Source organism: Rhodoferax sp. GW822-FHT02D07 (genome assembly GCF_058802405.1).
On record NZ_JBXAOD010000001.1, the window covers coordinates 897817 to 952810 of the forward strand.

The 54994-nt window shown below is 62.3% G+C and carries 57 protein-coding genes (2 of these 57 running past the window's edge); 43 read left to right on the top strand and 14 right to left on the bottom strand.

Features of this window, described 5'->3' with window-relative positions; all coding sequences use genetic code 11:
• The 3 genes from AC1RNN_RS04190 to AC1RNN_RS04200 all read right to left on the bottom strand — a co-directional run.
• Positions 1 to 1979 carry the 5' portion of a DEAD/DEAH box helicase gene (locus tag AC1RNN_RS04190; protein ID WP_493085732.1) on the bottom strand. The gene continues 607 nt to the left of window position 1, outside the view, so only the first 1979 of its 2586 coding nucleotides appear in the window; the start codon lies at positions 1977 to 1979; its stop codon lies off the left edge, out of view.
• 67 nt (positions 1980 to 2046) lie between these two features.
• Entirely contained in the window at positions 2047 to 2754 is a 708-nt protein-coding gene (locus AC1RNN_RS04195) for a VOC family protein (protein ID WP_493085730.1), read from the bottom strand.
• 95 nt (positions 2755 to 2849) lie between these two features.
• Positions 2850 to 3404 carry a C40 family peptidase gene (locus AC1RNN_RS04200; protein ID WP_493085728.1) on the bottom strand — a complete coding sequence of 185 codons (555 nt, stop codon included), beginning with the start codon at positions 3402 to 3404 and terminating at the stop codon, positions 2850 to 2852.
• Between the two features lie 218 nt (positions 3405 to 3622).
• Between AC1RNN_RS04200 and AC1RNN_RS04205 the strand changes: the two genes are divergently transcribed.
• The 3 genes from AC1RNN_RS04205 (at position 3623) to AC1RNN_RS04215 (ending at position 6985) form a co-directional block, all read left to right on the top strand.
• Positions 3623 to 4294, top strand: a complete 672-nt coding sequence (locus tag AC1RNN_RS04205; RefSeq protein ID WP_493085727.1) for a TetR/AcrR family transcriptional regulator — start codon at positions 3623 to 3625, stop codon at positions 4292 to 4294.
• Between the two features lie 38 nt (positions 4295 to 4332).
• Positions 4333 to 4941: an isochorismatase family protein gene (locus AC1RNN_RS04210; protein ID WP_493085725.1), complete on the top strand. Its 609-nt coding sequence runs from the start codon at positions 4333 to 4335 to the stop codon at positions 4939 to 4941.
• 97 nt (positions 4942 to 5038) lie between these two features.
• Positions 5039 to 6985 (top strand): propionate--CoA ligase, encoded by a 1947-nt coding sequence (locus AC1RNN_RS04215; protein ID WP_493085723.1) that lies wholly within the window; start codon positions 5039 to 5041, stop codon positions 6983 to 6985.
• Here the strand turns inward: AC1RNN_RS04215 and AC1RNN_RS04220 are convergent, their stop codons facing one another.
• Complete coding sequence (locus AC1RNN_RS04220; protein WP_493085721.1) at positions 6986 to 8341, bottom strand: FecR family protein; 1356 nt, start codon at positions 8339 to 8341, stop codon at positions 6986 to 6988.
• Positions 8342 to 8356: 15 nt separating this feature from the next.
• Positions 8357 to 9640 (bottom strand): tetratricopeptide repeat protein, encoded by a 1284-nt coding sequence (locus AC1RNN_RS04225; protein ID WP_493085719.1) that lies wholly within the window; start codon positions 9638 to 9640, stop codon positions 8357 to 8359.
• 291 nt (positions 9641 to 9931) lie between these two features.
• On the opposite strand from AC1RNN_RS04225, the gene AC1RNN_RS04230 reads away from it, so the two are divergent.
• From AC1RNN_RS04230 to AC1RNN_RS04250, 5 genes are all read left to right on the top strand, one after another.
• The gene (locus AC1RNN_RS04230) at positions 9932 to 12826 is read left to right on the top strand and encodes a 2-oxoglutarate dehydrogenase E1 component (RefSeq protein ID WP_493085718.1); all 2895 of its coding nucleotides are present in this window, start codon (positions 9932 to 9934) and stop codon (positions 12824 to 12826) included.
• A 46-nt stretch (positions 12827 to 12872) separates the two neighbouring features.
• Positions 12873 to 14123: a 2-oxoglutarate dehydrogenase complex dihydrolipoyllysine-residue succinyltransferase gene (gene odhB / locus AC1RNN_RS04235; RefSeq protein WP_493085716.1), complete on the top strand. Its 1251-nt coding sequence runs from the start codon at positions 12873 to 12875 to the stop codon at positions 14121 to 14123.
• A gap of 68 nt (positions 14124 to 14191) precedes the next feature.
• The gene (lpdA, locus tag AC1RNN_RS04240) at positions 14192 to 15619 is read left to right on the top strand and encodes a dihydrolipoyl dehydrogenase (protein WP_493085714.1); all 1428 of its coding nucleotides are present in this window, start codon (positions 14192 to 14194) and stop codon (positions 15617 to 15619) included.
• Positions 15620 to 15700: 81 nt separating this feature from the next.
• On the top strand, positions 15701 to 16798 hold the full coding sequence (zapE, locus tag AC1RNN_RS04245; RefSeq protein WP_493085712.1) for a cell division protein ZapE: 1098 nt from the start codon (positions 15701 to 15703) through the stop codon (positions 16796 to 16798).
• A gap of 164 nt (positions 16799 to 16962) precedes the next feature.
• Positions 16963 to 17385 carry a hypothetical protein gene (locus tag AC1RNN_RS04250; protein ID WP_493085710.1) on the top strand — a complete coding sequence of 141 codons (423 nt, stop codon included), beginning with the start codon at positions 16963 to 16965 and terminating at the stop codon, positions 17383 to 17385.
• A gap of 8 nt (positions 17386 to 17393) precedes the next feature.
• On the opposite strand, the gene AC1RNN_RS04255 is transcribed toward AC1RNN_RS04250, so the two are convergent.
• Positions 17394 to 18158: a PP2C family protein-serine/threonine phosphatase gene (locus AC1RNN_RS04255; RefSeq protein WP_493085709.1), complete on the bottom strand. Its 765-nt coding sequence runs from the start codon at positions 18156 to 18158 to the stop codon at positions 17394 to 17396.
• A 113-nt stretch (positions 18159 to 18271) separates the two neighbouring features.
• Here AC1RNN_RS04255 and AC1RNN_RS04260 point away from each other — a divergent pair, with 113 nt between their 5' ends.
• Together AC1RNN_RS04260 and yoaA are read left to right on the top strand one after the other, a co-directional pair.
• Entirely contained in the window at positions 18272 to 18475 is a 204-nt protein-coding gene (locus tag AC1RNN_RS04260) for a YdcH family protein (protein ID WP_493085707.1), read from the top strand.
• A 6-nt stretch (positions 18476 to 18481) separates the two neighbouring features.
• Complete coding sequence (gene yoaA / locus AC1RNN_RS04265) at positions 18482 to 20491, top strand: DNA repair helicase YoaA (RefSeq protein ID WP_493085706.1); 2010 nt, start codon at positions 18482 to 18484, stop codon at positions 20489 to 20491.
• Here the strand turns inward: yoaA and AC1RNN_RS04270 are convergent.
• Positions 20445 to 21251 (bottom strand): outer membrane protein assembly factor BamD, encoded by an 807-nt coding sequence (locus tag AC1RNN_RS04270; RefSeq protein ID WP_493085705.1) that lies wholly within the window; start codon positions 21249 to 21251, stop codon positions 20445 to 20447. The genes yoaA and AC1RNN_RS04270 overlap by 47 nt on opposite strands.
• Positions 21252 to 21264: 13 nt before the next feature.
• Here AC1RNN_RS04270 and AC1RNN_RS04275 point away from each other — a divergent pair, with 13 nt between their 5' ends.
• From AC1RNN_RS04275 to AC1RNN_RS04385, 23 genes are all read left to right on the top strand, one after another.
• The gene (locus AC1RNN_RS04275; protein ID WP_493085704.1) at positions 21265 to 22296 is read left to right on the top strand and encodes an RluA family pseudouridine synthase; all 1032 of its coding nucleotides are present in this window, start codon (positions 21265 to 21267) and stop codon (positions 22294 to 22296) included.
• Positions 22297 to 22415: 119 nt separating this feature from the next.
• A complete protein-coding gene (gene scpB / locus AC1RNN_RS04280; protein WP_493085703.1) occupies positions 22416 to 23099 on the top strand; it encodes an SMC-Scp complex subunit ScpB in 684 nt (227 codons plus the stop codon).
• The gene (locus AC1RNN_RS04285; protein WP_493085702.1) at positions 23083 to 24318 is read left to right on the top strand and encodes a pseudouridine synthase; all 1236 of its coding nucleotides are present in this window, start codon (positions 23083 to 23085) and stop codon (positions 24316 to 24318) included. Before scpB ends, AC1RNN_RS04285 begins: the two co-directional genes overlap by 17 nt.
• Before the next feature lie 71 nt (positions 24319 to 24389).
• On the top strand, positions 24390 to 24815 hold the full coding sequence (gene ndk, locus AC1RNN_RS04290; RefSeq protein WP_294765540.1) for a nucleoside-diphosphate kinase: 426 nt from the start codon (positions 24390 to 24392) through the stop codon (positions 24813 to 24815).
• 8 nt (positions 24816 to 24823) lie between these two features.
• Positions 24824 to 25984 (top strand): dual-specificity RNA methyltransferase RlmN, encoded by a 1161-nt coding sequence (rlmN, locus tag AC1RNN_RS04295; RefSeq protein WP_493085701.1) that lies wholly within the window; start codon positions 24824 to 24826, stop codon positions 25982 to 25984.
• A complete protein-coding gene (gene pilW, locus AC1RNN_RS04300; RefSeq protein ID WP_493085700.1) occupies positions 25977 to 26795 on the top strand; it encodes a type IV pilus biogenesis/stability protein PilW in 819 nt (272 codons plus the stop codon). Before rlmN ends, pilW begins: the two co-directional genes overlap by 8 nt.
• A gap of 28 nt (positions 26796 to 26823) precedes the next feature.
• The gene (locus tag AC1RNN_RS04305; protein WP_493085699.1) at positions 26824 to 27726 is read left to right on the top strand and encodes a helix-turn-helix domain-containing protein; all 903 of its coding nucleotides are present in this window, start codon (positions 26824 to 26826) and stop codon (positions 27724 to 27726) included.
• Between the two features lie 41 nt (positions 27727 to 27767).
• On the top strand, positions 27768 to 29003 hold the full coding sequence (gene ispG / locus AC1RNN_RS04310; RefSeq protein ID WP_493085697.1) for a flavodoxin-dependent (E)-4-hydroxy-3-methylbut-2-enyl-diphosphate synthase: 1236 nt from the start codon (positions 27768 to 27770) through the stop codon (positions 29001 to 29003).
• 8 nt (positions 29004 to 29011) lie between these two features.
• Positions 29012 to 30337, top strand: coding sequence for a histidine--tRNA ligase (hisS, locus tag AC1RNN_RS04315; RefSeq protein ID WP_493085696.1), 1326 nt, complete (start codon positions 29012 to 29014; stop codon positions 30335 to 30337).
• Between the two features lie 24 nt (positions 30338 to 30361).
• Entirely contained in the window at positions 30362 to 31015 is a 654-nt protein-coding gene (locus AC1RNN_RS04320; RefSeq protein WP_493085694.1) for a YfgM family protein, read from the top strand.
• 2 nt (positions 31016 to 31017) lie between these two features.
• Entirely contained in the window at positions 31018 to 32133 is a 1116-nt protein-coding gene (locus AC1RNN_RS04325; RefSeq protein WP_493085693.1) for an outer membrane protein assembly factor BamB, read from the top strand.
• Positions 32134 to 32150: 17 nt separating this feature from the next.
• On the top strand, positions 32151 to 33491 hold the full coding sequence (gene der, locus AC1RNN_RS04330; protein ID WP_493085691.1) for a ribosome biogenesis GTPase Der: 1341 nt from the start codon (positions 32151 to 32153) through the stop codon (positions 33489 to 33491).
• Positions 33492 to 33559: 68 nt separating this feature from the next.
• Complete coding sequence (gene hfq / locus AC1RNN_RS04335; RefSeq protein WP_493085689.1) at positions 33560 to 33805, top strand: RNA chaperone Hfq; 246 nt, start codon at positions 33560 to 33562, stop codon at positions 33803 to 33805.
• A 55-nt stretch (positions 33806 to 33860) separates the two neighbouring features.
• On the top strand, positions 33861 to 35030 hold the full coding sequence (hflX, locus tag AC1RNN_RS04340; RefSeq protein WP_493085687.1) for a GTPase HflX: 1170 nt from the start codon (positions 33861 to 33863) through the stop codon (positions 35028 to 35030).
• Between the two features lie 39 nt (positions 35031 to 35069).
• Positions 35070 to 36446, top strand: a complete 1377-nt coding sequence (gene hflK / locus AC1RNN_RS04345) for an FtsH protease activity modulator HflK (RefSeq protein ID WP_493085685.1) — start codon at positions 35070 to 35072, stop codon at positions 36444 to 36446.
• Between the two features lie 9 nt (positions 36447 to 36455).
• Positions 36456 to 37358, top strand: a complete 903-nt coding sequence (hflC, locus tag AC1RNN_RS04350; protein WP_493085684.1) for a protease modulator HflC — start codon at positions 36456 to 36458, stop codon at positions 37356 to 37358.
• Positions 37359 to 37360: 2 nt separating this feature from the next.
• Complete coding sequence (locus tag AC1RNN_RS04355; RefSeq protein ID WP_493085682.1) at positions 37361 to 37552, top strand: DUF2065 domain-containing protein; 192 nt, start codon at positions 37361 to 37363, stop codon at positions 37550 to 37552.
• 56 nt (positions 37553 to 37608) lie between these two features.
• Entirely contained in the window at positions 37609 to 38757 is a 1149-nt protein-coding gene (locus AC1RNN_RS04360; protein WP_493085681.1) for an ATP phosphoribosyltransferase regulatory subunit, read from the top strand.
• Between the two features lie 11 nt (positions 38758 to 38768).
• A complete protein-coding gene (locus AC1RNN_RS04365; RefSeq protein ID WP_493085679.1) occupies positions 38769 to 40145 on the top strand; it encodes an adenylosuccinate synthase in 1377 nt (458 codons plus the stop codon).
• Positions 40146 to 40220: 75 nt separating this feature from the next.
• Positions 40221 to 40745, top strand: a complete 525-nt coding sequence (locus tag AC1RNN_RS04370) for a phosphoribosyltransferase (RefSeq protein ID WP_493085677.1) — start codon at positions 40221 to 40223, stop codon at positions 40743 to 40745.
• A 10-nt stretch (positions 40746 to 40755) separates the two neighbouring features.
• Positions 40756 to 41973, top strand: coding sequence for a PLP-dependent transferase (locus tag AC1RNN_RS04375; RefSeq protein WP_493085675.1), 1218 nt, complete (start codon positions 40756 to 40758; stop codon positions 41971 to 41973).
• Between the two features lie 85 nt (positions 41974 to 42058).
• The gene (locus tag AC1RNN_RS04380) at positions 42059 to 42889 is read left to right on the top strand and encodes a DUF2189 domain-containing protein (protein WP_493085674.1); all 831 of its coding nucleotides are present in this window, start codon (positions 42059 to 42061) and stop codon (positions 42887 to 42889) included.
• Between the two features lie 37 nt (positions 42890 to 42926).
• Positions 42927 to 43109 carry a hypothetical protein gene (locus AC1RNN_RS04385; RefSeq protein ID WP_493085672.1) on the top strand — a complete coding sequence of 61 codons (183 nt, stop codon included), beginning with the start codon at positions 42927 to 42929 and terminating at the stop codon, positions 43107 to 43109.
• Between the two features lie 16 nt (positions 43110 to 43125).
• On the opposite strand, the gene AC1RNN_RS04390 is transcribed toward AC1RNN_RS04385, so the two are convergent.
• Positions 43126 to 43776, bottom strand: coding sequence for an arylesterase (locus tag AC1RNN_RS04390; RefSeq protein ID WP_493085671.1), 651 nt, complete (start codon positions 43774 to 43776; stop codon positions 43126 to 43128).
• On the opposite strand from AC1RNN_RS04390, the gene AC1RNN_RS04395 reads away from it, so the two are divergent.
• Positions 43775 to 44464 (top strand): ABC transporter ATP-binding protein, encoded by a 690-nt coding sequence (locus AC1RNN_RS04395; RefSeq protein WP_493085669.1) that lies wholly within the window; start codon positions 43775 to 43777, stop codon positions 44462 to 44464. The genes AC1RNN_RS04390 and AC1RNN_RS04395 overlap by 2 nt on opposite strands.
• 52 nt (positions 44465 to 44516) lie before the next feature.
• Here AC1RNN_RS04395 and AC1RNN_RS04400 read toward each other — a convergent pair whose 3' ends face one another.
• On the bottom strand, positions 44517 to 44927 hold the full coding sequence (locus AC1RNN_RS04400; RefSeq protein WP_493085667.1) for a DUF4345 domain-containing protein: 411 nt from the start codon (positions 44925 to 44927) through the stop codon (positions 44517 to 44519).
• Positions 44928 to 44932: 5 nt separating this feature from the next.
• Positions 44933 to 45352: an LIC_13387 family protein gene (locus AC1RNN_RS04405; RefSeq protein ID WP_493085665.1), complete on the bottom strand. Its 420-nt coding sequence runs from the start codon at positions 45350 to 45352 to the stop codon at positions 44933 to 44935.
• 85 nt (positions 45353 to 45437) lie between these two features.
• On the opposite strand from AC1RNN_RS04405, the gene AC1RNN_RS04410 reads away from it, so the two are divergent.
• From AC1RNN_RS04410 to AC1RNN_RS04435, 6 genes are all read left to right on the top strand, one after another.
• Positions 45438 to 46073, top strand: coding sequence for a TetR/AcrR family transcriptional regulator (locus tag AC1RNN_RS04410; protein ID WP_493085663.1), 636 nt, complete (start codon positions 45438 to 45440; stop codon positions 46071 to 46073).
• Between the two features lie 7 nt (positions 46074 to 46080).
• Entirely contained in the window at positions 46081 to 46860 is a 780-nt protein-coding gene (rlmB, locus tag AC1RNN_RS04415) for a 23S rRNA (guanosine(2251)-2'-O)-methyltransferase RlmB (protein WP_493085661.1), read from the top strand.
• A 22-nt stretch (positions 46861 to 46882) separates the two neighbouring features.
• Positions 46883 to 47242: a hypothetical protein gene (locus tag AC1RNN_RS04420; RefSeq protein WP_493085660.1), complete on the top strand. Its 360-nt coding sequence runs from the start codon at positions 46883 to 46885 to the stop codon at positions 47240 to 47242.
• A 25-nt stretch (positions 47243 to 47267) separates the two neighbouring features.
• On the top strand, positions 47268 to 47756 hold the full coding sequence (locus AC1RNN_RS04425) for a hypothetical protein (protein ID WP_493085658.1): 489 nt from the start codon (positions 47268 to 47270) through the stop codon (positions 47754 to 47756).
• 360 nt (positions 47757 to 48116) lie between these two features.
• Positions 48117 to 48608 (top strand): GIY-YIG nuclease family protein, encoded by a 492-nt coding sequence (locus AC1RNN_RS04430; protein ID WP_493085656.1) that lies wholly within the window; start codon positions 48117 to 48119, stop codon positions 48606 to 48608.
• A gap of 131 nt (positions 48609 to 48739) precedes the next feature.
• Positions 48740 to 49492 (top strand): DUF4393 domain-containing protein, encoded by a 753-nt coding sequence (locus AC1RNN_RS04435; RefSeq protein ID WP_493085654.1) that lies wholly within the window; start codon positions 48740 to 48742, stop codon positions 49490 to 49492.
• 39 nt (positions 49493 to 49531) lie between these two features.
• On the opposite strand, the gene AC1RNN_RS04440 is transcribed toward AC1RNN_RS04435, so the two are convergent.
• From AC1RNN_RS04440 to AC1RNN_RS04450, 3 genes are all read right to left on the bottom strand, one after another.
• Positions 49532 to 49804: a hypothetical protein gene (locus AC1RNN_RS04440; RefSeq protein ID WP_493085653.1), complete on the bottom strand. Its 273-nt coding sequence runs from the start codon at positions 49802 to 49804 to the stop codon at positions 49532 to 49534.
• A 203-nt stretch (positions 49805 to 50007) separates the two neighbouring features.
• The gene (locus AC1RNN_RS04445) at positions 50008 to 51069 is read right to left on the bottom strand and encodes a 5'-nucleotidase (protein ID WP_493085651.1); all 1062 of its coding nucleotides are present in this window, start codon (positions 51067 to 51069) and stop codon (positions 50008 to 50010) included.
• Between the two features lie 324 nt (positions 51070 to 51393).
• Complete coding sequence (locus AC1RNN_RS04450; RefSeq protein WP_493085649.1) at positions 51394 to 52089, bottom strand: hypothetical protein; 696 nt, start codon at positions 52087 to 52089, stop codon at positions 51394 to 51396.
• A gap of 104 nt (positions 52090 to 52193) precedes the next feature.
• Between AC1RNN_RS04450 and AC1RNN_RS04455 the strand changes: the two genes are divergently transcribed.
• Positions 52194 to 52514, top strand: a complete 321-nt coding sequence (locus AC1RNN_RS04455; RefSeq protein WP_493085647.1) for a hypothetical protein — start codon at positions 52194 to 52196, stop codon at positions 52512 to 52514.
• An 88-nt stretch (positions 52515 to 52602) separates the two neighbouring features.
• On the top strand, positions 52603 to 53205 hold the full coding sequence (locus AC1RNN_RS04460; RefSeq protein WP_493085646.1) for a DUF4337 domain-containing protein: 603 nt from the start codon (positions 52603 to 52605) through the stop codon (positions 53203 to 53205).
• A 21-nt stretch (positions 53206 to 53226) separates the two neighbouring features.
• Here the strand turns inward: AC1RNN_RS04460 and AC1RNN_RS04465 are convergent, their stop codons facing one another.
• Entirely contained in the window at positions 53227 to 54156 is a 930-nt protein-coding gene (locus tag AC1RNN_RS04465; RefSeq protein ID WP_493085644.1) for an AraC family transcriptional regulator, read from the bottom strand.
• Between the two features lie 95 nt (positions 54157 to 54251).
• On the opposite strand from AC1RNN_RS04465, the gene AC1RNN_RS04470 reads away from it, so the two are divergent.
• Positions 54252 to 54994, top strand: the 5' portion of a protein-coding gene (locus AC1RNN_RS04470) for an SDR family oxidoreductase (RefSeq protein WP_493085642.1). 7 nt of this gene lie beyond the right edge of the window; the window shows 743 of its 750 coding nt (coding positions 1–743); its start codon is at positions 54252 to 54254; its stop codon lies off the right edge, out of view.

A 54994-nucleotide genomic window follows, 5' to 3' on the forward strand; every position in this document is an offset into this window, starting at 1 on the left:
ATGTCGCTCCCTTTCACGAGGAAAGGATCGCAACACACCTGCCGCAGCTTGAGCAGCGCATCCAGGATGCTGATCTGTGCGCCCGCAAAGTTCTGCCGCTGCAGCACGCGGCGCACCTGTTTGTCGGCGGCCACGCGCACGCTTTCATACAGCTCGCGCTGCTGGCCTTGCAGCGGTATGCGCTGGATGACTTCGGTGCGGGCGGGCAGTTCGCGCGCCACGTCCTGTTTCCGGCGGCGCAGGATGAAGGGGCGCACGCGCTGGGCCAGCAGGGTGGCGCGCAGGGTTTCGCCGTTCTCTTCAATGGGCTTGCGCCAGCGCGCGGCAAAGCTGCGCTGGTCGCCCAGAAAGCCGGGCATCAGCCAGTCGAACTGCGCCCACAGCTCGCCCAGGTGGTTTTCCAGCGGCGTGCCGGTCAGGCACAGGCGGTGCCGGCTTTGTAGCTGGCGCAGGGCGCGGGCGCTGCGGCTGGCAGCGTTCTTGACCATCTGCGCCTCGTCCAGGATGACGAGGTGGAATGGCTGCGCGGCCAGCACCTCGATGTCGCGCCAGAGCAGCGGGTAGGTGGTGAGCACGATGTCGTGTGCAGCCATCTGCGCAAACAGGTCGGCGCGGTCTGGCCCTTGCAGGCTCAGCAGGCGCAGGCTGGGTGCCATGCGCTGCGCTTCGGCTTGCCAGTTGAAGAGCAGGGAGGTGGGCAGCACCACCAGCACCGGCCGGTCCAGCCGGCCGGCGTTCTTCTCGGTCAGCACATGGGCCAGCGCCTGCGCGGTCTTGCCCAGGCCCATGTCGTCGGCCAGGATGCCGCCCAGGCTGTGGGCGCGCAGGTACTGCAGCCAGGCCAGGCCTTCGCGCTGGTAGGGCCGCAGCTGGATGTGCAGGCCTTCGGGCGCTGCCACGGGCTGGGGCTGGCCGATCTGCTGCAGGCGCCGGGCCAGGCTGGCCAGGCCCAGGTCGCCTTCCAGTTGCCAGTCTTGGCAGGGGCCCACGCGTTGGGCATCCAGCAGGCTGGCGCGCAGGGCGTCCAGCCGCCGCGCCTCCCACACGCCCAGCCGGATCGGACCCTTGGGCTGCATGCGCAGCGGGTCGGTCAGCAGGTCCACCATGGCGCCCACGATGGCCTTGATCGGCCCGGCCGGCGCGTCAATGCGCTTGCCGCCGGGCGCGCGCAGCGAGACGGTGGCCAGGTCGTCCACGCTGGCGATGTAGTTGGCAATCAGCCAGCGCGGGTCGCGCTTGATGAGCTGGGCCAGCATGGGCGCCAGGTCCAGCGTTTCGCCGTCGATTTCGATGCCCAGACTCAGCAGCCATTCGCCCGCGCGGTCCGGCAGGGCCAGTTTTTCGACGGCGCGGCCGGGTTTGACGAGGGGGCTGTCCAGCTCCTTGCCCAGTACTTCGCCGCTGTCGGGGTCGAGGATGAGCTTCCAGCGCTGTACCGGCACGCTCTCATGCGCAAAGCCGGGTTGCACCACCACGGCCCAGCCGTCCGCCTGCAGCTTGGGCACCTGGTCGGCCCAGAAATCGCTAAAGTGCTCTTCCTGCGGCAGGGTCCAGACGCTACCCAGGTGAGGGCGCTGTTTCTGGCTGCGCCACTGGAAGGTGGCCTCCGCCAGGGGCACAAAGCCCAGGTCCCAGACGCGGTCCATGGCGTCGGCCTCGGCACCCAGGTCGCGCAGCAGGCGCACCACCGGGCCACCGGTGTCAAACAATTCTTCCACTTCGGCCGGGCGGCTGTTGAGGATGGAGCTGGGCGCAGGCGTTTCCCAGCGGTCGCCTGCCGGGGTGCTGTAGGTCCAGTCGAATTGCGCCAGCGTCACCTGCCCGCCGCGTGGCCCCAGCTTGCCCTGGGGCTTGAGACCCAGCAGGCCTTCGCCCCGGCCCAGCGTCATCAGCGTCAGGCGCGGGCGGAACTGGCCGGGCACCGCGTCGGCTGCGTCGGCGGGCGGCTCAGGCGGTGCGGCAGGTGGCTGGCGTTTCATGCAAAAAGTGGCTCTAGCCCACGTGGAATGTGCGCGAGCAGCTACGAAATCAGGAGCGTTTCAGGCCTCAGAGCCCCAGGCTTTGAAGCGTCACCAGGCCCTTGGGCGTCTTGAGCGTGGCGCTCAGGTTGGCTGGGCCTTCGCTGATGGCCACGCCCTCTAGCCCGATAGCGGCATAGGCGACCTGCAGCTTGGTAGCGCTGGGGTGGGTGATGGCGATGCGGTCCAGGCTGACCTTGCTGCGCGGCAGGCTGTTGCGCGGGTGCAGGCGCAGCGGCTTCTCGTCCTCGGGCTTGCCCCACTGGATCAGCGTGGGCAGGGCACCTTCGAACAGGCGCTGGCCGTCTTCGCGCACGGTGATCTGCCAGTGCAGCGTGCCCTTGCGGGTGTGGCGGCTGGCCGGCATGGCCGGGCCGCGCTCAATGTCCAGGGCCGAGAGGGCGATGCGCGCAGCGCGCATATCGGTGGTGTTGGCCACGAAGTGCACCAGGCGGGGCTCGGTGGCCACGGCAGCGCGCAGGGCGGGGTCGTCCAGGTCAAACCAGCGCTTGGCGCGCGGGTTGGCGGGGCCCTTGGCACCGGGCTGGATGGCAATGATCTCCAGGTAGGCCATGGGGCTGGCCGGGGTGGCAATCTTGAGGAGGCGGTTGTGGGTACCGAACTGGGGGTGTTCGCCGCCGGGGTTGGGCGTGACGCCCAGGGTGGCTTCGCACCACTGGACGCCCTGGTCCAGGCTGTGGGCGGCGATGACGAGGTGGTCTATCTGGGTTGGCATGGCGGAACCTTAACACCCGGCCAAGGGGGATGCCCGGAGCCGGTGACAAAAAAGAAAGCCCCTCAAGAGGGGCTGGCATGGTGAGACGGAAGGCTTCAGTGGCCGCTTGCGGCGGCTGCCGCAGCCTGGGCTTCGTCCGCGCTGACGCGGCGTGCGCCGTCAAAGCGCTGGGCCCAGTAGCCCATGCCCATGTCTTCCACCCGCACTTCGGCGCCGGGCTTGGGGGAGTGGATGAACTTGCCGTTGCCCACGTAGATGCCTACGTGGCTGAAGGCACGGCGCAGGGTGTTGAAGAACACCAGGTCACCGGGCTTGAGTTCGGTTTTGTCGATCTTCTGGGTGGCGGCGGCCTGCTGTTCGGCTCGGCGGGGCAGGACCAGGCCAGCGGTTTGTTCGTAGATGGCGCGGACAAAGCCGCTGCAGTCGAAGCCGGTTTCGGCGTTGTTGCCGCCGCGCTTGTAGGGAACGCCCAGGAAGGCCATGGAGTTCACGACCAGCTCGGTGGCGCGGGCTTCGACTTGCTCACCCATGGAGCCAATGCGCGACAGCAGTCCGCGCTGCTCGGTGGTGCCATCCCCGTTGCCCTGCGGGGTAGCCTGGGCAGAAGTGGCGCAGGCGACGAGCAGGGTGATGAGGATGATTTTTTGCATCGGCGCACTGTAGGGACGATGCGCAAGCTTGTCAAGCAATGTGAGTTCTTAGATTACTGTTCTAAGTGATTGATTTGTAACAACTTCATTCTGTATCGTCAGTTTTGGATTGTTTGCCTGTACTTTTAATTAAACATTGTTAAATTTAAAAATCAAAAGATGGAAAAACGAAGCTTGCTTGTAATAATTGACCTGTGTTTGGTTTTTGAACATTTTTTATGAATGATTCCAGGCGTTCACGCCAAGAGGCCATGGCCCAGACCCGGCGCGAGCTGGTGCTGCGCGCGGTGCGCCAGGCGGTGGCCGAGGGCGGGGTGGGCAGTGCCAATGTGCGTGACATTGCCCGGCGCGCCGGCTACACGGCGGGCGCCCTGTATGCCTACTTTCCGGGCAAGCAGGCCTTGTTTGAGGCGGTGCTGACGGACAGTCTTTCGCGCGCGCACTCGGCCGCCAAGTCGGCCAAGGTGCTGCGTTCGGCGGCGGAAGCGGCCCTGTCCATCCGCGCCCAAGCCTGGTTCGCCTACTTTCTGGCCCATCCGGCCGAAGCCCATTTGCTGCTGCATGTGCTGTCCAGCGACGGCCGGGGCCTGGGGCAGGTCGGGTCCGGGTTGGCAGGTTTGCTGATGGAATCCCTGGCGCCCGTGACCCAAGCCTTGCAGGAGCTGGGCTGTGCCGACCATTTGCTGCAGCGCGAGACCATGGCCCTGCTGTCCATGGCCATGGGGGTGTTGCTGATCCACGATCCAACCCGGTTGACGGGCACCAACGCCCTGGCAGTGGAGGCGCTGGCGGCGTATCTGGACAGCGTGCAGCAACGTCTGGGGGCGGCAGTTCCTGTAGCGGGCGGTGTGCCTGCGGAGGCCTCGCCCCAGGTGGACTTGTTCGCCTAGGCGGTTATGCTCGGGCGCGATACAAGGAGTAAGGCGAGATGCTGATTGAATTGGACGAGAGCCAGCTGGTGCTGGTGGACTATCAGGCCCGGCTGATGCCGGCCCTGCACGAGGGAGCCGCCGCGTTGGCGAATGCAGTGCGGCTGGCCCGCTGGGCTGAGATGCTGGCCGTGCCCACTATCTATACCGAGCAAAACCCCTCGGGCCTGGGCGCCACCGTGCCGGAGCTGGCTGCGCCGCTGCAGGTCGCCAAGGCCCGTTGCCTGAGCAAGATGCAGTTCAGTGCGGTGGAAGAGGGGCTGGGCGAGTGGCTGCGCCCGCCGGCCAAGCCGGTGCAGGGCAATGCCCGTAGCCTGCCCAAACATCTGCAGAAACCGGCCGCCTCGGAGCGCGGCATGGTGGTGATTGCCGGTTGCGAGGCCCATGTCTGCTTGCTGCAGACAGCGCTGGATTTGCTGGAAGACGAGTTTGAAGTTTGGGTGGTGACGGACGCCTGCGCCTCGCGCACCGAACGCAACCGCGACGCCGCTTTCGACCGTTTGGCGGGCGCCGGCGCCGAGCTGGTGACGACCGAGATGGTGGGTTTTGAGTGGCTGCGCACGGCCGAGCATCCGGCGTTCAAGGATGTGCAGGCGCTGATCAAGTAGGCCAGAAGCGAAATAAAGGTACAAAGCCGGCAGCACTTTGGGTGCTGCCGGCTTTGGCGTTTCTGGGCGGCGGAGCTACAAGTCAGCTTGCCGCAAGTTGCGTCTCCATAATTATGAATTCAGTTTTATGGCCCGACCGGAGACAACAATGACAGGCTACGCTGAATTCCACCGCCGCTCGATCTATGACCGCGAAGGCTTCTGGTCCGAGCAGGCCGCTCTGATTGACTGGCACACGCCGCCCCGGCAGATCTGCGACTACAGCAATCCGCCATTTGCGCGCTGGTTTGCGGGTGGTACCACCAATCTGTGCCACAACGCGGTGGACCGGCACCTGGCCGCCCGGGCCGATCAGGCTGCGCTGATTGCGGTCTCCACCGAAACCGGGACCGAGCAGGTATACAGCTTCGCCCAGCTCCATGCCGAGGTGCAGCGCATGGCGGCCGCGCTACTTTCCCTGGGCGTGGCCAAGGGTGACCGCGTCCTTATTTATATGCCCATGGTGGCCGAGGCGGCCTTTGCCATGCTGGCCTGTGCGCGCATTGGCGCCATCCACTGCGTGGTGTTTGGTGGCTTCGCCTCGGGCGCGCTGGCCTCACGCATCGAGGATGCGTCGCCCACGGTGGTGGTCAGCGCCGATGCGGGCTCGCGTGGCGGCAAGGTGGTGCCCTACAAGCCGCTGCTGGACGAAGCCATCCGCCTCTCCAGCCACAAGCCGGCGGCCGTGCTGCTGGTGGACCGGGCGCTGGATGCTATGGATTTGGTAGCTGGTCGCGACCAGCTGTGGCGGGATTTGCGGCAAAAACACCTTCAAGCGCAGGTTCCCTGCGAATGGGTGGACGCCACCCACCCCAGCTACACGCTCTACACCAGCGGCACCACCGGCAAGCCCAAGGGCGTGCAGCGCGACACGGGTGGCTATGCGGTGGCGCTGGCGGCAAGCATGAAGCACATCTACTGCGGCAAGGCGGGCGAGACCTATTTCTCTACCAGTGATATCGGCTGGGTCGTCGGCCACAGCTACATCATCTATGGCCCGCTCATTGCCGGCATGGCCACCATCATGTACGAGGGCCTCCCCATCCGTCCCGATGGTGGCATCTGGTGGAGCCTGGTGGAAAAGTACAAGGTGACGGTGATGTTCAGCGCCCCCACGGCAGTGCGCGTGCTCAAGAAGCAGGATCCGGCGCTGATGGCGAAGTACGACCTCTCCAGTCTGCGCGCCCTGTTTCTGGCGGGCGAACCGCTGGACGAGCCTACGGCGCAATGGATCAGCACGGCCCTGGGCAAACCCGTCATCGACAACTACTGGCAGACCGAGACGGGCTGGCCCATCCTCAGCATCGCCAACGGCGTGGAGGTGGCGCCTAGCAAGTTCGGCAGTCCCGGTGTGGCCATGTATGGCTATGCAGTCAAGCTGCTGGACGAAAACACGGGTGAAGAGTTGTCAGGAGCAAACCAGAAGGGCGTGGTGGCCATTGAGGGGCCTTTGCCGCCGGGTTGCATGCAGACGGTGTGGCGTGACGATGCGCGTTTTGTGAAGACCTACTGGAGCAGCATTCCCGGCAAGCTGGTGTACAGCACCTTTGACTGGGGTGTGCGTGACGAGGATGGCTACTACTTCATCCTGGGGCGCACCGATGATGTGATCAATGTGGCCGGCCACCGCCTGGGCACGCGCGAGATCGAGGAAAGCATTTCCAGCCACCCGAACATCTCGGAGGTCGCCGTGGTGGGCGTGGCCGATGCGCTCAAGGGCCAGGTGGCGGTGGCGTTTGCCGTGGCCAAGGATGCCAGCGCCCTAGTGGACGAGGCAGCCCGCCTGCGCCTGGAAGGGGAAGTCATGAAGGTGGTGGACCAGACGATTGGCGCGGTGGGCCGGCCCGCGCGGGTGCATTTTGTGGGGCTGCTGCCCAAAACCCGCAGCGGCAAGCTGCTGCGCCGCGCCATCCAGGCCGTTTGCGAGGGGCGCGACCCGGGTGACCTCACCACCATGGACGACCCGGCTGCGCTACAGCAAGTGCGGGAGCGTCTGGGGCACTAGCTACTCGTAGTAATTATTGTTGTTGGTGTTCTCGGCGCCTTTGCTCATGCCAACCGCGCCGTTGATCGTGCCCACGGCAGTATTGGTCTGCTGAAAAGTGAAGGCGGCCTTGGCCGCGCCGGGGCCGGAAAAGATGCCCTTGAAGGCGCTATCGCTTCCAGACACGCTGAAGCGATTGCCACTGAAGGAGCCGCTGGCGCTGGCTGTGTAGTCGTTGCCACCAAAGCGTGTAGTGGCACTCACGCTTTGCACATAGGAGTTGCCGAAGTCCACGGTCATGTTGGCGCCCACGAGCGTGCCCACGGTGGTTGCGCCGGTGCTGGTATTGGTCGCAGTCGGGGCCGTACCGCCCAGCAGGTTGTAGTCAAAGGTGCCCACCAGGGGCATTTGCAGCGTGGGCGTGGGTCGCGCAACGACATAGTGCACGTCCTTGAGTTCGGTGCTGCTGCCACCTGAAGTCTTGGTGGCACTGGCCCAGTAGCCCCAGCCGATGTAGTCCGCATCAAAGGTGTCGCCCGAACTGCCGTAGCTGGAGATGTTGCTGCCCTTGAGGATGTGCTGGGAGGCATCGGTGTCGGCAAAAGAGACCAAGGGCTGGTCGACCACGATGGCATTGGCCTTGCCACTCGCATTTTCAGTGGAGTAGCTGACCTCGCTGAGCGCGCTGGTGCTCATGCCGGCAAATTCCGCCTGCAAGTCGTTGACCACAAAGACCTTGTTGCCACTCGCAGTCTGGGTCTGTGGCGGCGGCACCGAGCTTTCGGTGGCGGCGCGCTCGGTGGTGCGTATGGGGGCCTGGTTCTTGTCCTTGACCTGCACGGTTTCACCGGCAGTCAGGCCGGTACAGCCGGTGCTGTTGCAGACCACGATGGCGTCCTGTTCGGCATTGACGGTGACTGAGCCGTCCTGGTTGTAGCTGATCAGGAAGGAGGAGCCGCGTATGCCGATGGTGGCGGTGTTGGTGGTGATTTTGTAGTTTTCGCGATTGCGCTTGCCGATGAGGCCGGTGATCGCGCGCATGCCACCGCGCGCGAGCTCAACCAAGAAACTATCGCTCTTGGGGTCATTCTTGTCCGCATAGCTGGTCAGCTTGAACTGGGAGTTGGGCTGGATGGCGACCATGCCGCCGTCGCTGAAGCGGATCTGGGCCTGGGCGCCCGCGCCGGTCAGGATGTCATCTCCGCTTTGCACCGGTTTGCCTTTTTGCAGCGGCGCGGTACTGCCGTTGGGCGAGCGCACATTGACTTCGCCAAAGACAAAGTTGGCAACGCCGGCGTCGGCGGCCTGCACGGCGCCGGGTAACACCAGAGCCGTGGCCAGAGCCAGCAGCGGGAAGGGAAGGGTGGTGCGGTGCATGGTGTGCTCCTGCTGTCAAAACTCGCGTCGGGCGGTGACCGACACAGTGTTCTTCTCGAATGTGGACGTACTGATGTTGGAGACGGTCTGCATATAGGCCCATTGCGTGGTGACGCGCCAAGCCTTGGCGGGCAGCCAGTGGGTGCCGGCATTCAGGCTCCATTGCTGGTCATGCCGTTCCTTCAAGAACAGTGGGTCAGGGCCGCTGTAGCTGCGGTCTTCCAGGCCCAGCGAGCCAAACAGGGCCAGCGTATTGCCAAAAGGCTGCTGCACGCCCACGCGGCCACCGATCAGCGTGTGGCCCAGGTGGCCCACGCCGGGCTGGGTGGTGACTTCCTGCCCCAGATAGCCACTGGCGTAGGCTGAGAAGCCGCTTCGGAACTGCTGGCCGAAAGAAGCGCCGGCTACATAGCGGTCCACATTGCGGACCTTCTGCGGGTAGGTCAGTTGGCCGAACTGGAAGTAGGCGTTGAACTGGCGGAAGGCGTCAAAGCGGTGCGTCCATTCGCTGGAAATCGTCCAGCTGGAACGCGCCGGCAAGTTGGCCACGCTGCTGTCGCTGAGCTGCAGGGCCACGGTGTATTCGTCGCGGTCCACCCGGTAGTTGGCGCCCAGCGAGGCGTCGAGCTGGGTGTTGTCGTAGGGGATGGCGGTGGTGTCGTGGGCCCGGCCGCTGGCCGAGAAGCTGCCGATGGCGGCCCAGCGGGGCGCGAGCGCCTTGCGGCCCGAGATATTGAATGCCAATGCCGTGAATGCCCCAAAGGCCGGTTTCAGGCCAAATACATTGCTCGAAGGTGCGCTATTGACGTTGTTGTCATAGCCCATCGCGGCATCCACATAGATGCGGGTCGAGGAGTTGGCCTCCTCTTCAATCCGATCTATGGTCTGCAGCAGCTGGTTGATGGTGCGCGCAGCCGCTTCGGGCACGCCCTGGGCCTTGGCCTGACCCAGCATGGCGCGTGCGCCAGCGTTGTCGCCCACGGCATAGAGGGCGTGACCCAGTTCGGCGCGTGCACGCGGATTGTTTGGGTTCACCATCAGGGTGCGTTCCAGCGCAAAAATGGCCCGAGTATGGTGCCCTGACTGGTTGGCTGCGATACCCATGACCAGATCGAAATCGGGGTCGCCGGAGCGCTCCATTTCGAGGGGATCCAGCATGTCGAAGGCTTGCTGGGCACCACCCGACTCGGCCAGTTGCAGCGCTTGGCGCAGTGTTTCGTCCCACGCTGCAAAGGCTGGCGGCGCCAGCAGTGCGCCGGTCACCAGCAAAGAACGCAAATAAAGCGTACGCAGAGGCATGGAGCTGATTTCCCTGTATGTAAATGCCGCTAATCGACCGCATCTGACAGTCAACGCACGGTCTTTGCAGCGAATTTTATGCCAGCGCTTTCCTGCCCTCCATGCTTTGTTGGCATGGGCTGGAAAGTCCTCTTTCCCGTGGCTGGATTAAGTGGCACAATCCGCCCTGCAATGAAGGCCCTTCCCATGCCACAGTCGCATCCGCCAATCGGTTCAGCCGTGTCGCGGAAGGTTAATTAACCAGCTTTAACCAGCTAATGTTCCCTGAAGGGGAACGGAGGTCAGCGAAATATGAGTGATTCCAGCTCCAATGGTTCTGGTACGGCTTCGTCCGTGTACCAAACCTATCAAGGCAATACCTACCTGTTCGGTGGCAATGCCCCGTACGTCGAAGAGATGTACGAAAACTACCTTGCCAACCCCGGCAGCGTGCCCGACACATGGCGCGATTACTTTGACGCGCTGCAAAATGTGCCCGCCGCTGATGGCACGACCGCCAAGGACGTGGCCCACCTGCCCGTCATCAACGCGTTTGTTGATCTGGCCAAAAAGGGCGTCAAGCAGACCGTGATGGCCACTGGCGCCGACTCCGAGATGGGTCGCAAGCGCACCGCCGTGCAGCAACTGATCGCTGCCTACCGCAACGTGGGCGCACGCTGGGCCGACCTGGACCCCCTCAAGCGCACCGAGCGCGACAAGATTCCCGAACTCGAGTTGTCCTTCTATGGCTTCAATGACGCCGACCAGGAAACCGTGTTCAACATCAGCAACACCTTCTTCGGCAAGGAGTCCATGAGCCTGCGTGAGCTCATGAATGCCCTGCGTGAAACCTACTGCGGCACCATTGGCGCCGAGTACATGTACACCACCGACCAGAACGAGAAGCGCTGGTGGCAACAAAAGCTGGAGTCCATCCGCAGCAAGCCCAGTTTCTCGGCCGACAAGAAGCGCCAGATCCTGGACCGCCTGACTGCCGCTGAAGGCTTGGAGCGTTTCCTGCACACCAAGTATGTGGGTCAGAAGCGATTCTCCTTGGAAGGTGGAGAGAGCTTCATCGCCGCCATGGACGAGCTGATCCAGCAGGCTGGCGCCAAGGGCATCCAGGAAATCGTGATCGGCATGGCCCACCGCGGCCGCCTCAACGTGCTGGTGAACACCCTGGGCAAGATGCCTGCGGACCTGTTTGCCGAGTTCGACCACACGGCGCCCGAAGAGCTGCCCGCTGGCGACGTGAAGTACCACCAGGGCTTCAGCTCCGACGTCTCCACCCCCGGCGGCCCGGTGCACCTCTCGCTGGCCTTCAACCCTTCCCACCTGGAAATCGTGAACCCCGTGGTCGAAGGCTCGGTGCGCGCCCGTATGGACCGTCGCGGCGACCCGCGTGGCCACCAGGTGCTGCCCGTGCTGGTGCACGGCGATGCGGCCTTCGGTGGCCAGGGCGTGAATCAGGAAACCCTGGCGCTGGCCCAGACCCGTGGCTACACCACGGGCGGTACGGTGCACATCATCATCAACAACCAGATCGGCTTCACCACTTCTGACCCACGCGACATGCGCTCCAGCGCGTTCTGCACCGACATCGTGAAGATGGTGGAAGCGCCCGTGCTGCACGTCAACGGTGACGATCCCGAAGCCGTGGTGCTCGCGACCCAGCTGGCGCTGGAATACCGCATGGAGTTCGGCCAGGACGTCGTGGTCGACATCACCTGCTTCCGCAAGCTGGGCCACAACGAGCAGGACACCCCCAGCCTGACCCAGCCGCTGATGTACAAGAAGATTGCGGCCCACCCCGGTACCCGCAAGCTCTACGCCGAGAAGCTCGCCACGCAAGGCCTGGGCGCCACGCTGGGTGATGACATGGTCAAGGCCTACCGCTCCGCCATGGACGCCGGCAAGCACACCGTGGACCCGGTGCTGACCAACTTCAAGAGCAAGTACTCGGTGGACTGGTCGCCCTTCCTGGGCAAGAAATGGACCGACGCTGGCGATACCGCCATCCCTCTGACCGAGTGGAAGCGTTTGTCGGAAAAGCTGACCTCCATCCCTGCCGGCGTGACGCCGCACCAGTTGGTGAAGAAGGTCTATGACGATCGTGCGGCCATGGGCCGTGGTGAAGTCAATGTCGACTGGGGCATGGGCGAACACATGGCCTTTGCATCCCTGGTGGCCAGCGGCTACCCCGTGCGCCTGTCGGGCGAAGACTGCGGCCGCGGTACCTTCACCCACCGCCACGCCGTGATTCACGACCAGAACCGCGAGAAGTGGGACATCGGTACCTACGTGCCGCTGCAGAACGTGGCCGACAACCAGGCTCCGTTTGTCGTGATCGACTCCATCCTGTCCGAAGAGGCGGTGCTGGGCTTTGAATACGGCTATGCATCCAACGATCCCAACACCTTGGTGATCTGGGAAGCCCAGTTCGGCGATTTCGCCAACGGCGCCCAGGTGGTGATCGACCAGTTCATCGCTTCCGGTGAAGTGAAGTGGGGCCGCGTCAACGGCATCACGCTGATGCTGCCGCACGGGTATGAAGGCCAAGGCCCGGAGCACAGCTCGGCGCGTCTGGAGCGCTTCATGCAACTGGCTGCCGACACCAACATGCAGATCGTGCAGCCGACGACGGCCAGCCAGATCTTCCACGTGTTGCGTCGTCAGATGGTGCGCAACCTGCGCAAGCCGCTGATCATCTTCACGCCCAAGTCCTTGCTGCGCAACAAGGACGCGACTTCTCCGCTGTCCGAGTTCACCAAGGGCACCTTCCAGACCGTGATTCCCGAGAGCAAGGAACTCAAGGGCGACAAGGTCAAGCGCGTGATCGCCTGCTCCGGCAAGGTGTACTACGACCTGGTCAAGAAGCGCGAGGAAAAGGGCCAGGACGATGTGGCCATCCTCCGTGTGGAACAGCTCTACCCCTTCCCGCACAAGGCGTTTGCTGCCGAGCTCAAGAAGTACCCCAATGCGACCGACGTCGTGTGGTGCCAGGACGAGCCGCAAAACCAGGGCGCATGGTTCTTTGTGCAGCACTACATCCACGAAAACATGCAAGAAGGCCAGAAGCTGGGTTACGCCGGACGTGCGGCTTCGGCATCGCCCGCTGTGGGTTATGCCCACCTGCACCAGGAGCAGCAAAAGGCTCTGGTGGAAGCGGCGTTCGCCAAGCTCAAGGGTTTTGTTCTGACCAAGTAAGTCAGCGGCTCAACCATTCACACGAATACACACCGAAAGAATTGATATGGCAATCGTAGAAGTCAAAGTTCCGCAGCTGTCCGAGTCTGTGGCCGAAGCAACCCTGTTGCAATGGAAGAAGAAGGTCGGCGAGGCTGTTGCCGCCGACGAAATCCTGATCGAAGTCGAAACCGACAAAGTCGTGATGGAAGTGCCCGCTCCCTCGGCTGGCGTGCTGGTGGAAATCGTGGCGCCCGATGGCGCCACCGTGATCGCTGAGCAACTGTTGGCGCGCATTGACACTGCTGCTGTTGCCGGTGCTCCAGCACCTGCCGCCGCTGCGGCAGCTCCTGCGGCTGCAGCGCCTGTTGCTGCCGTCGCAGCGGCTCCCGCATCCAGCTCCAAGGCTGGCGTGGCCATGCCTGCGGCTGCCAAGCTGCTGGCCGACAACGGCATTGCCGCTTCCAGCGTGGAAGGTACTGGCAAGGACGGTCGTATCACCAAGGGTGATGTGCTGGCTGCTGCCGCTGCGCCCAAGGCGGCACCCGCTGCCATCCCCACCGGCGTGCCCACCAAGTCGTTGCCCCAGGTGGCTGCTCCCAGCGTGAACCTGGGCGACCGTCCTGAGCAACGCGTGCCCATGAGCCGCCTGCGGGCCCGCGTGGCCGAGCGTCTGTTGCAATCGCAGTCGACCAACGCCATCCTGACCACCTTCAACGAAATCAACATGGCTCCGGTCATGGAAATGCGCAAGCGCATGCAAGAGCGTTTCGAGAAGGAACACGGCGTGAAGCTCGGCTTCATGAGCTTCTTCGTCAAGGCAGCTGTGCATGCCTTGAAGAAATTCCCCGTGCTGAATGCGTCCGTGGACGGTACCGATATCGTTTACCACGGCTACTTCGATATCGGTATCGCCGTGGGCTCGCCCCGCGGTTTGGTGGTGCCCATCCTGCGCAATGCAGACCAGATGAGCTTCGCCGACATCGAGAAGAAGATTGCCGAGTTCGGCCAGAAGGCCCGCGATGGCAAGCTGGGTATTGAAGAAATGACCGGCGGTACCTTCTCCATTTCCAATGGCGGTACCTTCGGTTCCATGATGTCCACCCCCATCATCAACCCGCCCCAGTCGGCCATCCTGGGTGTGCACGCCACCAAGGACCGCGCCATGGTGGAAAACGGCCAGGTGGTGGTGCGTCCCATGAACTACTTCGCCATGTCCTACGACCACCGCATCATTGACGGCCGCGAAGCCGTGCTGGGCCTGGTGGCGATGAAGGAAGCGCTGGAAGATCCCGCACGCCTCCTGTTCGACATCTAAGACGGACTCAAGGGCAGCCAGGGCTGCCCTTGGTCTATATGTCTGCGTAATTTTGATTGGAAGTTTTCATGAGCAAGAATTTTGACGTGATCGTCATTGGCGGTGGCCCCGGTGGCTACATCGCCGCCATCCGCGCCGCCCAGCTGGGCTTCAACGTGGCCTGTATCGACGAGTGGAAGAACGCTGCTGGTGGTCCAGCTCCCGGTGGTACCTGCACCAACGTCGGCTGCATTCCCTCCAAGGCGCTGCTGCAGTCGTCCGAGCACTTCAACCACGCCAACCACCACTTCGCTGAACACGGCATCTCAGTGTCCGGCGTGAGCATGGATGTGGCCAAGATGATTGCCCGCAAGAACACCGTGGTGAAGCAGAACAACGACGGCATCCTGTACCTTTTCAAGAAGAACAAGATTGCGTTCTTTCACGGTCGCGGTTCGTTTGTGAAAGCGGCCGAAGGCGGCTACGAGATCAAGGTCGCTGGCGCTGCCGAAGAAACCATTACCGGCAAGCAAATCATCATCGCCACCGGCTCCAACCCACGTGCGCTGCCCGGTACTCCGTTTGACGAAGTCAATGTGCTGTCCAACGACGGCGCGCTGAACATTGGTGCCGTGCCCAAGAAGCTGGGCCTGATCGGTTCCGGCGTCATCGGCCTGGAAATGGGGTCCGTGTGGAAGCGCCTGGGCGCCGACGTCACGATCCTCGAAGGCCTGCCCACATTCTTGGGCGCGGTCGACGAAGGCGTGGCCAAGGAAGCCTTCAAGGCTTTCACCAAGCAGGGCCTGAAGATCGAGCTGGGCGTCAAGGTCGGCGAGATCAAGAATGGCAAGAAGGGCGTGTCCGTCGCTTACACCAATGCCAAGGGCGAAGCCCAGACACTGGAAGTGGACAAGCTCATCGTGTCCATCGGCCGTGTGCCCAACACCATCGGTCTGAACACCGAGGCTGTGGGCTTGGCGCTGGACGAGCGTGGCGCGATCGTGGTGGACGGTGACTGCAAGACCAACCTGCCCGGCGTGTGGGCGGTGGGTGACGTGGTGCGCGGTCCCATGCTGGCGCACAAGGCGGAAGAAGAGGGCGTTGCCGTGGCCGAGCGCATTGCCGGCCAGCACGGGCACGTCAACTTCAACACCATACCCTGGGTCATCTACACCAGCCCAGAGATCGCTTGGGTCGGCCGCACCGAGCAGCAACTCAAAGCAGATGGCGTGGCCTACAAGGCCGGTCAGTTCCCCTTCCTGGCGAATGGCCGCGCACGTGCGCTGGGTGACACCACCGGTTTCGTGAAGTTCCTGGCTGATGCCAAGACCGACGAAATCCTCGGTGTGCACATCGTGGGTCCGCAGGCCTCGGAGCTGATCTCCGAAGCCGTGGTGGCCATGGAGTTCAAGGCCAGCGCTGAAGACATCGCGCGCATCTGCCACGCCCACCCGAGCCTGAGCGAGGCGACCAAGGAAGCCGCTCTGGCAGTGGACAAGCGCACGCTCAACTTCTGATCGTTAAAAGCCAAATAAGCTGCTAGCCCGCATGAATAGTGCGCTAGCAGCTTCTTTTTTTATAGCGTCTGGAGTGTGCGTGTGAGTGTTAAAGAAGCCTACCAAGCCGAGCTGGCGGCGCGCGGCTACACGGCCGACCCTGCCCAACTGCGGGCCGTGGATTCCCTGGAGCGGTGTGCCGAAGAGTGGGCCCACTACAAGACCAAGCGCTCGAATGCGCTGAAGAAACTCATCAACCGCCCGGAGATCCCGCGCGGTGTCTACATGTATGGCGGGGTGGGGCGCGGCAAAAGCTTCCTCATGGATTGCTTCTTCAACGCAGTGCCGCTCAAACGCAAAACCCGCCTGCACTTTCACGAATTCATGCGCGAGGTGCACCGCGAGCTGATTGACCTGCAGGGCACGGTGAACCCGCTCGACGAGTTGGGCAAGCGTATGGCCAAGCGCTACCGGCTGATCTGTTTTGACGAGTTCCACGTGGCAGACATCACCGACGCCATGATCCTGCACCGCCTGCTGCAGGCGCTGTTCGACAACGGCGTGGGCTTTGTTACCACCTCCAATTTCAAGCCTGACGACCTCTATCCCAACGGGCTGCATCGCGACCGCATCCTGCCCGCGATCGCTTTGCTCAATGCCAAGCTGGAAGTGCTCAATGTAGACAACGGCACGGACTACCGCCGCCGCACTCTGGAAGACGCCAAGCTCTACCACACCCCCAATGGTGCGGATGCCGATGTTGCGATGACGGCGACCTTCAACGCCTTGGCCGAGCAGCATGACGAAGATCCGACCATGCATATCGAGGCGCGCGAGATCAAGGCGCTGCGCCGTGCTGGTGGCGTGGTCTGGTTTGACTTCAAGACCCTGTGCGGCGGTCCGCGTTCGCAGAATGACTACCTGGAAATCGCCTCGCGTTTCCATACCGTCTTTCTGAGCGACGTGCCTTATATGCCGGTACGTATGGCCTCGGAGGCGCGGCGCTTCACCTGGCTGGTGGATGTGCTCTATGACCGGCGCGTCAAGCTCATCATGTCGGCGGCCGTGCCACCCGAGGCGCTGTACACCGAAGGCCCCATGGCCCATGAATTCCCGCGTACGGTTTCGCGGCTGACCGAGATGCAGTCCAAGGAGTTTTTGGAGCTGGAGCGCCGTACTGTGGATACCCGTCTGACATGAGGCGCACGCGTTACCTGTTTCTTGGTCTACTTGGCTTCTTGGCATCGATGGCGCCGGCGCTGGGAGCGGATGTACCTGTAGATTTGGATCAGCTTGCTCGCCAGCGGACTGCCGCCGAGGCAGAGTGGCAGCGCCAGGAGCAGCTTTGCCGGAGCCGGTTTGTCGTGCAATCCTGCCTCGACGACATTGCTGCGCAACGGCGCCAACTCGAGCAGACGCTGCAGCTCCAGGAGTCGGCAGCGCACGCCGCCGAACGCCAGCAGCGGGCCCAGGAACAGCTGGAGCGTAGCGCTGAGAAGCAGCGCGCCCGCGACGAGCGGGCCACTACGGTGCAGTCCACCGAGTCGTCAGAGCAAGCGCGGGTACAAGCGCAGCAGGACAAAGTGCTTGCCCATCAGCGCTTGGCATCTTCTGCATCGGCCGGTGCCGCCAAGGCCCAGTCGGGTCGGTCGGATGCGGTGGCGCAGGCCAGGCAGCGGGAGTCCTATCTTGCGAAGCAGCGCGCTGCCGAGGAACGCCGGCTTGCCCGCGACAAGCGCTTGCGCGAGGCAACGGGAGCACCCCAGCCGCTGCCCCTGGCCCGCTAGACGGGCGCTCAGGCGTGCAGGGATTCGATCTTGATGATGACCAAGGACAGGTTGTCGCCGCCGCCGTGGGCCCGTGAGCGGGCTTTTTCGATGAGGAATTCGGTCGCTTCGCGGGCCGAAAGGGTGGAGAGCACCGAGCCCAGCTCCCCGGTATTGAAGTAGTGCCACACGCCGTCGCTGCAGGCCATGAGTACATCGCCCGGACGCAGCTTGGGAATGAAATGGAAGTCCACCGGCGGGTCGTTCTCCGTGCCCAGGCAGCCCATCAGGATGTTGGACTGTGGGTGTACGGCCGCCTGTTCTTCGGTGATCTCGCCACGGTTGACCAGCGCCTGCACATAGGAATGGTCCATGGTGCGCTTGATGAAGCGGCTGCCGTGGTACTGGTAGACCCGGGAATCGCCGGTGTGTGCCCAGTGGCAGTCTCCTCCGGGGTTGATGAGAAATGCGGCCAGGGTGCTGTGGGGCTCTTCCTCAGAGGAAATGGCCGTGAGCTTGATGACGATGTGGGCTTCCTGCACGACTTGCATCAGCGTGGCCGAAGCATCATCGGTGTCAGGGTCGTAGCGCTCAAACAGCTGCTTGGCTGTCATCATCACCTGGTCCGAGGCCTTGCGTCCACCGCTGCGGCCCCCCATTCCATCGGCCACGACGGCGAGCAGGCAGCCATTCACGCGTGGATGCTTGAGCAGCGCAACCTGGTCCTGCTGGTATTCGCGGTCACCCTTGTGAATGCCGGTGGAAGCGGTGAGTCGGTATCCGGTGGTAGCCATGGTGTGAGGGCAATAGTGCGCAGAAGGTCCTGGGGGCTGCGGTGAGGCCGTATTATCGAGTAGCCGCTTTGCAAATCTTTACCATTTAACCACGTACTTCCCCCGATTTACCCTTGGAAACCAATCTCCACTCCCCGCAACGGCGCTTGATCGAGCTGCGCATGGAACACAGCGATCTGGATGCGCTGATTGACCGCGTGCATGCCGATGCGCCGGCAGACGAGTTGATGATGCGCCGGTTGAAGAAAAAACGGCTGGCGCTGCGGGACGAAATCGCCCGGTTGCAGGATGCGTTGCAGCCGGATGAGCCTGCCTGAGTGGCCATGCTGAGGGACGCCGTAGCGCGCGCGCTGGCCGACGACGGGCCCTTGGCGCAGGCCATTCCAGGCTTCGCATCGCGCAGTGGGCAGAAAGCCATGGCGCTGGCGGTGGCCGATACCCTGGAGCAGGGTGGGGTGCTGGTGGTGGAGGCTGGGACGGGCATCGGCAAGACCTTTGCCTACTTGCTGCCCGCGCTCTTGGGCGGTGGGCGAGTGTTGATTTCCACGGCAACCAAGGCCTTGCAGGATCAGCTGTTTGGTCGTGATATTCCCCAGTTGCTGGAGACTTTGACGCTGCCTTCGCGGGTGGCACTCCTCAAAGGACGGGCCAGCTACCTATGTCTCAGCAGGCTTGAGCGTGCGCGTCATTTGGGAGCGTTGCCACGGCCGGCGGATCTGCGAATGCTGGCGTCGGTGGAGCAATGGGCGCTAAGCACCCGTAGCGGGGACTTGGCAGAGCTTTCCATGCTGGATGAGCAGTCCCCCGTGATTCCGCTGGTTACCTCCACCCGGGAGAGTTGCACGGGTAGCAAGTGCCCGCAATTCCAGTCATGTCATGTTTACCGTGCGCGCCGTGAGGCCATGGCCGCCGATGTGGTTGTCATCAATCACCATCTGTTCTTTGCAGACTGGAATGTGCGCGAGTCCGGTGTGGCCGAACTGCTTCCCACCGTCAATACCGTGGTGTTTGACGAGGCGCACCAGCTCAATGAAGTCGGCATCCAGTTTTTGGGCAACCAGCTCAGCACCAACCAATTGCTTGGCTGGGGACGGGATCTGGTCAGTCTGGGTCTTTTGCATGCGCGTGGTTTCGCGGATTGGCAAGATTTGGCCATGCGCCTGGAGGGGGCCTTGGCGGAATGGCAGCTGGCGTGTCAGGCCCCTACGGAGCCTGCAGCCCGTTTGCGATGGACAGGTCCTGCGCCCCAGGGCATTGCGCCGCAGCGCTGGACTCAGGCGATGCAGCAGGTGGAGGCTGCGTTGGCTGCGGCTCTCGCAGCCCTGGCGTTGGTGAGTGAGTCCGCCGAGGAGTTGGTTGCCTTGCAGGAGCGGGGCCAAGGGCTTGCGCAGCGCTTGGGTCACTTTTCAGGTGCAGCATCGCCGGGGTGGGTGCGGTGGATTGAGAGCGGCTTGCGCTTGCGTATGTACGAGTCGCCTCTGACGGTGGCCGAGGCCATGCGTGAACGGCTGGCGGAGCGTGTCGATAAGGAGACTGGCCCGGCCTGGATTTTCACCTCGGCAACGTTGGGCACCGACGAAGGGCTCGTGCACTTTGTTGGGGCCCATGGGCTGGAGGGGGCGCAGGTGCTTCAGTTGCCCAGTCCTTTCGATTACCCGCGCCAGGCTCGTCTGTATATTCCCCAGCAATTTCCGAAGCCGGCGGACCCGCACCACAGCGATGCGGTTGCCTCTCTGGTAGCGGGTGCCAGCGCGGTTTTGGGTGGCCGAACCCTAGTTCTCACCACGACCTTGCGGGCCATGCGGCGCGTGGCCCAAGTGCTGCGCGAGTCTCTCCCTGCAACAAGCGGAATCGAGGTTTTGCTGCAGGGGGAGGCTTCAAAGCGAGATTTGCTGGCGCGTTTTACAGGGAACCCGGTGTCGGGCTATGTCCTGGTGGCTACAGGCGCCTTTTGGGAGGGGGTGGACGTGCCCGGGGATGCGCTGCAGATGGTGGTCATTGACAAAATCCCGTTTGCTCCGCCGGACGATCCAGTGGTGGAGGCGCGCAGTCAGCAGCTGGAGGCGGAGGGTTTAAGTGCCTTTGCAAACTACCAATTGCCACAAGCGGCGCTGGCGCTCAAGCAAGGCGTGGGGCGTCTAATCCGCCGTGAAACGGATCGCGGCCTGTTGATGATCTGTGATGTCCGCTTGCTAAAAATGTCCTATGGACGCAAGTTGCTGGCCACTTTGCCAACCATGCCCTTGATTACGCAGGCAGATGAATTGGAGATTGCTTTGACCGAACTCACCAAACCTTCCACCACGGGTCAGCACTCGTCTTTCCGCCTTTGAGGACGTAGTCCGATTGGGGGAAGTTCTTTTCAAGAATGCGCTTGGCATCATCCCGAAGCTGTTCCATGCCCAGCGCGTCGTATGACTTGTAGAGGATGAATAGCGCCTCTTCGATGGCGGGCACATCGCGGTAATCAGTTACCGCCTGTTGGGCCCGATTGGCGGCCGCCAGGTAGGCGCCGCGCTTGTAGTAGTAGCGCGCCACGTGTACCTCGTACTGCGCCAGCGAGCCCACGATGTAGGCCATGCGTTGCCGCGCATCCGGTGTATAGCGGGAGTCCGGGAAACGGGTCACCAGTTCCCGGAAAGCTTCAAACGATTCCTTGGCGGCCTTCTGGTCGCGCTCGGACAGGTCCTGGCGCGTGATGGAAGAAAGCAGGCCCAGGTCATCGTTGAAGTTGATGATGCCTTTGAGGTAAATGGCGTAGTCCAGAGCGGGGCTGGCGGGGTGCAGCTTGATGAAGCGGTCCAGCGTGGCCAAGGCCTGGGCCGGTTCGGCGGCCTTGTAATGGGCATAGGCCTTGTCGAGCTGGGCCTGCTGTGCCAGCGGGGTGCCGGCGGCCCGGGCTTCGAGTTTTTCGAGCAGGGGCACGGCCTTGTCCCACTGCGATGCGCCCATTTCGTCCTTGGCTTCCGCGTAGAGGCGGTTGGGGCTCATGCCCGCAGTCTTGTCTACCGGCGCGGATGAGCAACCTGCCACGACCAGCGATACGGCCGCCAGCAGAGTGGCATAAACGACCGATAATTTCACACGCAGCATCTTGGGGACCTTCTTGAATCAGACCGGCGGAATTATATCGACGCACTCCAGTGAGCCCGATTCGGAAGACGAGGTTCTGGAAGGGGTCTCTGACGTTGAGCTGCGCAGTGTGACCGTCGCCCCGGAGCAGCATGGTGTGCGCCTGGACCGTGCCCTGGCCCTGGGCGCTGCCGAATTTTCACGCAGTTACCTGCAGCAACTCATTGAAAAAGGCGCAGTGCGTCTCAACGGCCAGCCGGTTGCCAAGCCAGCCCAGAAGGTCAAGGCCGGCGATGTGTTGGCCGTTGAGTTGCGGCCTACGCCGCAAAGCCAGGCCTTCGCGCCCCAGGCCATGGCGTTGGACATCGTCTATGAAGACGCCCATTTGCTGGTGATCAACAAGCCCGCCGGTTTGGTCGTGCATCCAGCTCCGGGCAACTGGAGCGGTACCTTGTTGAACGGGCTGCTCGCGCATGACCCCCTGTGCGCACAGGTGCCGCGCGCCGGCATCGTGCATCGGCTGGACAAGGACACCAGCGGCCTCATGGTGGTGGCGCGCACACGCGCCGCCATGGACGCCCTGGTCAAGGCCATTGCGGCGCGCGAGGTCAGTCGCCAGTATCTGGCGCTCGCGCATGGCCTGTGGCGCGGGCCGGCGCAGCAGACGGTGGACCGCCCCGTGGGGCGCGACCCTCGCAACCGCTTGCGCATGGCGGTTGTCGACACCATGCTCTCGCCTGGAAAACCGGCCAAGACGGATGTGTTTCTACTGGGCAATTCCGTCTCGGGCTGCTGGGTGCGCTGCGCGCTGCATACCGGGCGCACCCACCAGATCCGCGTCCACATGGCTGCGCTGGGTCACGCGCTGGTGGGCGACAGCCTGTATGGCGGCAGCCCCGAGCCCGGAATGGCGCGCCAGGCCCTGCATGCATTTCGCCTCGCCTTTCACCACCCGGTGATCGGTGTCTGGCAGGAGTTTCGTGCCCCCCCGCCTGCTGATTTCATGGGGCTGTTGGCAGCCTGGGGGCTCAGTTACAATGCGGCAACAGATCCGGGAGGATCCTGATAGCCCCGAGCCAAACGCTTGCGGCGTGCCACCCTGGCGCAGACAAGCCCCGTTTGCCGACGACGATCCACGCGATGGATCGCTCCTTTTGCTGGTGATTTTTTCGAAACGCCCTGACTATGAACATGGTCGATGCCAAGCGAGTCCTAGAGACCGCCCTGATGTGCGCCCAACAGCCCTTGCCGCTAAAAAGCATGCGCGAGCTGTTTGCCGACGCCATAGGCGCCGATTCGCTCAAGCAACTGCTGGAAGATATTCGCAATGACTGGGCCGAGCGCGGCATGGAGCTGGTCAATGTGGCCACCGGCTGGCGTTTTCAGAGCCGTCCCGAGATGCGCGAGTTCCTAGACCGCCTACACCCCGAGAAGCCGCCCAAGTACACCCGTGCTACGCTGGAAACCTTGGCCATCATTGCCTACCGCCAGCCCGTTACGCGCGGTGATATGGAAGACATACGCGGCGTGACCATCAGCTCCCTGCTCATCAAACAGCTCGAAGACCGCGGCTGGGTCGAGGTCATCGGCCACCGCGACGCGCCCGGCCGCCCGGCCCTGTTTGCCACCACGCGCCAGTTCCTTGACGATCTGGGTCTTGCCTCGCTGGACCAGTTGCCCTTGCTGGAGCAGCCTGCCCACGCTGTCGATGCACTGGGCGAACTCGCCTCGGCGCTGGACGAACCCAACGCGGCCATGCCGTCATCTGCACCTGTGCTAGACGCGGACGGCCCCCAACTGAGCATGGTGTTGGACCCTCACATTACTCCTGAACCCGATATAGGCCCCACCGATGAACACCAGCCCTGAAGCGCAGCCCACCGACGAGGACGAGGTCCCCGCGCAAGCCGGCCAGTCTTTGCCTACGGAAGGCGCAGACAACGGCGTCTACCGCTTTGAAGATGTGGTCTCTGGCCAGCTTGATGCAGATGAGGCCTCTGAATTCCTGGCCGTGCCCAAGCGCGTGCTGTTGCCCCAAGCCGAAACCCCCAAGTTGCACAAGGTGCTGGCCCAGTCGGGTATGGGCTCGCGTCTGGAGATGGAGCAACTGATTCTGGAAGGCCGTATCTCGGTCAACAACGAGCCGGCCCATATCGGCCAGCGCATCCAGTTCGGCGACAGCATCAAGGTCAACGGGAAGCCTATCCGCTACCGTATTGATCCGCCGCCGGCGCGTGTCATCGCCTACCACAAGCCTGTGGGCGAAGTGGTGACCCATGATGACCCGCAAAACCGACCCACCGTGTTCCGCAAGCTGCCCAAGCTACCGCAGGGAAAATGGCAGTCGGTGGGCCGCCTTGACCTGAATACCGAAGGGCTGCTGTTGTTCACCAGCTCGGGCGAGCTGGCAAACAACCTCATGCACCCGCGCTTCGGGCTGGAGCGCGAATACGCGGTGCGCGTGCTCGGCGCCCTGAGCAAGGAAGAGAAGCAGGCGCTGCTCGACGGAGTGCAGCTTGACGACGGCGTGGCCCAGTTCGGCTCCATCGAAGAAGGTGGTGGCGAAGGCTCCAACTGTTGGTACCGCGTCACCATTTCCGAGGGACGCAACCGTGAGGTGCGTCGCATGCTGGAGGCCGTTGGCCACGCAGTGAGCCGCCTCATTCGTATCCGCTACGGCGCCATGGTGCTGCCGCGTGGCCTCAAGCGCGGCGCCTGGATGGAGCTGGATGACGGTGATATCCGCGCCCTGGTGCAGGCTGCAGGCGGCCCGCGTGTAGCGCGCCAGGACGGGGAGGGCGGTGGCCGCTCTGCCAAGCCAGCCTCCAAGCAGGGCAACAATCGAGGGCGTTCGGGTGGCGGGCGTGGGCCGGCCTATCCCAAGAAGGCAAACGGCGGTGGCCAAGGTGGCCGCGCCCAGGGCGGACGCAAGGACAAGGCCGCAGGTCAGGCTGGTGGTCAGCCCGACCCCATGAAGACTTCTCTGGGCTATATCGGTGCCGACAGCTTCTCACGCCAGCGTCAGGACCGCGGCGGCCGTTCCGGCGGCGGTCAAGGTGGGCAGCGTCGCGGCGGCCGCAATCGGTAGTAATCCCAGTGTAAAATCCAAGGCTTTGCCTCTGCGGGGCAAACCTCTTTTCTTTCATAAACAGGAATCCTATGGCTATCGAACGTACTCTTTCCATCATCAAGCCCGACGCAGTTGCCAAGAACGTGATCGGCCAAATCTACGCCCGCTTTGAAGCTGCCGGCCTGAAGGTGGTGGCTGCGCGTCTGGCCCACCTGTCGCGCGGTGAAGCCGAAGCCTTCTACGCTGTGCACAAGGCACGCCCCTTCTTCAAGGATTTGGTGGACTTCATGGTCTCCGGCCCCGTCATGATCCAAGTGCTCGAAGGCGAAAACGCCATCCTGAAGAACCGCGACCTGATGGGCGCCACCGACCCCAAGAAGGCTGCTCCCGGCACCATCCGCGCTGACTTCGCTGACAGCATCGATGCCAACGCCGTGCACGGCTCCGACGCCGCAGAGACTGCCGCTGCTGAAGTGGCGTTCTTCTTCGCTGGCATGAACGTTTACACCCGCTAAGACATGCAATGACGGCCAATCTTCTTGAATTTGATCTCGAGGGATTGGCCGCGTTCTGCGAGCGGCTCGGCGAGAAACGTTTCCGGGCCACCCAGCTGTTCCGCTGGATTCACCAGAGAGGCGCCACGTCCTTTGACGATATGAGCGACCTCGCCAAGTCCTTGCGCGAAAAGCTCAAGACTTGCGCAGAGATGAAATCCCTTTCTGTCATCACCCAGCATATCTCGGGTGATGGGACCATCAAATGGCTGTTTGATGTGGGCGAGGGCAATGCGGTGGAAGCCGTATTCATCCCCGAAGACGATCGTGGCACGCTGTGCATCTCCTCGCAGGCGGGCTGCGCCGTAGGCTGTCGTTTCTGCTCCACCGGCCATCAGGGCTTCAGCCGCAACCTGACCACCGGCGAAATCATCGCCCAGCTGTGGTTTGCCGAGCACTTCCTGCGCAAGCACCTGAGCCGCAGCGAGCGCGTGATCTCCAATGTGGTGATGATGGGCATGGGTGAGCCACTGCAGAACTACAGCGCGCTGGTGCCGGCCCTGCAGGTCATGCTCAATGACAACGCCTACGGCCTGTCGCGCCGCCGCGTGACCGTCTCCACTTCGGGCGTGGTTCCCATGATGGACCGCTTGGGTGCCGACTGCCCCGTGGCGCTGGCCGTTTCCCTGCACGCGCCCAATGACGCGTTGCGCGACAACTTGGTGCCGCTCAACCGCAAGTACCCATTGGTCGAGCTGCTCGACGCTTGCCGCCGCTACTTGGCGTTTGCACCGCGCGACTTCATCACCTTCGAGTACTGCATGCTCGACGGCGTCAACGACAGCGCCGCCCATGCGCGTGAACTTATTGCGCTGGTCAAGCCGGTGCAGGGCGAGGGTGTGTCGTGCAAATTCAACCTGATTCCCTTCAATCCCTTTCCTGCCTCAGGGCTAAAGCGTTCGAGCGCGGCCCAGGTTCAGGCCTTTGCCAAAATCCTCAGCGACACGGGCATCATCACCACAGTGCGCAAGACGCGCGGTGACGATATCGATGCCGCCTGCGGCCAGCTGGCTGGTGACGTCAAGGACAGAACCGATGTCGCCAAGCGCATGTCCAAGCAGCGAACCGTTATGCTCCAACCCGTCGTGGACTTTGCTCAAGCCGAGCAGACAAAGGGAATTGATGCCTGATTTGTTGTCTTTTGTGCGTTCTTTGCGCTTGCAGTGGTTGGCTCTGGCAGCTTTGATGGTGGTGCTGGCAGGTTGCGCTTCCAGCCCCTCAGTCAACCCGGCCAGTACTGATATCGTGACCGAGTCCGACGAGACGGTGGCCCGCAAGCGCGCCAGGATTCGGCTGGAGTTGGCTGTGGGTTACTACAACAACGGACAGACCACGATTGCGCTGGACGAACTCAAGCAATCCATTGCTGCGGATCCGACCTTGGCTGAGGCGCACAATTTGCGTGGACTCATCTATATGCGGCTCAATGATGTGTCATTGGCTGAGGAGAGTTTTCGCAGGGCTCTGCAGATCACTCCCCAGGCGTCGGCCGTACAGCACAACCTCGGTTGGTTGCTGTGCCAAAACGGGCGCATGGCGGATGCCAATCGCTATTTCGTGAGTGCGATAAGCGAGCCGGGGTATATGGACAAGGCCAAGTCTTGGATGGCCATGGGTCTGTGCCAGGTCAAGGCTGGTCAGCGTACCGAAGCTGAGTCCAGCCTGCAGCGTGCGTACGAGATTGATCCTTCCAATCCAGTGACCGGGTACAACCTTGCGTTGCTGCTGTTTCAGCGCGGAGAGTCCATCCGTTCCCAGTTTTACATTCGTCGGATCAATAACGGTGATCTGGCAAATGCAGAGTCGCTGTGGCTGGGTATCAAGGTCGAGCGTCGCCTCGGCAATCGCGACTCTGCAGCCCAGCTGGCTGCCCAGCTGCGCAAGCGCTTTCCCGAATCCAAGGAGCTGACATTGTTTGATCGGGGGGCTTTCGATGAGTGAGGAGCAATTGATACAGGGATCCGAGAGTGTGGCCGCGACACCAGTCTCGGCCGGTCAATTGCTGCGTAACGCGCGTGAAGCGGCGGGCCTGCACGTGGCGGCCCTGGCCGTGGCGATGAAGGTGCCGGTGAAAAAGCTGGAGGCGCTGGAGGCCGACCGCTTTGACCTGTTGCCCGATGCCGTCTTTGTGCGTGCCCTGGCATCCAGCGTCTGTCGCAATCTCAAGATAGACCCCGCGCCCGTGTTGGCACGTCTGCCGCACCAGGATGTGCCTCGCTTGAGTGCCACTGAGGGCGGAATTAACGCCCCCTTCCATGCCGCCGGCGAAAAGCGCAGCTTGATGCTGCCATCGTTCTTCAAGCAACCCGTGTTTCTGTTTGTTGTTTTGGTACTCGTGGGTGCGGTGGCCGTCATGTTCTTCCCGAATCTGCCGCAGGAGGCGCCTGCCGAAGAGGTGGCTACACAGGAGACAGAGCAGCCTTTGCCTGTGGTGCAAAGCCAACCCAATGAAGCTCCGCCCGCTGCCCAAGTGGTGCCTGAGCCCTTGCCCGTCTTGCCGCCACCTGTGCCCGTGGTTCCCGTCGCTGCAGCACCAGTGCCTGCAGTGGCAGCGTCGACGCCCGCGGTGGTCGCAAGCGCACCGGCTGCCGTGGTCGCCAAGCCGGCCGTCGCGGTAGCGTCTATGCCTGCTGGCGTGCAGCAGGTGCTGTTCCGCGTGAAGGGGCCTTCTTGGGTTGAGGTGACTGATGCCAAGGGCGTCGTGCTGATGCGCCGCAATCTGGCTCAGGGGGAAGCAGTGGGCACCTCGGGTGCCTTGCCCTTGATGGTGGTGGTGGGCCGTGCCGATGTGACCGAGGTCGAGGTCAAGGGCAAGCCCTTTAACTTGGCCCCCTTGGCCCGGGACAATGTTGCGCGATTTGAGGTGAAGTAGTGCAGAGCAACGGTTCTCCGATTCCTATTCCAGTCCCGTTGGTGCGGGACTCCCTGCAAGCCCGCGTGTTCTGGGGCAAGCGCGTCGTGACGGTGGGCGGCGGTGCACCGGTGCGCATCCAGTCCATGACCAACACCGACACGGTGGACGCCATCGGTACCGCCATTCAGGTCAAGGAGCTTGCGCTGGCAGGCTCGGAGATGGTGCGCATCACGGTCAATACGCCCGAGGCGGCGCAGGCCGTGCCCTACATCCGCGAGCAGCTCGACCGCATGGGCATCGACGTGCCCTTGGTTGGCGACTTCCATTACAACGGCCACCGCCTGTTGACCGAGTTTCCTGACTGTGCGCAGTCGCTTTCCAAGTACCGCATCAACCCCGGCAACGTGGGCAAGGGTGACAAGCGCGACCGCCAGTTCAACCAGATGATCGAAGCTGCTGTGCGCTGGAACAAGGCCGTTCGCATCGGTGTGAATTGGGGCAGCTTGGACCAGGAGCTGTTGGCCAGTCTCATGGACGAAAACAGCCACCGTGTCACGCCTTGGGACGCCAAACAGGTCATGTACGAGGCGTTGATCACCTCGGCTCTCGAGTCTGCCCAACGCGCCCAGGAAGTGGGCCTGGCCGCCGAACAGATCATTCTGTCTTGCAAGGTCAGTGGGGTGCAGGACCTTATCGCCGTTTACCGCGCACTGGCCGAGCGCTCGCGCTACGCCTTGCACTTGGGCCTGACGGAGGCCGGCATGGGCACCAAGGGCACGGTGGCATCGGCCGCCGCGCTGTCTATCCTCTTGCAGGAGGGCATTGGCGACACCATCCGTGTGTCGCTTACCCCCGCGCCTGGCGAGGCCCGCACCCAGGAGGTCGTGGTGGCCTCAGAGATCCTGCAGTCGCTGGGTCTGCGCAAGTTCGTTCCCAGCGTGACGGCCTGCCCCGGTTGCGGCCGCACCACCAGTACCACCTTCCAAGAGTTGACCAAGCAGATCGACGACTTCCTGCGCGAGCAGATGCCGGTCTGGCGCGCCGCCTATCCTGGCGTGGAAAACCTCAAGGTCGCCGTCATGGGCTGTATCGTCAATGGCCCCGGCGAGAGCAAGCATGCGGATATCGGCATCAGTCTGCCCGGTACCGGCGAGGCCCCTGCGGCACCGGTGTTCATCGATGGCGAAAAGCGCATGACCTTGCGCGGTGAAGGCATTGCCGCCGAGTTCCAGGCGGTGGTCGAAAACTATATTCGGCAGCGCTTCGGCGCCCAGGCCGAGACAACATCCTCTTAAGAGATTGCATGGCTGAGAATATTGCTCCGCGCAAGGCGGAAAAGCTGTCTGCCGTCAAAGGCATGAATGACATCCTGCCGCCGGAGTCGGCGCGCTGGGAGTCTTTGGAGGCAACGGTGCGTGCGCTGATGCAGCGCTACGCCTACCGCAATATCCGCACCCCCATCCTGGAGCACACGGCGCTGTTCGTGCGCGGTATCGGCGAGGTGACCGATATTGTCGAGAAGGAAATGTACTCCTTTGAAGACCGTTCGGACAAGCACGGTCAAGCCGAGCACCTGAGCATGCGTCCCGAGGGCACGGCCGCCGTGGTGCGTGCCGTGATCGAGAGCAATCTGCTTTACGATGGTGGCAAGCGCCTGTTCTATATGGGGCCCATGTTCCGCCGCGAGAAGCCGCAGCGCGGGCGCTACCGCCAGTTCCACCAGGTCGGCGTCGAGGCCTTGGGCTTTGCCGGCCCTGACACTGACGCTGAGGTGATCCTTCTGGCCGCGGCCCTATGGAAGGCCATCGGCCTGACCGATGTGCGCCTGGAGCTCAACAGCTTGGGCCAGCCGGCCGAGCGCGCCCAGCATCGCGCCCAGCTCATCGCCTACTTTGAGCAGCACGCCGAGCTGCTCGACGAGGATGCCAAGCGCCGCCTGCACAGCAACCCGCTGCGCATTCTGGACACCAAAAACCCCGCCATGCAGGCCATGGTGGCTGGCGCGCCCCGCCTCCTCGAATTCCTCGGCGCAGAATCGCTGGCGCACTTCGAGGGCCTCAGGGCGATTCTCGATGCCAATGGCGTGGCCTACAGCATCAACCCGCGCTTGGTGCGTGGCTTGGACTACTACAACCTGACCGTCTTCGAATTCGTGACCGACCGCCTCGGCTCCCAGGGTACGGTCTGCGCCGGTGGCCGCTATGACGACCTGATCGTGCAGATCGGCGGCAAGCCCACGCCGGCCGTGGGCTGGGCCCTGGGTGTGGAGCGTGTGCTGGAACTGCTCAAGGAGTCAGACGCCAGCGTGACGGTGGCGTCGCTGGATGCCTATGCCATCGTAGGCGATAGCAAGGACGTGCCGCGCGTCATGGTCGCTTTGCAGCAGCTGCGTGCGGCGGGTGTGTCGGTGCAGATGCACGCCACTGGCCCCGAGGGCATGGCCAGCCTCAAGTCGCAGTTCAAAAAGGCCGACGCCTCGGGCGCGCGCCATGCGCTGGTCTTCGGTGTCGATGAGCTGGCCCAGGGCCAGGTCAGCATCAAGCACCTGCGCGACGCCTCCCAGGCCCAGCAGACCCTGGCCCTGGAGAGCCTGGGACAGTGGGCCAAAGACCTACAATCCGCCACCTAATAAAAGCAGAGAACACAGAGCGTTATGGCAAATCATTTCGACCTTGAAGAACAAGAACAACTGGACCAACTCAAGCACTTCTGGAAACAGTACGGCAATCTGATTACCGGTCTGTTGATCGTGGTGCTGGGCGCTTTTGCAGCCTGGACTGGCTATGAGTACTGGCAAAAGCGCGCGGCCGCGCAGGCCTCCGTCATGTTTGACGAGGTCGACAAGGTGTTGCGCAGCGGAGATCTTGCGCAGGGAGAGCGAGCGTTTGGCGATATGAAGGAGCGCTTCGCTGCCACCGTTTACACGCAGCAGGCTGGCCTGTCGTTGGCCAAGTTGGCCTACCAGGGCGAAAAGGCCGATCTGGCCAAGTCCACGCTGACCTGGGTCGCCGCCTCCAAGGCTGATGACGGCTACGCCGCCATTGCCAAGCTGCGTCTGGCCGGCATCCAGATCGAGGCCAAGGAGTTCGATGCGGCTGCCAAGGTGCTGGGCGAGGCCTATCCCGCATCCTTTGTGGCCCTGGTGGCCGACAAGAAGGGCGATCTGTTGCTGGCCCAGGGCAAGAGCGCGGAAGCGATTGCTGAGTACCAGAAGGCATGGGCCGGTCTGGACACGCGTGCCGAATACCGCCGCCTGGTGTCGGTGAAGCTGGGAGCCCTGGGCGCTCCTGAAACGGCAGCCAAGTGACCATGCGCGGGCTTTTGCTGAAAACCCTGGCTGTGGCCCTGGTGGCGGCGCTGGCCGCATGCTCCGGTCCTAGCAAGCCCGTGCCCAAGGACTTGGGTACGAACATTGGCTTGATCGGCGTGAAGAACGTCTGGTCGGCCCAGGTCGGACCCATCGAGTCCTTTGCCGAGCCGCGCGTGGTGGGGCAGCAGGTGTTGCTGGCATCGTCCAGCGGTGCTGTTACCGCCCTGCAGGGCGAGAGCGGGCAGATAGCTTGGCAACTCAATGTGGGTAGCCCCGTAGTCTCCGGCGTGGGTAGCGATGGTCGTACTGCCGCCGTCATCACCGAATCCGGCGAACTGGTCGTCATGGCGAATGGCAAGGTGCAGTGGAAGCAGCGCTTGGGCGCGCTCAGTCTGACTACCCCTCTGGTGGCTGGCGCGCGCGTGTTCACCTTGTCGGCCGATCGCACCGTCACGGCCTTTGACGCGGCCAGCGGCCAGCGCCTCTGGCAGCTGCAGCGCTCGGCAGATGCGCTGGTGCTGGGTCAGGCCGGCGTGCTCATGGCCGTGGGTGATACGCTGGTCGTGGGCGTGGGGGGCCGTCTGTTGGGTCTGAATCCCACCAATGGCGTGGCGCGATGGGAAGTGTCCGTGGCCGTGAGCCGCGGCACCAATGAGGTTGAACGCCTGGTTGACCTGGTGGCCGGTGTAAGCCGGGTACAGGGCAATGTCTGTGTGCGCGCCTTCCGCGCTTCAGTGGCTTGCGTGGATGCAGTCAAGGGCACACTGCTCTGGAGCAAGCCCTCTACCGGCCTGACTGGCTTGGGCGGCGACGCCGAGTCCGTTCTGGGCGTGGAGGCCGACAGCCAGCTCGTGGTCTGGAACCGCAATGGTGAACGCCTCTGGAGCAGCGATGCGCTGCGCTGGCGTGGTCTGGGCGCGCCCGTGGTCTTGGGGCAGAATCTCGTGGTGGGTGATCAGACGGGTCTGCTGCACTTCCTCTCGCGCGCCGATGGGGCTCCCATGGACCGTGCGAGTACCGATGGCAGTGCCATTGTGGGCGCACCCGTATTGCTTGGTAAAACACTGATTGCCGTTACGCAAAAGGGCGGCGTTTTTGCGTTCCGCCCCGAATAAAACAAAGGGCTAGAAGCATGAAACCCGTGATTGCCTTGGTAGGGCGGCCCAATGTGGGCAAATCGACGCTCTTCAACCGGCTCACCAAGACCCGCGACGCCATCGTGGCGGACTTCGCCGGCCTCACGCGGGACCGCCACTACGGCAACGGCCGCCAGGGCAAGCAAGAGTACATCGTCATCGACACCGGCGGCTTCGAGCCCGACGCCAGCAGCGGCATCTACAAGGAAATGGCCAAGCAGACGCGCCAGGCCGTGGCCGAGGCCGATGTGGTGGTCTTCGTTGTCGACGCCCGCGGCGGCCTCTCGGCCCAAGACCACGATATCGGCAACTACCTGCGCAAGCTGGGCAAGCCCTGCGTGGTGGTGGCCAACAAGGCCGAGGGCATGAAAGAAGGCTCCCAGCTCGGTGAGTTCTTCGAGCTTGGCCTGGGCGAGGTGTTCCCCGTCTCGGCCGCGCACGGCCAGGGCATACGCTCGCTGGTGGACATGGCGCTGGGCCGGCTGGACTGGCTCAGCGACGAACCCGAGGTGGAGGAGGGCCCGCAGGCTATCAAGTTGGCTGTGGCTGGCCGCCCCAATGTGGGCAAGTCCACCCTGATCAACACCTGGTTGGGTGAAGAGCGTCTGGTGGCGTTCGATATGCCGGGCACCACGCGCGACGCCATCTCGGTACCCTTTGAACGCGGTGGCCAGCGCTTCGAGCTCATAGACACCGCCGGCTTGCGTCGCAAGGGTCGGGTGTTCGAGGCGATCGAGAAGTTCTCTGTCGTCAAGACCCTGCAGGCGATCGAATCGGCCAGCGTGGTGCTGTTGCTGATCGACGCGACCCAAGGCGTGACCGACCAGGACGCGCACATTGCGGGCTACATCCTGGAGTCGGGCCGTGCCGTGGTGGTGGCGATCAACAAGTGGGATGCGGTAGACGACTACCAGCGTGAGCTGGTGCGCCGCTCCATTGAGACGCGGCTGGGCTTTCTCAAGTTCGCTGCCCTGCACATGATCTCGGCGCAGAAGCGTCAGGGCCTGGGCCCGCTGTGGGACGCGATTGCGCAGGCGCACCGTGCCGCCAATTGCAAGATGCCCACGCCAGTGCTCACGCGCCTGCTGCTCGAAGCCGTGCAGTTCCAGACCCCCAAGAAGACCGGAGCCTATCGCCCCAAGCTGCGCTACGCCCACCAGGGCGGCATGAACCCACCCATCATCGTGATCCACGGCAACTCGCTGGAACACGTGACCGAGGCCTACAAGCGCTTCCTCGAAGGGCGTTTTCGCAAGGAGTTCAACCTTGTGGGTACGCCCTTGCGTATCGAACTCAAATCGTCCACCAACCCCTACGCGGACAAGGACGAACGTTAAAACCCTGCGCGCGTGAGCGCCTGTGGTATCGTCGGGTTTCTACCACTATCTCGAACACGGAGAATATCGTGAGCAACAAAGGCCAACTTCTACAAGACCCGTTCCTGAACGCACTGCGTAGGGAACATGTGCCGGTGTCCATTTATCTGGTCAACGGCATCAAACTCCAAGGCCAGATCGAATCGTTTGACCAGTACGTGGTGCTTTTGCGCAACACGGTCACCCAGATGGTCTACAAGCATGCCATTTCCACCATCGTCCCCGGACGTGCTGTGAATCTGGCGGCCGCATCCGAAGAGAGCACCGCAGCGTGATGGTGCGGGGCGTGAGCCCCGCCAGCACCTGCCGGGCCATACGTCGCGCCCCCATTTGACTGCCACACCATCATCGAAAATCGCTCCCACCATCTTGGTCGGAGTGGATCTGGGTGTGCCCAACTTCGACGGCGAACTCGAAGAGCTGGGCCTGCTCGCCCAGACCGCTGGGCTGACCCCGGTTGCCCGTATCACCTGCAAACGTCGCGCCCCTGATGCGGCGCTGTTCGTGGGCTCGGGCAAAGCCGACGAGATCAAGCTGCTCGCCCAGCAGCATGGCGCCACCGAAATCCTGTTTGACCAAGCCCTGAGTCCGGGTCAGCAGCGCAATCTGGAGCGCCATCTCGAACTTCCCGTCAACGACCGGACTTACCTGATCCTGGAGATTTTTGCCCAGCGTGCGCGTAGCCACGAGGGCAAGCTGCAGGTTGAGCTGGCACGGCTACAGTATCTGAGCACGCGTCTGGTACGCCGCTGGTCCCACTTGGAACGCCAGACCGGTGGCGCGGGCGTGCGTGGCGGCCCGGGTGAGAAGCAGATTGAGTTGGACCGCCGCATGATCGACGAAACGATCAAGCGCACCAAGGAGCGTCTCTCCAAGGTCAAGCGCCAGCGCCAGACCCAGCGCCGCCAGCGTGAGCGCCGCGATGCCTTCAATATTTCGCTGATCGGCTATACCAATGCCGGCAAGTCCACGCTGTTCAATGCGCTGGTAAAGGCGCGCGCCTATGCGGCCGACCAGTTGTTTGCCACGCTGGACACGACGACGCGTCAGCTCTACCTGGGTGATGCGCAGCGATCGGTCTCCCTGTCCGATACCGTGGGCTTTATCCGTGACTTGCCACACGGCCTGGTCGACGCCTTCCAGGCCACATTGCAGGAAGCCATCGATGCCGATCTGCTGCTGCATGTGGTCGATGCGTCGAACCCGAATTACTCCGAGCAGATTGAGCAGGTGCATGCTGTGCTTGCCGAGATTGGCGCGGACCAGATTCCGCAGCTGCTGGTGTTCAACAAGGTGGATGCCTTGCCGCCCGAGCTGCAGCCGGTACGTATGGAAGACAGCTACGATTTGTATGGCGTGCAAACACCGCGGGTGTTTGTCAGTGCACGTGAAAATTTGGGGATGCCTCTGCTCCGGCAGCAACTCGCAATGGCGGCCAGTGCCGGAGTGGTTGCGACTCCTGCTGAGTATTCCCCTGAGCCCCATGGGGCCGGTTCCTAATTGGGCACAATCCCGAGCTCCTGTACGCGAGACATAACCATGAAACTATCCCTGCCAAATCCTCCCAAGGTCACATGGCCCCAGTGGATGCGCAATATGTTCAATCTGAACGACTCCCGATGGGGCAGGGGAGATGAGCCGCCGACATCCTCGGAACGGCCTGAAGGCACTTCGCCAGAGAACGAGCCCCAGAAGCCTGCGGCCTCTCCGCAGAACCAGCCAGACCGGCGCGGTGCGGCACAGTCTGGTCCGCCGGATCTGGACGAGCTGTGGCGGGATTTCAATCGCAAGTTGGGCGGGCTTTTTGGTGGCGGCAAGCCCCGCAATGGCGGCGGTGGCAATGGTGGCGGCAACTACCAACCCGACATGAAGAGCGCGGGCGTGGGCGTTGGACTCATCCTAGGCGTTCTGGCCCTGATCTGGCTGGGCACGGGCTTCTTCATCGTGCAGGAAGGCCAACAGGCGGTGATCACGCAGTTTGGCAAGTACAAGTCCACGGTGAATGCCGGTTTCAACTGGCGCCTGCCGTACCCGATTGAGCGCCATGAGTTGGTGATGGTCAGCCAGATCCAGTCGGTGGATGTGGGGCGCGATGTGGTGCTTAAGGCTACGGGCCTGAAGGAGTCGGCCATGTTGACGGAGGATGAAAACATCCTCGACATCAAGTTTGCAGTGCAATACCGTCTGAGTGATGCGCGCGCCTTCCTGTTCGAAAGCAAGAACCCAAAAGAGGCTGTGGTGCAGGCCGCAGAAACTGCGGTCCGCGAAGTGCTTGGCAAGATGAAGATGGATGCGGCTTTGTCTGAAGAGCGTGACCAGATTGCTCCGCGCGTACGCGTCTTGATGCAGACCATCCTGGACCGTTACAAGGTGGGCGTGGAAATTGTGGGCATCAACCTGCAACAGGGTGGTGTGCGTCCTCCCGAGCAGGTGCAGGCATCGTTTGACGATGTGTTGAAGGCAGGCCAGGAGCGCGAGCGCGCCAAGAACGAAGCGCAGGCCTACGCCAATGACGTCATTCCACGTGCGGTGGGTTCTGCGTCGCGACTGAAGGAAGAGGCCGATGCCTACAAGGCACGGGTTGTTGCGCAAGCGCAGGGTGATGCCCAGCGATTCCGTTCGGTGTTTGCCGAGTACCAGAAGGCGCCGCAGGTCACGCGTGACCGCATGTACCTGGACACCATGCAGCAGATTTACGGCAATGTGACAAAAATCATGGTGGAGTCCCGCCAGGGCAACAGCATGCTCTATCTGCCGCTGGACAAGATTTTGCAGATGAATGGCACGGCGCCTGCAGTGGCGGATGCCGGAGCGCAGTCGCCTGCACAAGCGCCTGCCGCACCGAACAACTCTCTTTTGAACGGTGATGCGCGCAGCCGCGATGCTGGCCGCTCCCGCGAACGTGACTCCCGCTAGGACCCGACCATGAATCGCATTGGAATCATTTTTGCCTCGTTGCTGGTGGTGCTGGCTTTGGCCAGTTCGACCCTGTTTGTCGTGGACCAGCGTCAGTTCGGTGTGGTCTATGCCCTGGGCCAGATCAAAGAGGTCATCACCGAGCCCGGCCTGAATTTCAAGCTGCCTCCGCCATTTCAGAACGTGTCCTATATCGACAAGCGCCTGCTGACGCTGGACAGCACCGATGCCGAGCCCATGCTGACGGCTGAAAAGCAGCGCGTGGTGATCGACTGGTACGTGCGTTGGCGCATCACCGACCCCAGCGAGTACATCCGCAATGTGGGCCTGAACGAAGGTGCGGGTGCCAGCCAGCTCAACCGTGTGGTTCGCAATGCATTCCAGGAAGAGATCAACAAGCGCACCGTGAAGGAGCTTCTCTCGCTCAAGCGTGAAGCGCTGATGGCGGATGTGAAGGCCGAGGTGCTGGACAAGGTTCGTGGTACCAAGCCCTGGGGTGTGGATGTGGTTGATGTGCGCATTACCCGCGTGGACTATGTCGAGGCCATCACGGAATCGGTCTACCGCCGCATGGAGGCCGAACGCAAGCGCGTGGCCAATGAGCTCCGTTCCACGGGCGCTGCCGAAGGCGAGAAGATTCGCGCCGATGCCGACCGCCAACGTGAGATCACCATCGCCAACGCCTACCGCGATGCCCAGAAGATCAAGGGCGAAGGCGATGCCGAAGCAGCCCGCTTGTACGCCGATGCCTTTGGCAAGGACCCGCAGTTCGCGCAGTTCTACCGCAGCCTGGAGGCCTACAAGTCCAGTTTCGCCAGCAAGAGCGATGTGATGGTGCTGGATCCGTCGTCGTCTGAATTCTTCAAGGTCTTCCGCAACGGTGGCGGTGGCGCGGCACCGGCCAAGAAGTAAGTTTGAACACCGACACCCTCTGGGTTGCGCTGGCGATGGTGCTGGTAGTGGAAGGGTTGTTTCCCTTCCTCTCACCCGGTGGTTGGCGGCGCATGTTCAGCCAGCTCATGCAACTGCGTGACGGGCAGATACGGTTCTTCGGTTTGGCCAGCATCTTGGTTGGCTTGTTGCTCATTTGGTGGCTGCAGCCCTGAAATCCGGGGCCCAAGACCGGTAAAATCTCGGTTTTAACAGCCTCCCATTCCATTCCATGTCTGCCTGGGTCCTGCCGGATCACATAGCCGATGTGCTGCCTTCCGAGGCCCGCCACATCGAAGAAATACGTCGAGAGCTGCTGGACATGGCGCGTTGCTATGGCTACGAGCTGGTCATGCCACCCCTGCTGGAGCATCTTGAGTCCCTGTTGTCCGGTACGGGCGAGGCCATGGACTTGCACACCTTCAAGCTGGTGGATCAGTTGTCGGGCCGCACCATGGGCTTGCGGGCTGACAGCACACCGCAGGTGGCCCGCATTGATGCCCATTTGCTCAACCGCCTTGGTGTAACCCGCCTGTGCTACTGCGGCCCGGTGCTGCACACGCGCCCGGCTGTCCCCCATGCCACGCGTGAACCACTGCAGTTCGGCGCCGAAATTTACGGGCATTCCGGGCTGGAGGCCGACCTCGAAATTCTCACTCTGGCGCTGGATGCGCTTAAGGCGGCCCAGGTGGGCGCCCTGACGGTGGACTTGGCCGATGCCCGCATCGTGGCGGCACTGTTGAAGGCTTCGGGCCTGGATGTTGCACAGCAGGCCCTCGTGCATGTGGCCCTGGCTTCCAAAGACCGCAGTGAGCTGGATATGCTGGTGCAGGGCTGTGCATCCGAGGTTGCGCAAGGACTGCTGGCACTGGTGGATCTGTATGGCGATGCCGCTGTGCTGGCGCGTGCGCGTCAGGTTCTGCCGGCCTTGCCCGGAATTGCGGAAGCGCTGGACCACCTGCAGTGGTTGTCTGGCCATCTGGATGGCGTGCGTGTGTCATTTGATCTGGCCGATTTGCGCGGCTATGCCTACTACACCGGAGCACGTTTCTCTGTGTTTGCCGCAGGCGCCAGCGATGCGCTGGCCCGTGGTGGCCGCTACGACGAAGTGGGGTCCATTTTTGGCCGCAAGCGTCCCGCCGTGGGGTTCAGCCTGGATGTGAAGGTGCTGGCCAGTGCGGCCGCAGTGCGCCCCCTGCGTGCTGCCGTGCGCGCCCCATGGGGTGAAGCACCAGCGCTGCGCGCTGCCATTGCGCAGCTGCGCCAGCAGGGCGAGACCGTGGTCTGCGTGCTGCCTGGTCACGAGAGTGAAGTCGATGAGTTTCAGTGCGACCGCGAATTGGTGCAAACCGCCGGTCAGTGGGTCGTAACCGCAATCTAGAGCAAAGCGAAATGAATACAACCAAAGGTCGAAATGTAGTGGTCGTCGGTACCCAGTGGGGCGACGAGGGCAAGGGCAAGCTGGTCGACTGGCTGACCGAAAGCGCCCAGGGCGTGGTGCGCTTCCAGGGTGGCCACAATGCCGGCCACACACTGGTGATCAATGGCAAGAAGACTGCCTTGCACCTGATCCCCAGCGGCATCATGCGCCCCGGCGTGAAGTGCTACATCGGCAACGGTGTGGTGCTGTCGGCGGCCAAGCTGTTCGAGGAAATCGAGGGTCTGGAAAAAGCCGGTGTGGAGGTGCGTGCCCGCCTGCGCATCAGCGAGGCCTGCCCGCTGATCCTGCCTTTCCACGCCGCACTCGACGTGGCGCGCGAAGCTTTCCGCGAAAAGGGCGGCACCGCCAAGATCGGTACCACGGGTCGTGGTATCGGCCCTGCCTACGAAGACAAGATTGCCCGCCGCGCCTTGCGCGTGCAGGACCTGAAGTACCCCGAGCGCCTGGCCACCAAGCTGCGCGAGCTGCTGGATCTGCACAACCATGTGCTGACCAGCTACCTGGGATCTGCTGCCTTTGACTTCGGCCCCACGCTGAACCCCTATATCAAGGATGGCAAGGTGCAGTTTGAGGCGGTGTATGCCGAAGCCCTGCGCCACGCCGAGCTGCTCAAGCCCATGATGGCGGACGTGTCCCGTGAACTGAACGAAGCCCACCACCACGGCGCCAACCTGCTGTTTGAAGGTGCACAGGGCACGCTGCTGGACGTGGACCACGGCACCTACCCCTATGTGACCTCCAGCAACTGCGTGGCCGGCAATGCGGCTGCGGGCTCCGGCGTGGGCCCCGGCATGCTGCACTACATCCTGGGTATCACCAAGGCTTACTGCACCCGCGTGGGCGGTGGCCCGTTCCCCACCGAGCTGGACTGGGAAGTGGAAGGCACTCCCGGTTACCACATGAGCACCGTGGGCGCCGAGAAGGGCGTGACTACCGGCCGTTCGCGCCGTTGCGGCTGGTTTGATGCCGCCCTGCTCAAACGCTCGGCCCAGGTGAACGGCCTGACCGGCCTGTGCATCACCAAGCTGGACGTGCTGGACGGTCTCAAGGAGCTGCTGCTGTGCACTGGCTACGAACTGGATGGCGAAACCATCGACATCCTGCCCATGGGCGCGGACGACATCGAGCGCTGCAAGCCGGTCTACGAAGTCCTGGAAGGCTGGAGCGACAGCACCGTGGGCGTCACCCAGTACGACAAGCTGCCCGTCAACGCGCGTCTCTATCTGCAGCGCATTGAGCAGGTCACCGGCGTGCCCATCCACATGGTGTCCACCAGCCCGGACCGGGATCACACCATCATGATGAAGCACCCTTACCTGGCCGACTGAGTCTGGTTTTTAGTCAAATACCCCTCTAGCCCCCGTAAATATTGCGCAAGCAGCTACCAATTTAGGAGCAAAAAGATGTTGACAGAAGACGGCAAACACCTCTACGTGAGCTACGACGAGTACCACAACCTGATCGAGAAGCTCGCGATCAAGGTGTTCCAGTCCGGCTGGGAGTTCGACACCATCCTGTGCCTGGCACGCGGTGGCATGCGCCCCGGCGACATCCTCTCGCGCGTGTTCGACAAGCCCTTGGCCATCATGTCCACCAGCTCGTACCGATTGGAAGCGGGCACGCAGCAGGGCCATCTGGACATCGCCCGCTACATCACCACGCCCAAGGGTGAGATTGCCGGCAAGGTGCTACTGGTAGACGACTTGGCCGACTCTGGCCATACGCTCAACGCCGTGATCAACCAGCTGAGGAACAACTACGCGCCCATCACCGAGCTGCGCAGCGCCGTGATCTGGACCAAGGCCCTGTCGACCTTCACGCCCGACTACTCGGTCGAATTCCTGCCCACCAACCCCTGGATTCACCAGCCCTTCGAAGGCTATGACTCCCTGCGTCCCCAACAACTGATCCAAAAATGGTCAGTTTGAGGTCGCTCTGATGACGCACCCGACCACCGGCCTCATCCACCACCCCTACGTCCCCCCGGAAGGTTTTGCGGCGCCGCAACCCGGCGTGTTCAAGGCCTCCACGGTGTTTTTCCCATCGGTGGCGGCCATGCGCAGCTTCGAGTGGAAGGACAAGAGCGCCTACACCTACGGCCTGCATGGCACGCCCACCAGCTACGCGCTGGAAGAGCGCCTGGCCACGCTGGAAGGTGGCGCGCAGTGCCTGCTGGTGCCCAGCGGTCTGGCGGCGCTGGGCTTGGTGGCGCTGTCCCTTCTCAAGAGCGGCGACGAGGTGCTGGTGCCGGACAACGCGTACGGGCCCAACAAGTCCCTGGTTGAGGGCGAACTCATGGGCTGGGGCATCACGCACCAGTACTACAACCCCATGGACCCCGAGGACCTGGAGGCGCAGATCTCCAGCCGTACCAAGTTGGTCTGGCTGGAAGCGGCGGGTTCGGTCACGCTGGAGTTTCCCAATCTGGTGGAGATGGTGCGCATCTGCCAGCGCCGCAAGGTGCTGACTGCGCTGGACAACACCTGGGGTGCAGGCCTGGCGTTCAACGCGTTTGACCTGGTGCCCGGTGCCAGCCCGGCCGTGGGGGTCGATATCTCGGCCCATGCACTGACCAAGTACCCCAGCGGCGGTGGCGATGTGCTCATGGGCAGTGTCGTTACACGCGACGCGGCGCTGCATCTCAAGCTCAAGCTCACCCACATGCGCTTTGGGATTGGCGTGGGCATGAACGATGTGGAGTTGGTGCTGCGCTCCCTGCCCAGCATGGCGCTGCGCTACCGGGCGCACGATGCGGCTACCCGCACGCTTGCGGCTTGGGCGCAAACCCAGCCCGAGTTTGTGCAGGTCCTGCATCCATCCCTTGAGGAATCGCCCGGCCATGCGCACTGGAAAGCCCTTTGCGGCGAGGCCGAGGGCAGGGCGGCTGGTTTGTTCAGCGTCATCCTCGATCAGCGCTTCACCCAGGCCCAGACCGACGCCTTCTGCGACGCGCTCAAGCTCTTCCACATCGGCTACAGCTGGGGCGGTCCCATTAGCCTGGTGGTGCCGTATGAGCTGGAAAGCATGCGTTCCGGCTGGCCAGCCCATCTTTTGCCGGGCACGCTGGTGCGCTTCTCGATCGGCCTGGAAGACGTGGCCGATCTGCAGGCGGATATCACCCAAGCCCTGCAGGCCCTGCGCGCCACGCCGGCCTGATTGCAGCCGGAACACACGCGGCCCCGCTGAGGGTGCGTGTTTTCCAGAGTAGGCAGGGCAGCGCAGCCCCGCTAGGCTGTGCGGCATGTCCGAATACGCCCCCTACGTTCCCCCGCCGTCCTCGGCCCCGCTCAAGACCATTGCCTCGCTGGACCTGCTGCAGCCCCTGCTCTGGCTGCGCAGGGGTGCGGCTGACATGCGGGCTTCGCCGGGCATTGCCGCCTTTTATGGCGTGGCCTTTTGTTTGATGGCGGTGGTGCTGTCGGCGGTTTTCCGCGCCAGTCCGGAATACACCATGTCCATCGCCTCCGGCTGTCTTTTGCTTGGGCCGTTTCTGGCCATGGGCTTGTACGAGGTGAGCCGCCGACGCGAACTGGGCCTGGTGCCCGAGCTGAGCGGCTCGCTGACCTGTTGGGATCGCCACCTGGGCAGCATGGGCTTGCTGGTTCTTGTGCTGGTGGTGCTGGAGTTGCTCTGGGGCCGGGCTTCGCTGGTGGTGTTTGCGGTGTTCTTCAACACGGGCATGCCGTCGACCACGGGTGTGGTGCAGGCCATCTTCCACCCCGGCAACTGGGAGTTTGTGCTGGCCTATGCTTTGGTGGGCGGGGCATTCGCCGTGCTGGTGTTTGGCACAGCGGTGGTCTCCATCCCCATGATTCTGGACCGGGGGACCGACGCCGTCTCTGCCGCCATTACCAGCCTGGAGGTGGTGTTCCACAACACCGGCGTCATGCTGCTCTGGGGGGTGTTGCTGACCTTGCTGGTGGTGCTGGCGATGTGGTTGCCGTGGAGTCTGGGCTTGTTGGTGGTTGGGCCCTGGCTGGGCCACGCCAGCTGGCATGCCTACCGTGGGGCCGTGCAATGGCCGCAGCAGGAGGCACCCGTACCACCACCAGTCGCGCAGCCTGCTGCGTGAGGGTGTTACAGTCAGCCACATCAACTGAAAGCACACTTTGGCAACACCCAATTACGGATACGAGAAACGCCAGAAAGAACTGGCCAAGAAAAAGAAAAAGGAAGAAAAGCTCAAGCAGAAGGCTGAGCGTAAACTCGCGGGCGATGCTTCGCCCGAAGACGGTGGTGAAGCCGGAGCGGACGAGTCCACGTCCCCCGCGTCTGAAGGCGACGCCAGCTAAGCCCTGTTGCCGTTCCCTAGCGCAGCAGTGCGCGCACGGCGGGCCACATGGTACTGAGAATGGTGGGGTGCGCCTCTTCCTTGGGGTGAATGCGGTCCGCCTGGAACAGCTGGGCCGCATTGGGAGCATCCGCCACACCCTTCAGCAAAAACGGCACCAGCGCAGCCTTGTTGGCCTTCGCCACGGTGGCAAAAGTTTCCGCAAAACGTTTGGTGTAGTCCTGCCCGTAGTTGGGCGGCACCTGCATGCCTGCGAGTAGCACCTTGGCGCCTGCGGCCTGGGCGGCCTGGGTCATGGCCTGCAGGTTGTCCTGCGTCATGGCCAGGGGCAGGCCGCGCAAGGCGTCGTTGCCACCCAACTCAATCACCACCACGGTGGGCTGATGCTGCGTCAGCAGCGCGGGCAGGCGCGATCGGCCACCCGAGGTGGTATCGCCGCTGATGCTGGCGTTGACGACCTTGGTGCCGGGCTTCTCTTTGGCCAGGCGTTGCTCCATGAGCGCTACCCAGCCGCTGCCGCGCTTGAGGCCGTATTCGGCGCTGAGCGAGTCACCGACGACCAGAATGGTGTGCCCGGTTGCAGGTTTGCCCTGGGCCAGGGATGCCCCTGCAAATCCGGCCAAAATAAACAGCGCGATACAGTGTCTGCGAACTACAGAGAACCCCATGTCTGATTCCATCATTTCGGTTGAGCATGTTTTCAAGGCGGTGACTGATTCCACCGGCACGCTGGAGATCCTGCGTGACATTGATTTTGCACTCAAAGCCCGCGAGACCGCGGCCATCGTCGGAGCATCTGGGTCGGGCAAGAGCACATTGCTCTCCATCATCGCCGGACTGGACACGCCCACCGGCGGTACCGTGCGCCTGGCCGGGCAGGACATTTTTGCCATCGACGAAGACGCCCGCGCAGCGCTGCGCGCACGCCAGGTGGGCTTTGTGTTCCAGAGCTTCCAGCTGCTGGGCAACCTGACCGCGCTGGAAAACGTGATGCTGCCGCTGGAACTGGACGGCCGCAAGGACGCACGGGCATTGGCGACCGAGATGCTGGCCCGCGTGGGCCTGGCCCAGCGCCTCAACTCCTACCCCAAGGTACTCAGCGGCGGCGAGCAGCAGCGCGTGGCGCTGGCGCGGGCCTTTGTGGTGCAGCCGGCTGTGCTGCTGGCCGACGAGCCCACGGGCAGCCTGGACTTCGCCACCGGCGAGAAGATCATGGAGTTGATGTTTGACCTGAACCACGAGCAGGGCACCACGCTGGTCTTGGTGACGCACGACCGCAGCATCGCTGCCCGCTGCGACCGCCGTATCACCATCGAGGCTGGCCGTGTAGCCGCAGAGGTTGCGGCTGAGGTTTGAGGGAATTTTTGGCCTCTAGCCCCCGTCGAATATGCGCGAGCAGCTACTGAATCTATAGCGCCTTGGGCGGTGCGCCATCCGTTTGCAAGCGGTATTGCCACCAGACGAACAGTGGCGCACCCACCAGCTCCAGCACGGTAAAGCCCACAAAGGGCAGCAAGGGCAGGCCCTGCAGCAGCAGCGAGAGCAGGCGCCCCATACCCCCCAGAAAAATCATCAGCCACACGGCGCGAAACAGCGCCGTCTCTTGCGCGATGCGCGGCACCAGCCACCACACCGTCAGCCCCAGGCCCAGCCAGACGCCACCAAAGAAGCGCAGATTGCTGTCCAGCGTGGTCGCATCTGGCGACAGTTGCAGGTTGGCGTAGAGCGGATCTGCCAGCCCCATTAGGCTCACCACCCCGGTGATGACCGGTACTGTGCCGAGCAGGGCAGTGGTCCACTGCAGCCCGCGCAAGGACATGGCAATCAGCCCACCAGCAAGGCCAGCAGGCCCGCGGCATAGAGCAGGACGGCCAGCGCCAGACCACGCCGCGGAATGCTGAACCAGAAACGTTGCGCCAGCACCCAGTAGCTCAGCAGCACCGCCATGCCCAGCGCCAGCAGAAAGCCCGACTGCTGCAGGAAGCCCGGGTGCCACAGCGCCAGATAGCCAAACACCAGCGCAAACAGCATGGCGCCCATGCTGTGGCTGGCATGAAAGCCCAGCCCGGCGCGCCACACCGTGGTCTCGCGCGTGAGCTGGTAGTGGGCGTTCTGCATGGCCAGGGCCACCGAGCCATCGCGCGGGTGCAGCTTGGTGCCGTGGAAGGTGTAGAGCAGGTGCACGCTGCCCAGCAGGCCGGTGATGGCGGCGCTGGCCAGGATGAGGGTGAAGGCGAGTGACATGGCAGGTCCTTGTCGGATTTATCTTTACAAGCGAAAGATAGTGTGAATTCTTGCATGCCTATCTTTCGCATGTCAAGATTGACGCATGATCGTTCCCGCTCCCCGAAAAACCGCTACCAAAAGGGCCAGCAAAGCCGCTCCCAAGCCCTACCACCATGGCAATCTGCGCGAAAGCCTGATTGCCGCCGCCCACGTCGTGCTGGCCGAACGCGGCGCCCAGGGCATCACGCTGCGGGACGTGGCCAAGGCGGCGGGCGTATCGCACGCCGCGCCGTACCACCACTTCGCCAGCCTCAATGCGTTGCTGGCCGCCGTGGCCGAGCAGTCCTTCACCACGCTGGGGGACGCGCTGGAGCAGGTGAGCGCCGAGCCCGACACGCGCGAGCGCCTGCTGCGCATCAACGAAACCTATGTGGCCCACGCGCGCGCGCAGCCCGCACAGTTCCGCCTCATGTTCGGCCCCTTGCTGGCCCAGAGCGCCGACTTCCCCACGCTGCAGCTCGCGGCACGGCGCGCTTTTGGTTTTGTATTGGCGGCCGCCAGCGCCCACGACCCGGTGCGTGGCCCCGAGCTGGCGCTGCTGGGCTGGAGCATGGCCCACGGCCTGAGCAATCTGCTCATTGACGGTGCGCTGGATACCTTGCCCGTGCCCATGGGTGATCACGGCGCACTGGCGCGGCAGTTGGCGCAGCGTGCCCTGGGTGACGCCAAGGCCCGATAATCGGGCCATGTCTTCCCCCAAAGTGCTGTTCGGCTTTCACGCCGTGGGCGTGCGCCTCAAGACCGCCCCAAAATCCATCGTCGAAATCTATTTCGACCCCAGCCGGCGCGATGCGCGCATGCGCCAGTTTGTCGACAAGGTGAACGAGGCCGGTGTGCGCCTCATCGAGGCCGATGGCATGCGCCTGGCCAAGATTGCCGGCGGCCATGGCCACCAGGGCGTGGCCGCACGCGTGCAGGAGATCAAGCAAGTCCATTCACTGGACGAATTGCTGGAAAACCTGGAAGCCGCCAACGCCGAGCTGCCGGTGGAGCAGCGCACCCAGCCGCTCATCTTGGTGCTGGACGGTGTGACCGACCCGCACAACCTGGGCGCCTGCCTGCGCGTGGCCGATGGCGCGGGCGCGCACTGTGTCATCGCCCCCAAGGACCACGCCGCCGGCATCAACGCCACTGTGGCCAAGGTGGCCAGCGGTGCGGCTGAGACCGTGCCCTACTTCATGGTGACCAACCTGGCGCGCACGCTCAATGAGCTCAAAGAGCGCAACATCTGGATCATCGGCACCAGTGACCAAGCCACGCACAACCTCTACCAGGTCGACCTCAAAGGCCCCGTGGCCCTGGTACTGGGCGCCGAGGGCGATGGCATGCGCCAGCTCACTGCCAAGACTTGCGACCAGCTCGTCAGCATCCCCATGCAGGGCGCGGTGGAAAGCCTGAACGTGTCTGTGGCCAGCGGCGTGTGCCTGTACGAGGCGCTGCGTCAGCGCAGCGCGCCAGCCAAGTAACTTTCAAGCTCCGGGGGTGACGATGTTTGCTACGAAATCGGGAGCTCCTGGCGCACTATTCACGGGGGCTGCCGTCGCTTTTCTCCTGATGGCCTGCACCCAGGAACAACAGAACAAGATCAGCCGCGACATCCAGAACTGGACCGGTACCAACGGCGTGCTGGAGTTTTACGCCGGCGACAAGCTGGTGCGCCGCTTCATCAAGATCGACAAACTCAGCACTGCCCTGGGCACCGAAGACGGTAAGCCGCGCCCGTACCGCTATGGCTACGGCGTGTTGGACGAGAACTTCAACATGGTGGCGGACGCTGGCGAGAAGAAGGTCTACTTCGAAGTCAGCGACTACGGCAGCAACTACCTCTTCTTCGAGAACCCGCACTAGGGCCGACACCGTGGCCGCCAGCACCATGCCCCTGAAACTGGCTACCGTAGCCAGCGTGCTGCTGTTTATCGGCCTGGGCATCTACCTCGCCCCCCTGCAACCCAGCGTGGTGGCGCTGCAGCTCACCTTTACCCCCAAAACGTTTGCCCAAGTGTTGCAAGCCTGGGGCCCCGAGGGCGTGCAACGCTTTCGCAACCATTTGCCTGTCGATGGCCTCCTGCTATTGAGTTACGGCGCTGCGGGCTACTGGGCAGTGACGCGTACGCGCTTCTTTGAACCATTGGCACGGAGACTGCCATTGCGTTGGGTGGCTCTGGTTCTTCCATTCGCCGCAGGGTGCGATGCGGGGGAGGACTTGCTGCATGGGATGCTCACCGGGGCTGATGTCATGTCACCCGCAGCCACTTTGGCGCCAGAGTGGTACTTGCTGGCGGGGGCATGTGCCAGCTTGAAGTGGCTGGGAATGGCGGGCTTCTCTACTTTGGCTTTGGTGGCTCGGCTCACGCGTTCTTAGCGGTTCCTGCATCGCCCTTTTCGACCCAAAGCGGAAGTCGGCAAGCTCGGGCTCATTGCTCGATAGCAGACATTCGCCGCTGGCTTAGTGGGCGGGTACGATGAACAGCCGCAATGCGGCCGAAGCCGACCTTCATAAATTCACCCGAACGGGGGATATTCAGGGCCTGACTGAATCGCCAGAATCGGCGTTGGCAGACTGCGGGGTTTGTCGCTATTTTTATGAGAGCAGCTAGCGCAGGCTGGATATAGGGAAATGCCAGTTTTGTTAGATCACACACCCACTTTATCCGGCAGTGCTTTGCGGTATAAATTACGTTAGGCTCTTCCCGTTGCTGTCGCCTTCTTGTAGCTCAAAACCATGCCTGTCTACTTCATTCGCGATCCAAGCAATGATCAGGTGAAAATCGGTCGAGGAAGAGACGTAAGCAAGCGTCTGCAAAACCTGCAAACAGGAAATCCAACCCAACTTGAACTCATGGGCTGGATCAATGTAAGCAATGACGCCGCGACAGAAAAGCTGTTGCACAGGCAATACCGGGATCAACGCGGATTGGGCGAATGGTTCTTGATCGGCCCAACTGAGGTGCTTCGCGAGCTTCGAAAGGAGAATGGCTTCGTACCGAAGCCTGGCGACTCATTTGAAATCATTGGCTATGGCAGAGATGCAATACCGGAGTACCTCGGAGTCTGTACTTGGAATGACTTCGAAATCTACGAATGCTGCCCTTTCTGTGGTTGCCTTTGCGGCATGCACGAGCAAGAAGAAACGGGCATGCATCACTGCATAAACTGTGATGCATACACAAACTTCGACTTCCTCACTCAGCAGGATTCTCCATGGGACCAATAAACTTCATGCTCGCATCAATCGAAATTGCATCTATCCCCAGCCTAACTGGTTGTTCAACAGGACGTCTCCCAGCTTCGCTGGCAGCCGCCTGTTAACGCGGGTGTTAGGCCTCGCAAAGAACCATGGTGCCCATGAACCCAACAGACAAAGTCACCGAGGCAGCGATCGACACCGCATCGAAGCTTGCCGCAGGCGTGTACTCCGACATCGCTGCCCCTGCCGCTCGACGAGTCGGAACGGCACTGGAAACCCTTTTCAAAGTTGGCCTATCACCAGTTGCTCTCCTTGACTGGGGATTTGAGCAAACTAAGGACTGGCTCTCTCATAAGTTGCGAGAGAGGATTGCGTCGACTCCGCCCGAGTATCAACAGCTTCCCCCTAGTCATATCGCCATCCCACTCGTACTGGCGGTCGCCACGTCAGCCGACAGCGAGAGCCTCAGATCTTTGTACGCTGAACTCCTTATGAAAGCGATGGACAGTAGGACGGTGGAATCGGTTCATCCATCCTACGCAACGGTTCTGAGTCAATTGACTCCACAAGAAGCGCTGGTATTCATGAGCTTCAAGGCGCACATATCTCATTCACTCTTTATCGATAGGCCTCGCCAGCGGAGTCTGGATCGAGACAGAATCGAGGATTTGTTCCACAAGCATTGCCTTGATCTTGGCCTGCCAGAGCCGGCTTCCGATGTTTGGCTTCAGAACATGTTGCGGTTGCGACTCCTGGAACTGAACACGTACACAGACGCCATCTACCGTCGGGCCGACTTTGAGGAACGGGAGCCGTCTGTAGAGACGTACGACGAACGGCACCTCACCGTTACTGACTATGGTCACGCCTTCGCTAATGCGTGCGCGCCAAGCGAACCCAGCGCGGCCTAACCCTTCGTTGGAGGCGACAGCCTACTTGATGGCCAACATTCAAGTGCCAATTAGCAGCCTGTCTGGTACAAAACCGATACCACATTGGCTGCAATAGTAACCATCGACAAATTGCTCCAACGGTGCAGCTTTCAATTTTTCTGGATTGCACTCGTCTACTGCTAGCTGGTCACGTCTTTTGTAGCCTGCCGGCTCTTCATCGGGAAAAAGAACTTTCGGACTTGCTTGCCCAATTAGGAGTGCCTTGGACGTTACGTTAGCATCACTCTTACACTTGGGGCAGCTACTTTCAATAGGTGCGGTGAAGGACATGTTTGATTCAGTAAGTTAGACGCATTGTTGTCGCAATCGGTACACCTGTGAATCAGCCAGCGGGATGGACACGGAGCGTACCACCTGAAAGCAGACTTTGGCGACCAGTCCGCAACTGGCCCCATGAAGCAGGACGCCATGGGTGCTAGTAGCGGCCAACCGACGACTACCGCAATGGGTTAGCTAGAGCGATGAGTTGGGCATCAGACTTTACGCGTCTTGCCTTTCTTCGGTGACTTCGTCTTCGCACGCTTTAGTTTTGACTGTTCGATGGGGTCCGGCGCCTTGCTCGCCGGTACGACCGCGGCCGCTGCTTCGTTCAACGGAGAGTCGGACCTATACGGAACCTTGCCCGAAGGAATGTACTTTGCGGCCGGATCAAGATGGAGATCTTGATCATCAAAGAAGATGTGTGCCTTAAAAGCCTTCACTACTTTCGTCTTCTCTACACCCCCAAGAAAGAATATTTCGTTGACGTAGACACCCCAGTGCCTGAGAGTCTTGATCACCCGCATCTCAGCTGGGGAGTTGCGAGCGGTGACTATCGAAATTCTCACTGGCGAAAACTCAACCCCAAATGGAAGGCGGTGTTGCAGCCTGGAGAGCTTGCGTAGAAGTTGCGCGTACGGACCATCGGACATCGGCTCGTTTTGGCTCTTGTCCTCCTTGTTATGGAACGACTTGAGTCCCTCAAACTTGTAGACGAGCTCGCTGCTGTCATCGAAGAGAACAGCGTCTCCATCAAAGGCAATGCGTACTTGATCCTCTGGCAGAGGCGGCCGATCCTCGGGCGGTTTCTTGACGATAGCGGCAGCGCAGACCTTGCCGTCGATGACCTTCTGCGCATCCGTGACATTGGTGGTCAGAAACAGATCAACATCAAAAGCATCGAGATAGTCGACCACAGACTCTCCGCCGGTGAATGCATGGCGACTGATCGGCAGTTCACGTTGACGAATGTTGTTGAAGACACGAACACCTGTTTCGGGACTGTTGCGCGACATCACAACTACCTCCACGAGTGGTCGCTTGTCTCCATCCGGCTGATACCGATTCAGGCCTAACAGCGAGCGCACCAGCGGCATGCCGGTGCCATCGGCCAGTGACTCGTTCTCATGCTGGAGCATGTACGCGCGGTACTCCACGACCGCGGTCTGCTTGTCTTTGGCGTACTTTGCTCGAAAGACGGTGTCGGCTTCCGTGAGGTCAAAGAGGGCAGTTGCGGAGATGCCAACGACAAGGGTATCTGAGAGATCCAGGGCCATAGGCTTATTCCAGAGGATGAACGTGAAAGTGAACGGACTGGGCGGTTTTTTTACGCTGACCCGATCGACTGAAAGGTTAAGCGTCGTAGACCTCTAACACTGAGCTTAGGTCAGATAAGGTCCATTGAATATCCCCCAAACGGGTGATGCGATTACTGCTTTAGGGCAGACGACACGAACTTTCACTGCCTCGCCATCCCGGTCCAGCACTGAGAACCTCCAATACCCTTTCTCGATCCAAAATTGGCTTCCAGATACCGGACATTAGCCAGCGACCGCCACTGGCCCTTTGAGGACACTATTACTACTGTTCCTCGAGCCATCTCAGTCACAAGTGAAAGCCCGACTGTCGTACCGTCCGTACCATCTGTTGCCAATCGTCATTGTGGCCACGGCAGACTCACTTAACGAATTCTTTTGAAATGCCAACGGGCCTTGCAGCTCAAGAGGATCCTTCGACGCTATGGTCATCTGCGCATCCAAACGGAATGTCTTCCCCTCGTCCAACAGTTTCCAATTCCCAACAGCAACAACCCCCTTTTTGAATTGCTCGTTGATGTCGCAGGGGACATATGCCGTTGCAGAGCCATCCGCTTCAAATTTCCAAACGGGGCCAACCGCGCCAGTCAAGAAATACTCTCGCAACGGTTTTCTAGTTCCGGGCTCATACATCTCGGGACGATAACCAACCTGCCACTCTCCCAGTACTTGGCCTCTCACAGCTTCAAGTGAGATATCCGTACACATTCCAGTCAATGGAATGGAATTTAGAGCACAGAATAAAACCCAGCAGCTGTAAGAAATTCTCATCACGTTTTTCTCTACCTTGAATACTGCCCAATCAGGCGATTTAAAGTCTACTCTCTGGCATGGTTCAGGATGTCCGCCGCCACGGAAAGGTGGGAGGCAGAATACATCACTGCAAAGCATCCATTGCTCTATGCCCACGCCTGGCCCGAATCTGTACGCTGCAATAAAGCCGCCATTCACCGATGTCGGCAGCTGGCCCAACGCTGCCACTCGCCTCAATCCCTTTACAAAGGTTTACCAACCCCCCGTAAACCGCCGCAGCTCTCGCAGGGTTAAGGGCACATGGCAACTTCGCCATGCTTCGAAAAGTCTCTATGTTGAAACAATCTCTCATCGCTACTGCCTTGGTCATCTCTGCATTTGCCGCGTCCGCGCAAGCGCCGGCCGCGAAGCCTGCGGCTCCCGCCGCGACTGCAACTGCTGCCGCTCCGGCTGCGCCCAAGGCCGCTGAGGCGGTGAAGGACACGACCGCTGCTGCCCCCAAGACTGGCGCTGACACCAAAGCTGCCAAGATGGAAGAAGCCAAGGCCAAGCACGAGGCCCGCAAGGCCGCACGCGCAGCCAAGAAGGCCAAGCATGCAGAGGCCAAGGCTGCCAAGGAAGCCGCAGCGCCCGCTGCACCTGCAAAGCAATAAACACCACCCGGCGCGCTGGCCGCGCCTGTGCCCCAAGGCCATCCATTGCGATGGCCTTTTTTCTATTGGACTCTCACGGATACCTCGTATGGAAATAGATCCCATGGACGTTGTGGAAACTGCACAGGAAGCGGCGCGCTCGCGCAAAAGTGCGTGGCTCAATCCCGCAGTCGCAATCACCGTCGCCTTGCTCGCCACCTTCATGGGTATCTGCAAGGTCAAGGACGACAACATCGTGCAGGCCATGCAGCAAGCCCAGGCGGACAAGCTGGACCAATGGCAGTTTTACCAGGCACGCAATATTCGCGAGGAAGTGGCCAAGTCCACACTGGCGCAGCTCAAACTACAGGCTCTGACTGTGGCGCCTGCAGCGCGCGCCGCGTACCAGGAGCAGGTCGAGGTTTACACCAAGATTGCGCAGGACCAGAACGCGAAGAAGGAAGAGCTGAGAACCGCAGCCGAGAAAGACCAGGTGGCGTACGACGCGCTCAACTACCGTGACGACCAGTTTGATCTCTCCGATGCCTTGATCGCGATTGCCATTTCCTTGCTGGCTGTGGCCTCTCTGACAAGCCTGCCGTGGCTGTACCTGTTGGCCTTGCTGCCATCGAGCTTTGGGGTTTGGATGGGGATGGCGGGCCTGGCCGGATGGCATGTGCATCCCGATGCGCTCATCAAGCTGCTCAGTTGACTCTCCTGAGAGGTTGCTAGTTCAGCCCTCAGTCACTTCCGGGCTAGCTCTGGCGTAGCGCCCCGGCGGCACTCCTACCAGCCGCGTGAACGCCACCCCAAATGCACTCACCGAGCCGTAGCCCACGCGCTCGGCAATCTCTGCGATGGGCAGCTCGCGCTGTCGCAACAGCTGTTTGGCCAGGGCCATGCGCCAGGTTTGCAGGTAGTCCGTGGGCGTGACGCCCACGGTGCGGCTGAAGCGGTCGAAGAAGGCGGAGCGGGACATGGCGGCTTCGCGGGCCAGTTGGTCGATGCTCCAGGGGGCGCCGGGTTGTTCGTGCATGCGGCGCAGGGCCAGGGCCAGCTTGGTGTCGGACAGGCCGCGCACCAGGCCCGGCGATGCGGCGGTGCTGGCGCCGGAGCGGAATGCTTCGATCAGCAACACCTCCAGCAGGCGGGCCATCACGATGTCACGCGCAGGGCGGTCGGTGCGGGTCTCGTCGCCCAGCAGCTGCACCAGCGTGGCCAGGCGCGGTTCACCACGCACATGTACCCACTGCGGCAGCAGCGGCACCAGCAGCGCGGCATCGGGCGAACCCAGCACGCAGTTGCCCACCAGCATGCGTACATCCACCGCACCCTCGGGGTCGCCCACGCGGGCGCCGCCGGGCATGGGCGCAATCGCCGTGGTGACGGCTTCGCCCGCGCGGGGTGGCTGCCGGTCCAGGCTGGACGTGGCAAAGCTGCGCGCGGCGGGAATCAGCACAAAGTCGCCCGCGTTCAAGGTGATGGTGTCGCTCTGCGACGGGCCATCCACCGTCAGGTTGCAGCTGCCTTCAAGCACGACGAAGTAGAACGGGCGGCCCAGCTCCGTGCGGCGCACGGCCCAGGGCGCAGACGCCACCACCAGCTTGGAGAAGGGGGCACCCGGCTGCAACAGCGAAACGACTTCTGCGAGTGGATCGACCATATTGGATGATTACTACAAATTTATGGATATTTAAGCATAGTCAGTCCTGTTCTTGGCGCCTATCGTACGGACCTTGTCAAACCAAGGAGTTGTTGATGTCTGCCATTCCCACTGTTCTCATTACCGGTTGCTCGTCGGGCTTTGGCCTGGAAACCGCGTGTTTCTTTCTCGACAAAGGCTGGCGCGTAATCGCCACCATGCGTACACCGCGCGAAGGGGTGTTGCCAGCGTCGGACCGGCTGCGCGTCCTGTCGCTGGACGTGACCGATGCCGACAGCATCCGCCGCTGCGTGGAAGAGGCTGGGCCGATTGATGCGCTGATCAACAACGCGGGCGTGGGCCTGCTGGCGCCGCTGGAAGGCATCACGCTGGCACATGCGCGTGAGATTTTTGAAGCCAACACCTTTGGCACCATGGCCATGACGCAGGCGGTGCTGCCGCAATTCCGGCAACGCGGGGCGGGTGTGGTGGTGAATGTGACGTCCAGCGTGACGCTGAAGCCTTTGCCGCTGCTCTCGGTCTACACCGCCAGTAAGGCAGCAGTGAACGCGTTTACCGAATCACTTGCGCTGGAGCTGCAGCCTTTCGGCGTTCGCGTGCGCCTGGTGCTGCCGGGGCGCGCACCCAGCACCAGCTTTGGCGCCAACGCCCGCCCCCGCATGGAGCAGAGCACGCATGCCGCGTATGCAGACTTCACCCAGCAGGTGTTCGCCGCGGTGCGGGATACGAGCACGCCGGTGACCCACTCACAGGATGTGGCCGAGGCCGTGTGGCGCGCGGTGACGGATCCGGCCGCTCCCATGCGGATTCCTGCAGGGGCGGATGCAGTGGCCTTGGC

Bases quoted from the DNA above. Each gene is read 5' to 3' on its own strand.
- AC1RNN_RS04410 (WP_493085663.1), top strand. From the start codon at position 45,438: ATGATCGTTCCCGCTCCCCGAAAAACCGCTACCAAAAGGGCCAGCAAA.
- AC1RNN_RS04375 (WP_493085675.1), top strand. From the start codon at position 40,756: ATGACGCACCCGACCACCGGCCTCATCCACCACCCCTACGTCCCCCCG.
- rlmN (WP_493085701.1), top strand. From the start codon at position 24,824: ATGACGGCCAATCTTCTTGAATTTGATCTCGAGGGATTGGCCGCGTTC.
- AC1RNN_RS04435 (WP_493085654.1), top strand. From the start codon at position 48,740: ATGAACCCAACAGACAAAGTCACCGAGGCAGCGATCGACACCGCATCG.
- AC1RNN_RS04425 (WP_493085658.1), top strand. From the start codon at position 47,268: ATGCCCCTGAAACTGGCTACCGTAGCCAGCGTGCTGCTGTTTATCGGC.
- AC1RNN_RS04255 (WP_493085709.1), bottom strand. From the start codon at position 18,158: ATGGCTACCACCGGATACCGACTCACCGCTTCCACCGGCATTCACAAG.
- AC1RNN_RS04380 (WP_493085674.1), top strand. From the start codon at position 42,059: ATGTCCGAATACGCCCCCTACGTTCCCCCGCCGTCCTCGGCCCCGCTC.
- AC1RNN_RS04320 (WP_493085694.1), top strand. From the start codon at position 30,362: ATGGCAAATCATTTCGACCTTGAAGAACAAGAACAACTGGACCAACTC.
- AC1RNN_RS04400 (WP_493085667.1), bottom strand. From the start codon at position 44,927: ATGTCCTTGCGCGGGCTGCAGTGGACCACTGCCCTGCTCGGCACAGTA.
- AC1RNN_RS04230 (WP_493085718.1), top strand. From the start codon at position 9,932: ATGAGTGATTCCAGCTCCAATGGTTCTGGTACGGCTTCGTCCGTGTAC.
- AC1RNN_RS04445 (WP_493085651.1), bottom strand. From the start codon at position 51,069: ATGGCCCTGGATCTCTCAGATACCCTTGTCGTTGGCATCTCCGCAACT.
- AC1RNN_RS04365 (WP_493085679.1), top strand. From the start codon at position 38,769: ATGAATACAACCAAAGGTCGAAATGTAGTGGTCGTCGGTACCCAGTGG.
- yoaA (WP_493085706.1), top strand. From the start codon at position 18,482: ATGCTGAGGGACGCCGTAGCGCGCGCGCTGGCCGACGACGGGCCCTTG.
- AC1RNN_RS04220 (WP_493085721.1), bottom strand. From the start codon at position 8,341: ATGCACCGCACCACCCTTCCCTTCCCGCTGCTGGCTCTGGCCACGGCT.
- AC1RNN_RS04195 (WP_493085730.1), bottom strand. From the start codon at position 2,754: ATGCCAACCCAGATAGACCACCTCGTCATCGCCGCCCACAGCCTGGAC.
- AC1RNN_RS04390 (WP_493085671.1), bottom strand. From the start codon at position 43,776: ATGGGGTTCTCTGTAGTTCGCAGACACTGTATCGCGCTGTTTATTTTG.
- ndk (WP_294765540.1), top strand. From the start codon at position 24,390: ATGGCTATCGAACGTACTCTTTCCATCATCAAGCCCGACGCAGTTGCC.
- AC1RNN_RS04360 (WP_493085681.1), top strand. From the start codon at position 37,609: ATGTCTGCCTGGGTCCTGCCGGATCACATAGCCGATGTGCTGCCTTCC.
- AC1RNN_RS04225 (WP_493085719.1), bottom strand. From the start codon at position 9,640: ATGCCTCTGCGTACGCTTTATTTGCGTTCTTTGCTGGTGACCGGCGCA.
- AC1RNN_RS04440 (WP_493085653.1), bottom strand. From the start codon at position 49,804: ATGTCCTTCACCGCACCTATTGAAAGTAGCTGCCCCAAGTGTAAGAGT.
- AC1RNN_RS04460 (WP_493085646.1), top strand. From the start codon at position 52,603: ATGGAAATAGATCCCATGGACGTTGTGGAAACTGCACAGGAAGCGGCG.
- AC1RNN_RS04420 (WP_493085660.1), top strand. From the start codon at position 46,883: ATGTTTGCTACGAAATCGGGAGCTCCTGGCGCACTATTCACGGGGGCT.
- AC1RNN_RS04465 (WP_493085644.1), bottom strand. From the start codon at position 54,156: ATGGTCGATCCACTCGCAGAAGTCGTTTCGCTGTTGCAGCCGGGTGCC.
- AC1RNN_RS04325 (WP_493085693.1), top strand. From the start codon at position 31,018: ATGCGCGGGCTTTTGCTGAAAACCCTGGCTGTGGCCCTGGTGGCGGCG.
- AC1RNN_RS04395 (WP_493085669.1), top strand. From the start codon at position 43,775: ATGTCTGATTCCATCATTTCGGTTGAGCATGTTTTCAAGGCGGTGACT.
- lpdA (WP_493085714.1), top strand. From the start codon at position 14,192: ATGAGCAAGAATTTTGACGTGATCGTCATTGGCGGTGGCCCCGGTGGC.
- pilW (WP_493085700.1), top strand. From the start codon at position 25,977: ATGCCTGATTTGTTGTCTTTTGTGCGTTCTTTGCGCTTGCAGTGGTTG.
- AC1RNN_RS04200 (WP_493085728.1), bottom strand. From the start codon at position 3,404: ATGCAAAAAATCATCCTCATCACCCTGCTCGTCGCCTGCGCCACTTCT.
- hflK (WP_493085685.1), top strand. From the start codon at position 35,070: ATGAAACTATCCCTGCCAAATCCTCCCAAGGTCACATGGCCCCAGTGG.
- odhB (WP_493085716.1), top strand. From the start codon at position 12,873: ATGGCAATCGTAGAAGTCAAAGTTCCGCAGCTGTCCGAGTCTGTGGCC.
- AC1RNN_RS04210 (WP_493085725.1), top strand. From the start codon at position 4,333: ATGCTGATTGAATTGGACGAGAGCCAGCTGGTGCTGGTGGACTATCAG.
- rlmB (WP_493085661.1), top strand. From the start codon at position 46,081: ATGTCTTCCCCCAAAGTGCTGTTCGGCTTTCACGCCGTGGGCGTGCGC.
- AC1RNN_RS04205 (WP_493085727.1), top strand. From the start codon at position 3,623: ATGAATGATTCCAGGCGTTCACGCCAAGAGGCCATGGCCCAGACCCGG.
- AC1RNN_RS04270 (WP_493085705.1), bottom strand. From the start codon at position 21,251: ATGCTGCGTGTGAAATTATCGGTCGTTTATGCCACTCTGCTGGCGGCC.
- der (WP_493085691.1), top strand. From the start codon at position 32,151: ATGAAACCCGTGATTGCCTTGGTAGGGCGGCCCAATGTGGGCAAATCG.
- hflC (WP_493085684.1), top strand. From the start codon at position 36,456: ATGAATCGCATTGGAATCATTTTTGCCTCGTTGCTGGTGGTGCTGGCT.
- AC1RNN_RS04285 (WP_493085702.1), top strand. From the start codon at position 23,083: ATGAACACCAGCCCTGAAGCGCAGCCCACCGACGAGGACGAGGTCCCC.
- AC1RNN_RS04370 (WP_493085677.1), top strand. From the start codon at position 40,221: ATGTTGACAGAAGACGGCAAACACCTCTACGTGAGCTACGACGAGTAC.
- AC1RNN_RS04405 (WP_493085665.1), bottom strand. From the start codon at position 45,352: ATGTCACTCGCCTTCACCCTCATCCTGGCCAGCGCCGCCATCACCGGC.
- AC1RNN_RS04430 (WP_493085656.1), top strand. From the start codon at position 48,117: ATGCCTGTCTACTTCATTCGCGATCCAAGCAATGATCAGGTGAAAATC.
- scpB (WP_493085703.1), top strand. From the start codon at position 22,416: ATGAACATGGTCGATGCCAAGCGAGTCCTAGAGACCGCCCTGATGTGC.
- hisS (WP_493085696.1), top strand. From the start codon at position 29,012: ATGGCTGAGAATATTGCTCCGCGCAAGGCGGAAAAGCTGTCTGCCGTC.
- AC1RNN_RS04455 (WP_493085647.1), top strand. From the start codon at position 52,194: ATGTTGAAACAATCTCTCATCGCTACTGCCTTGGTCATCTCTGCATTT.